A 57,671-nucleotide genomic window follows, 5' to 3' on the forward strand; every position below is an offset into this window, starting at 1 on the left:
CAATCGGCATTTGGTGTAGCAGGCGATGATTTAGCTGGCTTCCCGAACGGTCGTCGTCCAGGTGATGATGTTGTGGATATTGCGCTTCGCGTAGTAATGGGTCGTTTGTGCTACCCAATACCAGTAGCAGGTGAAGATACAGATCTAGGTTTGTGTGCACCTGAAGATGCAAGCGTAGGTACAGTGCCATTTACTGACGGTGCACCTGTGGATGCAAGCATGATTGATTCATCATTCCCATACCTAAGAACGCCTATTGCTGGCTCTGAGTAAGGAGCACAACTATGAATAAACCTATTGAAAAAAAATCAAATAGAAACATTCATCGAATTTGGATCGCTACATCGTTGGCACTAGCTCTATCGGGTTGTTTTGATAGTGATGATGACAACAAAGCGCCTGAAATCAATGAAGCACCTGTTGCAGTAGATGACATGCTGACAACGCAGGCAGACATTGCATTTGAAGGGACGCTTGGCGCTTCTGACCCTGAAAACGATCCACTTTCGTTTGCATTGGAAGAAGATGGTTCGTTAGGTTCAGCCGCTGTAAACGCAGACGGTAGCTTCACCTACACGCCTAACGCTCAGGTAACAGGCTCAGACAGCTTTACCTTTAGTGTTAGCGATAACTTTAATCAGAAGGTGACTGGAACCGTCACTGTGACAATTGAAGCTCAGCAACTATCAGTAACAAGCTACACCAGAGCGGCGTTTAATCAGGCCCCAACTGATGAGCCTCTTCCAGTCAATGGACGGGAGTTTACTCAGGATGCTGATGATGCAGCGTTTGACGATCTATTAATCGATTAAACTGTCTTTTATCAATTAGACTGTCTTTTATCAACTAGATTGACCAACAATCTTTTTGACAGCACGTAATAAAAGGCTGATTAATAAATCGTTGTAAAAGAGCATAACCGCAAGGCCAAGGATGGCCTTTTTTTTAGGGAATTTTCATGTTCAAACCTATACCTTCATGTGTCACTTTCTGGTCATTTTTAATCACGGCAAGCGCTTCATTACTGCTTTTAATGCCAACAATAGTTAATGCAGAACCTGAAAGTAACGACGCTACACAAGAAGTATCTAAAGACACCATCATTGCCACTTGGCAACCTACTACCACAACACTTTCTACTATTTCTGATGCAGAGAAACTTTTGACCGCAAGTCGTTTCTTATCAGCATCGGGAAATGAGCGCCAGCAAGTTACCCAGTTCGTGAATAGACTTCGTTCATCAAAGGCAGAACTTAGCTACGAGCAGCGACAGCGCCTGGTAATACTCGAAGCCAGGTTGATGCAAGGCGTACATAAATTTGATGATGCTCTTCAACATCTTAATACCATTGATACCACGCACTCTGGAGCTGCGCAGTTACTACTGGCAGATATCAACATTCAGCGAGGTCAAAGCGACAAGGCGAAACAACACTGCGAACAGCTAATGGGCAAAACCAGCTTTCTTCTTGCTTTTGGTTGTGTGTTAAATGCCGATTTCTCCATAGCGCCTTCAGAAGATGTATATAACAAGCTGCAAAAGTTTGAGCGTTACTCATCACTTACGAATGCTGAATCGATTAATGAAGCTGAATATCTATGGTATAAAGAAACCCTAGCAAGCATGGCGCTAGCACTTGAGAAGCCAAATCTTGCCGTTCAGCAGCTATCAGAGTTTACTTTATCAACGCTGCCAGTAAGTGCTTTGATAACATGGGCCGATGCCCATTATGCTACTGGGCAATATGACACTATAACGACAGTGCTTGGCCAGGAAGTCAGTGATATATCCCGCTTAGACGATGCACTGTTGTTAAGATGGGTGAAAGCACAAAAGGCCCTAAACTTAGATGACACAAAAGAGATGCGCCTTTTAAGTAAGCGCATGCAAATAAGAGCATGGCGAGAGGACACATCACATGCTGCCCAAGTAGCAAGCTATTACCTAGATGTAGATTATCAGCCACAGCTAGCGATAAAGTTTGCTCGCCTAAACTGGGAATATGCCCAAACCAAACACGATGAACATTTATTGAAACGAGCGGAACATGCCCTGAGCACGAAGGACGCAGAAGCTGCCCAAGCAACACATGTCTCTGAGGCTTCTTAGAGCTTTCAGGTCTCTCAGACATCTCAAATCACTGAGAGCTAGGGCGTTTTTACAGTTAAGCTAACGGAGTTAGAGCTAGGTTATGCAACGAGTAGTATTATTTTTCTTCATTTTTTTTAGCACACAATGCGTGTCTCATGAGTTGAGCAGTGGATATCTTACATTGAACCAGCAGGAAGCTGGCGTGTTTCAGGGCGAGTTATTACTCAAGCCAGAAGACATCGGCCAAGCCGCTAATTTAGACACTAATAATGACGGCAAGTTATTGTGGAGCGAAGTGTTAGCGAACCAACAACAGGCTGCCGCCTATATTGCCAACGCGCTACAGATAAAGCAGGGAAGCGGCAAGTGTCGTGTTACTGCTGCCCCTCCCACTACGCGTTCTATCTCCGCCGAATCTCTTGTCGTTTATCCTTTGTCGGTTAGTTGCCAAGCGCGTAATAGGGAAGACGGCAGTGAAGACAGCAGAGTAATCAGCATTAGCTACGAGGGTATTTTTGACATATCGCCAACCCATAAGCTTCTTACTACGGTAAATGTGCAAGATGAAACCCTGACATCGGTGATTGCCGAAGACAAACGCATACTGACCCTGACGCCTAAAGCACTGTCGACCACGTCGCAAATTTTTGAAATGGTATACCAAGGCATTTGGCATATTTTTATTGGTCTGGACCATATTCTCTTTCTCGTGGCGACCTTACTTACTGTGAACCTAGCTCGACATCAACGCTCATGGAAAAAAGAGGACAAGAAGCGCGATATTGTTAAAAACACGGTAATTTTAGTGAGTGCCTTCACCCTAGCTCATTCTATTACGCTTACCGCTACCGCCCTTGATATCATTACGCTAGACAGCAGATGGGTAGAGCTGGGCATTGCAATTTCCGTTATGCTAACGGCACTTAACAATATATTCCCTGTAGTATTTAGGCTCGGCTTTTTAACCTTTGGCTTTGGTCTTCTTCACGGCATGGGCTTCGCCAGCGTGTTTGCAGAATTAAACGCACAATCAAACAGCCTAGTAATGAGCGTGGCCGCATTTAATATTGGCGTTGAAGTTGGGCAGCTCGCCATAGTATCCCTACTGCTGCCCCTACTGGTATTAATGCGAAACTGGCACGTGTATGCCAAAACCATCATGCCTATCGCCTCATCAGTCATCGCGATTATTGCATTAAACTGGACTTTACAGCGCTGGTAGCCTCAAAAGAAAACGCCCCTGTTTGATATCTATTTCAAACGGGGGCGTTTCATTTTCTGTAACCTTGTTCAACCTATGCCGATTTTACAAACTCTCTAAATCGTACACGCCTTGCTTAGAAAGCTTTTCATTTAACGGCGCAATTCGCTCGTTAAATAAGGTTTGTAACTTCACCTTATATTGCTGCCATTTTGTTTCAAGGTCGTCTAACCGCTTAAGCGCGCCGGCTTGCGCTGGTGCCCCCGTGCTATCAAAGTTATCCATTAAAAAGCGCACTTGTCTGTCGAGCATATTCGGCCAATTAATGTCGTCTTCGAAGGTTTGATGTTTGGGCTGGATAACTAACGATTCCCATTCATCTATTTCACTCACAATGCTTTCGATGGATGTTGACACGTCGTTCGCTAGCATGACGTTAGACGCTGCCACATGCTTAAGCCGGTCACGGACATCACGGGCTTTTTGAAGGTGGGCGAATAATTCATTAAGCACATCTTCACTCGCCTGAATACTTTGCTCTACTTTTTGTAATTCCGCCGGCTGAGCATTTTCTCTTGGGTCGGGCAACACGTTAAAGGGGCGCGTTTGCGACACCTCGCCTACCGTGATTGTTGCCTTGTATTCCCCCGGCATGACTCTCGCGCCATTCCAGCCACCGAATAATTTTACGTTATCAATACAATTAAGGGGCTGACGACGTAAATCCCACTCAAAAGCGTTAAATCCAGCATCGGTAGGTGGATGCGTAAACTTCAGCGGACTGCGAATGTCTTCATTTCCTTTCGCGCATTTTTCAAACGCACTTGCTGAAGAAGATAACGCGCGCACCAGTTGGTTATTGGTATCAAATATATCTATACGAAGGGTTTCGTCTTCATCTAATGCCTCATTTAAGAAGTAGCGAAATGTGGCTCCTCTCGCAGGATTTTCTGCTTCTAATTGACCACTTATATTGCCTCCAGCTAGAAGGCGTATCCCATCAACTGGGCTAAACTGGAACAACGCTTCATCAACCAAGGTATTGTTAGCCTCGCGAAGTGGCGCTATGTCGTCCAATATCCAAAAGCCCCGCCCTTGAGTAGCAACCACCAAGTCATCGCCTTTCACCTTGAGGTCGGTTATTGCCACCGGCGGTAAGTTGAGCGAAAGCTTTTGCCAATTTTCACCATCATCAAAGCTGATGAACATTCCGCTTTCTGTGCCGGCAAACAACATGCCCTCTTGCTGACTATCTTCACGAACCACTCTTACAAAAGCGTCTTCCGGTAAGCCTTTATCGATGCGCGTCCAGCGTTTACCGTAATTCGTCGTTTTATAAATATACGGACTGTAGTCGTTAAGCTTGTAACCAGTAACCGCTACATAGGCTTTTCCTTCGGCATGAGGGCTTAGTTCTATGGCATTTACCTGCGCTTCTTTTTTATGGGGCGTAATATCTATCCAGTTTTTGCCTTCATCTTTAGTGAGATGCAGTTTGCCGTCATCGGCGCCAACCCAGAGTTCACCAGCATTAACAGGCGATTCAGCAATATAGAAAACCGTATTGTAATATTCAGCGCCCGCCTGCTCGTTAGTAATAGGACCGCCATTTAGCCCCTGCTTTTCAGCATCGTTACGGGTAAGATCGGGGCTAATTTCTTGCCAATTTACGCCTCTGTCCGTGGTTTTTAGTATCATCTGTGTCCCGTAATACACCGTATCAGGGTTATGTTGTGACACTAAAACTGGCGCATTCCAATTAGTGCGATACTTTTGGTCTTCTGCATTACGACCAAACACGTATTCAGGGTAAGGCATGATAGGTCGGGTTAACCCACTGCTTCTATCAAATTCAGTAAGCGTACCGTTAATAGTAGTGGCGTATATAAGCGAAGGATCGTCGGCATTAAACGCAATATGAGCGCTCTCACCACCGCCAACGGCAAACTGTTCCTCTATGCCTATGCCGCTATCGAAGGTAGCAGAGGGCGTCGCCATAGTGGTATTGTCTTGCTGGCCACCATACACATAGTAGGGTTTAAGGTTATCTGTGGTCACACGGTAAAACTGTGCGGTAGGTTGGTTATAAATGCTCGACCACGACTCTCCGCCATCAAAGGTGATGGTTGCGCCGCCATCGTTAGCGTTGATCATGTTTAAGCTATCTTCTGGGTTAATCCACATGTCATGGGTATCACCGTGAGGCAGCGACTTTATTTCAAAGGTTTTGCCACCGTCGATGGATTTGTGTAGCTGAACGTTCATCACATAAAGCGTGTTGTCGTCGTTAGGATCTACTTTGATATGATTGTAATACCACGCCCTGGCTTTCAGAATATTGTCGTCATTCAGTAATGTCCACGTTGCGCCCGCATCGTCACTGCGATACAAGCCGCCCTCATCGGCCTCAATAATAGCGTACAAACGCTTAGGATTAGAGGGTGATACATCGATACCGACTTTGCCAATGAGCGTAGGCAAGCCTTTTTCAAGTTGCTCCCATGTTTCTCCGCTATCGGTAGATTTGTATATACCGCCGCCTTCACCACCAGATTTTATAAACCAAGGGGTTCTGCCGTGATGCCACATACTGGCGTACAGTACCCTAGGGTTAGACGGATCTAAGGCTAAATCCGCTGCCCCTGTATCGCCATTCACTTTTAAAACGTGTTGCCACGTTTTGCCGCCGTCAGTGGTTTTAAAAATACCCCGCTGCTCATTAGCCGACCAAATATTGCCTTGAACTGCAGCCCAAGCAATATCTGGATTAGTGGGGTGAATACGTATTTTTGGAATTTGACCGCGACTTTCTAAACCAACGAGTTCCCACGTTTCACCGGCATCACTAGACTTATAAATTCCCTTGCCATGACTTGTGGTTACACCTCGAATAGGACCTTCGCCGGTGCCAACATAAATAACGTTATTGTCTGAGGGCGCAACGGCAATAGAACCAATGCTCCCTACAGCGAAATGTTCATCCGAAATTGGCTTCCACGACAATCCCGCATTAGTGGTTTTCCACACCCCTCCACCTGCTGTGCCCATGTAGTAAAGTTGAGGTTTTCCATCAACTCCGGCAACGGCGACAGAGCGACCGCCGCGGTATGGACCAATAAATCGGTACTCCATGTTGTCGAAAAGCTCTGCGCTGACGGTTTCTTCTAATGCACTGGTTGAAAATGATGTACTTAGTAGTGTGGTAATAGACACAACTAAAGCCACTAATGCTCGTGGTGATATCATTGTTGAACGCCTTTTTTTGTTTTCAATAAAAACTGACACGGACCGTTTTCAGCAATATTTATTTTTGGTGGGACTCTATACTGCAATGGAGTCAGGCCAAAGGCAAAGGCTTTAGAGCAGATTATCTGCTAGGTAAGGGGTTTTGAAAAAATCATTATGTATACCGAGTGTCGGCGTGAAAACAAAAGCTAGGTGAATATAGTGTCGAGCGTGGCTTTCATAACGTCTGTATTTGCTTCAAGACCAGTCCAATATTTGATACTCAAACGCCCTTGGTTTACCAGCATCTCTAACCCATTAATAGTTTGGCACCCCCTATTTTTCGCAGTTTTGAGTAGATTTGTCTCTGGAGGATTTGGGATAACATCTGCAACAACAGTGTGCGAATCCATGAGCGATAGATTAATATTAACGTGCTGGCTCGTGTGTGGATATAACCCGATAGTTGTGCAGTTCACTAGGATATCGATGTTTTGTTCTACGGCAACGGTGTGGTCCCACTCAATAAAATACGCATTCGCTGACGTATTTTGATTGATCAAACTCACCAAATCTCGGCCACGGTCAGTATTTCTATTAACAATGCCAATATTTTCTACTCCGGCTAACGCCAACTCAACGGAAATTGCTCTTGCGGCACCACCCGCGCCTAAAATTAATACCCGTTTGTCCTTGATATCTAAGATATCGGTGAGTCCTATCAAGAATCCTTTGCCGTCAGTATTCTCGCCTATATACAGGCCGTCTCTTTCTACCACTGTGTTAACCGCGCCTATTAGCTTCGCAGAATCGCCCAAACCATCGAGATGCTCGATAATCGAGACTTTATGCGGAACTGAGCAGTTAAACCCTTTCCAACCCATTGCTTTTGCGCCTTTTACGGCATCGTTTAGATTAGACGGAGAGACTTCACAGTTTATGTACCGCCAATCTATCCCCAAATCCTTATAGGCTTCTTCTATCATGACAACCGTTGGATTTTCAGATGCGCCCTGAGAAAAGGAGCCTGTTATGCTTGATAAAAAGTGTAATGACATATTTTCCTCCTGCTAAGGGTTAAGTTCTCTGTTTTGCTTTGAGGTCAAAAATAGCGTAAGACGCTACAATTAAAAAACACCCTGCCGGCACAACATAGGAAAACGCAGCACTATAGTTGTCGATAAATGAAGCCTGTAGTAGTGGTATTAATGCCCCACCAAGGATAGCCATTACAAGACCTGCTGCACCAAATTTTGCGTCATCTTTTAAACCATGTAGCGCTACCGCATAAATGGTGGGAAACATCAAAGACAGGCAAGCCGATATTCCAATTAACGCCCATATTCCATATTCATTCGGCATAGCTACCATACAGACGCAAAACGCAGAGGCCGTCATTGCCATTACTGTAAGAAGCAATGCAGGTCTAATAAAACCCATTATCCATGTCATCACAAAACGGGATACGAGAAAGACCAACATACTGTATTGAAGAACTTTGCCTCCAGATATTTCATCTCCCCCTTGCACCTCCATCACGTATTGAATGGTGAAAGTCCAAACACAAGTTTGAGCCGCAACGTTGAAAAACTGAGCCACAACACCAAAGCGATAATGACGATTTTTAAACAGTCTTTTGACCGTTGCCTTAAAATCTACTTTCGAACTAGATTCCTGCGCCTGACAGACTGTAGGCGTTTTCGTCATCGCAATTGCCAACCAAATAACGACAAGAACACAGGCAAACCCTACATAGGGCACCATTACGGCTTCCAATTCCGCACTCATCACCGCAATGATTTGCTCTGCGCTCATACTGCTTCGCTCGTCAGCCGTTGCTTGGTTTAGTTGAGGCAGAATTAGCGTTGCCGCTAAAAATACACCTAAGTTAGTACCAACGGGATTGAATGATTGAGCAAAGTTTAAACGGCGCGTTGCCGTAACTTCGCTTCCCATACGCATAACATAAGGGTTTGCTGAGGTCTCTAAAATCGATAACCCACCGGCTAAAATAAAAAGCGCAGCGAGAAAAAAGCCATACGTCATCATCTGGCTTGCCGGGTAAAACATAAACGCACCAACGATGGCACACCCCAAGCCTGTCAGAACCCCTGTTTTATAGGAAAATCGCTTGTTAATGAATGCAGCAGGGATCGCCAAACAAAAGTAAGCACCATAATAAGAAAATTGAACGAGAGCCGATTGAAGTGACGACATAGTAAAAATTTTACTGAACACTTTAACCAGCGGATCGGTCATATTTGCCGCAGTACCCCACGCTGCAAAACACACCGTAAGGAGAATAAAAGGCAATAACATATCGCGGGAAACTAAGGGGGCTTTTTGTTGCATGGGTTACGGTCGCATGTTAATTTTTGGTTAACGCATTTAAACAACAAAAAAATACCGTGTCAATAAATCAACTTTATTTATTTAATTGATTAGCTCCGGATTAACCTAATGGGCCTATTTTCATAGAGCAGCATGTACCTTGTGTGTGGTATTTTCAATCTCCCTACCGTTGAAGTAAGCATAATGACCGATAAAATAAAACCCCAGCAATCGTCTCGTAACAGCCGAGGCCAATCCGGTCTCAGGGTGCAAAATGAGCGCAAAATCATGTCTCTCATTCGTCAACATAATGCATTGCCAAAAGCCGAAATCGCCAATAAAACGGGACTTTCTGCACAAGCAGTCACGGTTATAATTAAGCGCTTAGAAGAAGAAGAGCTTTTAGTTCGAAAAACTCCACAGCGGGGCCGGGTAGGTCAACCTCTAGTGCCCTTTTCGCTGAATTCAGAGGGTGCTTTTGGTATTGGACTAAAGGTAGGAAGACGAAGCTTCGATCTGACATTAATTGACTTAAATGGCAATGTTCGCGCCACGCTTCATGAAAACTTCCAATATCCCAGCGTTACAAAATTATTATCGTTTTTAGAAAAGGGCATTGAAGCCTTAACACTAGGTTTAAGCGACAAGCTACGAGAGAGAATAATGGGTGTAGGTGTGGCAACCCCCTATGAAATATGGAGTTGGGCTGAAGAGGCTGGTGCGCCTTCTAATATTCTTGATGAATGGCGAGATTTTGATTTCACGAAAGGAATCAAGAGTATTATCAACTTGCCAGTGTATGTATGCAACGATGACACTGCAGCCTGCTCTGCAGAGTTGAGTTTCGGCAACCCCGGTCATTTTAATGATTTCATGTACGTTTTCATTGGCACCTTCATTGGTGGAGGAGTGGTTATTAACGGCTCTCTCCTCACAGGTAAAAGGGGTAACGCTGGTGCGATTGGTTCGTTGCCCCAGCCAATACTGAACAAACAAGGGCAACTTTCCTCACAGCAACTTATCATGCAATCATCGTTGTATATTCTTGAAAAGATGTTAGTCGATGCCGGCTACGATGGAAAAGCACTTTGGCAATCCAGTGAATATTGGGGAGAGCTAGGCTCAACCCTTGACGGCTGGATAGACAAAGTGGCTGATGGTCTCGCTTATGCAGCATTGTGCTCGATGGCTATTTTTGATTTTGAAGCTATTGTTATTGACGGCGCGATCCCTGTCTCAGTTCGAGAAAAGATAATTAGGGCTACCGCTGAGAAGATCAGTGTAGCCGATACTAGAGGCCTATCTCCTTGCCAAATAGTGAATGGTACTATCGGCGGTAAAGCTCAATCCATCGGATGCGCTAACCTACCGTTATTAGTCAACTTTTCTCAAGACAGCCAAAACTTATTTAACTAAGCCTTTAACCTCTCTTATTGACTACCGGCAAGCCGCATAACGCGGCTTGTTTTCTTTGTATTTTCCACCAATGTCAAAACTGTCGCGATAACGAAAAATAAATTAGTTCAAAAAATATTAAATAATATTAGTTGATTTATTAATTTCATTAATCTACATTTCGTTAACAATCTTGTTACCACTGTTAACACAAAGGCATATTTTCAATTAACAGGATTTACTAACACTAAGAAATCAATCTTAAGAGGGACACACTATGAAATGCTCAACCAAAATTACACTTATCGCGGCCGCCGTCACTGCGTCTATTTCACAGTCATCCATAGCACAAACCGCCGAGGAAGAAGCCAGTAAACCTAGCAGTTTAGATTTTGAACAAATTATTGTTACCGGTACGTCTCGACCAAAAGAGAAAATTGAATCTACTAATGCTATGACAACGTTTGGTGAAGAAAAACTAGAGCGTTTGGCGCCTTACAGTGTGGGTGAGTTGGTAAGAAGCATTCCAGGATTTCATGCAGAAGACACGGGGGGTGAAACAGGTAACAACGTGGCTCCTCGTGGTTTTCCTCTTTCAACGCAAACTGAATTTACCGCTCTACTTCGCGATGGCATGACGGTCTTTTATAACCAAGATGTATTATTTACGCAAAACGACCGTTTTACTCGCCTTTCTAATTTCATAGGTAATGTCGAAGCCATTAGAGGTGGTGCCTCCTCCATTTTCGTCGGTAGTGCACCAGCCGGGTTCATCAACTTCTTATCACGTGAAGGCGGTGATGATACTGAGGGAGATGTATTTTTTGAAACTAACAGCAACAATCGTTTAGGGGCACAGGCGTGGGTGAGCGGCTCGATTAACGAGCAAACTGTGTACGCCATTGGCGGGTGGTATCGAAAAGGCGATTCTGCTCGCGACCCGGGCTATACCGCCAACCAAGGTGGAGAGCTAAACGCTAATGTAAAATACTTTTTCGAAGACGCGAGCGGCTTTACCCGGTTCGAGTTTAATAAACAAAACGATAAGTCATTTTTCTTTATTCCCCAACCACTGACAGGCTCTACAACTGATGCTCAAACGATCCCTGGAGGTATGGATATACGTGACGGCACTACAGGCAACTCTGCAGGTGCGCGCCTGCTGCGCTTGGCGAACACGCCTAGTGGCGACATAGATTTAGATGTTACCGACGGTAACTTCGCCGACGTAACTTACTTCGGTAATACGACGGAAGTAGAGCTTAATGATGCTTGGACGTTTTCAAACCAAGTTCGCTACACGGATATGCTGACAACGTTTACAGGCATAATTAATGTTGGCAATGCTGAATCACTTTCTGGCAAAGCACAGGCTATTTTCGATAACAACGAGCAGGCACTTGCCGACGCGGTATTTGGTGGTGAATTAAATTATCGTGTCGTCGACGCTGGTACCGGATTTGAGTTAGCGAACAACAGTAATGTTGATAGCTTTAACACCAATGGTTTTGGTATTAATGCTGGATTCTGGCATCGCCGTTTTGAAGGGGACAACTTACAAAACGAAACAAAAATGCGCCATATTTATGAGGGTTTTGATGAGGGTACATTCTATTCTACTTTCGGTTTGTTCGTATCGAATATAAATGGACATGTCACTGACTATCGTATTAACACACTGCAATCTGTTGAGCCGTTGCCACAACGCCTCGATATCGCCTTCATAGATGCCGAAGGAAATGATATTGCAAGTGGAACCTATAAAGGCATACAAGCCGGTTCTCATGGTTTTGCTAACATTGTTTACAATGAGTCAACCATTGCGCCTTATGCAGACTTTGAATATGAGATTAATGATTTAACCTTAAACCTTGGTGCGCGATATGAAACATTGAGAGCCAATGGTGAAGCGGAAAATCCGGGGAATTATGAAATTAGCAGCTTTACAACCGACTCGGATACGGTGAATGGCAATATCATTCTTCCCTTTGGTGCAGGGACATACAGAAATTTTGATGTTGAATACAACGAATTAGCGTGGACAGTCGCCGCAAACTACATAGTCAATGAAGATTTTGCTGTATTTACGCGATATGCAGATGGCTTCCGTATGCCAGATGTAGACAAATACATGGCGATTACGGACCTTTCAAGTCAAGAGGAGATAGACGAGTTTAATCGCTCTGAACGTCGAGAAACACAGCCGGCATCCACAGTAATGGCCGAACTGGGCTTTAAATATAACTCAGGCGACGTTGCAGCGTTCTTAACAGGTTATTATGCTGCGGCAGACGATCTTTTCTTTAACGTTCCTACGGTGGTAAATAATCAGGTAGTACAACGCCAAGCATTCCGCAATACCGAAACGTTGGGTCTTGAGGCTGAATTTAATCTGCAAGTAACAGAAGGATGGAGCGTTGGATTGTCTGCCACGTATCAAGATCCAGAATTTGTTAATACCCCTGCAGCCGAATTTATTAATAGCGATGGTAATGTTGATACAGTAGATATCAATGGCAATATGCCAGTGCGAGTACCCAAGCATTTTGGACAGCTTACTAGTAGCTATGAATTCGAAGATTTTGCTTGGGGCGTAGCAAGTATCAACGCGACTTACTCATGGAGTGGTAAACGCTATGCGGACGACGCGAATACTGCAGAACTGCCATTTTACGGAATGCTAAACTTAGGCTTCGCTATTGAAAATGAAGATGGCTACTACCTTCGGGCTGATGTGAAAAATGTTAATAATTCTGAAGGCTTATCTGAAGGTGATCCTCGAGCAGGTGAAACAGTTGCAGGCCAAAGTACAACATTTAACGCACGAGTAGTGCTACCTCGTACCTTTACAGTGAGCGTGGGTAAGCGTTTCTAAAGTAAGTTTCGCAAAAATAGTAGCCTGCCTGTTAGGCAGGCTACTTATCTTTAAATTCCCGTTAATATCCCTTCTTAATATCCCCACTTATTATCCCCACTTATTATCCCCACTTATTATCGCCACTTATTATCGCCATAGCGGCCATCGCTACTTTCCAACCAACAATAAAACTATGAATTTAACTCATATAAAAATGAAATTAAGTCATTTTTATTCATGGTTTTAATTGCGTATAACATGGTTATTGTTTTCAGCACCAAACATAGAGCCAACACCGCGATGACTAACGAATTTGAATTTACTATCACTCGTACTCGTTTTGATGAAGACTATCAGCCTTCTGACCATACTCGAGTAACCACCAATTTCGCTAATTTAGCGAGGGGCAAGCAGCGAAAAGCTAACCTGCGCAATGCACTGCAAATGATAGACAATCGATTTAACGCACTTGCTACTTGGGATAATGCTGCTGCAGATAGATACACTGTTGAGCTTGATATCATATCGGTTGATGTGGATGTCGAAGGCAACGGAGAGAGCTTTCCAACCATTGAAATTCTTCAAACCAATATTGTTGACACAAAAACGGGCAAACGCTCGCAAGGTATTGTTGGCAATAACTTCTCATCGTATATACGCGATTACGACTTCAGTGTGGTGCTGTCTAATCACAACAAAGGACAGTCGCATTTCAGTGTGCCTGATGACTTTGGCGAGCTGCACGGAAAACTATTCCAGCACTTCGTACACTCTGAGGCCTACAAAGCGCAGTTTACGAAGTCGCCGGTAATATGCATCAGCGTGTCAGACAACAAGGTGTATCACAGAGCAGAAAATGAACACCCCGTTTTAGGCGTAGAATACACCCCTAACGAAACCTCATTAACCGAAAGTTATTTTAAAAAGATGGGACTGAACGTGCGCTATTTTATGCCGCCTAATAGCGTCGCCCCCTTTGCCTTTTATTTCTTTGGCGACCTGCTAAACGACTACACCAATTTAGAGCTTATTAGCACTATTAGCACAATGGAGACGTTTCAAAAGATTTATCGGCCTGAAATATATAACGCGAACGCTATCGCGGGTAAACATTATCAACCGAATCTCAATCATCAAGATCATTCCATTACCCGAATTGTTTACGACAGAGCCGAACGCTCTCAACTAGCGGTGGAACAAGGCAAGTTTGTAGAGGAAAAGTTTATTAAACCCTATCAAACCGTGCTGACCCAATGGTCACGACAATGCGCTTGGTAAAGGCAGGGCTGCCTTGTGCCAGCTAGCTCGCTGTCGATTTTCTCATTTTCACTATTTCTGTAGCCGCTTTAGTTTTCTAAAGATTTAAGTTTTCTATGGGAATAGCTCAACTAGGTTATTATTCAAAAATACATTATGAAAACACTATTACCCACTTCCACCTCAGGCAGTCTTCCTAAACCCGCATGGCTAGCGCAGCCTGAACAGCTTTGGTCACCGTGGAAACTAGCGCAAGATATTTTGCCTGAGGGCAAGCACGATGCGTTAAAACTGTCCCTGCACGAACAGCAGTGCGCCGGCATTGATATCGTGTGTGACGGAGAGCAAACTCGTCAGCACTTTGTTACCACCTTTATCGAACACTTAAGCGGTGTGGATTTTGAGAATCGAGAAACGGTGACAATTCGCAATCGCTATGAAGCCAGCGTACCAAGGGTGATTGATGCCGTTAAACGCACTCGCCCCGTATTTGTGGAAGATGCCAGGTTTCTTAGAAGCCAAACATCTCAACCCATTAAATGGGCCCTACCCGGCCCAATGACTATGATTGATACGTTATATGACGCTCACTACAAAAGCCGGGAAAAGCTGGCATGGGAGTTCGCTAAAATTCTGAACCAAGAGGCCAAAGAATTAGAAGCGGCAGGCGTCGATATCATTCAATTTGATGAACCTGCTTTCAATGTGTTCTTCGATGACGTTAACGAATGGGGTGTGGCTGCTTTAGAGCGCGCAATTGAAGGGCTTAAGTGCGAGACTGCGGTGCACATATGCTACGGCTATGGCATAAAAGCGAATACAGATTGGAAAAAAACCTTGGGAGAAGAATGGCGTCAGTACGAAACCATTTTTCCAAAGCTTCAAAAATCAAACATCGATATCATTTCACTGGAATGCCACAACTCTAAGGTTCCGCTGGAGCTGATGGAGCTTATCCGCGGTAAAAAAGTGATGGTCGGCGCGATAGATGTAGCCAACCATGATATTGAAACCCCTGAGGAAGTAGCCACTACGTTAAGAAAAGCACTGAAATTTGTGGATGCAGACAAATTGTATCCCTGCACCAATTGTGGAATGGCCCCGTTACCTCGTCATATAGCTCGCGCAAAGTTAAGCGCACTGGCAGCAGGTGCCGAACTCGTGCGGCGAGAGCTACTGAAATAACAGCTAAGCGGTCAGTACGCTGCGAAGTAAATCGTACAAAACCGTGAGTTTTACAGGCTTAGCCAAATGCGCATTAAACCCGACCTTGGCGTAGTGCGCTATGTCTGTGCTCATTACATTTGCAGTAAGTGCTATAACGGGAACACTCTGATTTAGCTTTTGTATTTCAGCAAATGCCTGAAGTCCGTCCATTTCAGGCATTTGGATATCCATTAGCACTAGATCAGGTGTATTTTTTGAAAACTGCTCAAGTGCCTCAACCCCATTTTTAGCAAAATGTAACTTTGCCTGAGTCTGCGCTAGCATAGATTCGATAACAAGGGTGTTTATATCGTTGTCTTCGGCAATAAGAATTGTCTTACCTGATAGATTAGGAGCATCGTCCGTTTGGGAAGCAGTTTTTTTGCCTTCTAAGTTTGCGTGCTCAAGGGGTAAGGTTACCGTAATTGTTGTACCCTGATTAGGAACGCTATCAACTTCAATGTTGCCCCCCATCATTTGAACCAGACTAACAGTGATTGACATACCCAATCCTGTGCCACCAAATTTACGAGTTGTGGATGAGTCAGCCTGAGTAAAACGTTCAAATATCCGTGCCTGCGCTTCTTCAGACATGCCAATACCCGTATCCTTTACGGTGAAACGTAACGCGTCTGAAGAATAAGAACTGTCGTTCATCAATGCTATGCTGACTTGCCCCGATTTGGTGAATTTAACGGCATTGGCGCACAGGTTAAGAAGAATTTGCCTCACCCTCACTACATCGCCTTTCCACCCATCAACAAAATCTTTGCTTATACTGGATTTTAACGCTATTTGTTTTTCAGTGGCTTCTAGGCTTAATTCTGAGTGCACATGCTCCATCACATCACACATTGAAAAAGGCTGCTTTTCTAACGTCAGCTGGTTAGCTTCAATCTTCGAATAATCCAGAATATCGTTGATGATTGTAAGCAAACTCGTCGCAGAGAAGTTTGCTTTTGATATAAGCTTCTGTGATTTTGAATCTAAGTTTGAGCGTTCTAACAACTGAAGCGTTCCGAGCACGCCATTCATCGGGGTTCTTATTTCATGACTCATATTGGCCAGAAAGTCACTTTTAGCTTTAGTGGCCTGCTCGGCTTTAAGCTTTGCTTCTTGCAGTTTTTTTGATGCTTTCTCGCTATCGGTTACATCTTGAAACGTGCCAAACAATCTTGTACATTTATCTTCGACGAATTCTGCCTCGCCCTTCGTGACGACCCAACGACGCTGTCCCTTCATCGTTGTTATCTGTGCTTTGAGATCCCACGGTTTTCCTTGCCTAATAGCCGATTCTACTGCTTTCATTAATTCGTTTCGGTGTTCGCCAGCGGTATAGAAGTTAAACGCCTCTTCAAATGTTGGTTGGTAATGCTCGGGAGCTTCGTGAATTTGCCGAGTCTGGTCGCTCCATTCCACATTGTTACGGTTAAGGTCGACTTTCTCCAAAATACTATTTTTAATTTTAGTCTTTTTTGTTTCTAAACTTTCGACGTTGATAGACCAAGAGCCTATCTTCCCTACGTTCTCTAGTTTTGCGAGGGTCGATGCTTTTGATTTTAACTGTTCAAGCACTTCTCTTCTTGAGATTTCTGAACCTAACCACTGAGCAAATAACTCGATAAACTCATAGCTTTCTGACTCAAACCGGTCGACAGGTTTAGCAGCAGAGAAATTAATGGTGCCAAATACCGTGTTATCAGTAATTATTGGGGCAGCGAGATACGCCTCAAGCTTTTGTGCTTCGTAGCAGGGGTGGCTAGCAATTTCTGAAAAGCCTACGTGGTTAAACCCAACCACTTTGTTTCTATTAATTGTGTAATGACAATAGGTTAAGCCAAGGTCGAAATGCATTCCGGCATCAAGACCATCAACATTATTAACAGTTCTAAATACCGTATAATCATCATCCACGATTTGACTCACAATACCAACTTCCAAGCCAAACAGGTCGAGACCAAAGCGCAGTAGTGCATCCACTTTCTCATCAAAATCTAACGACTGATTAGATACGATATTGTGGAAGTTTCGTAGTGGGTTCACTTTTTCCGCTTTCATTGAGGGCCTTCCATTGAATTGAACTTCACGCGGGGTAAATACTGTTTTAAGTGTGTGCTTTTCAGGCTGGGAAATGTTCATCGTTGATACTAGCTACCGTGCGATACATCGTAAATAAGAGTTCCAGTGGCCTTAACAAACCTACTAGCGTTTTAAACGAGCTGATTGGATCAGACAGCAATCTTGATGTAACAGCACTGGTGTAGTGTTTAAAATGTGAGCATAACACCTGCCCACCAGCTTCCCTATTCCCAATAAGTATAGATATGGCCTTTAATGTCACTCATAAGACCACATTGTGAGACCTTTGTTTAAGCGTGATGTTATTTGCACTCAATGTATAAACTTTCAACACTTGAAGGTAATTCACGAAAAAAAGTGTTGTATGCGCGCGCTGCATCGCTATAATGCATCGCATTGGCGCTTAGCCATTACAATGTGATGCCAGAGTGATGAAATTGGTAGACATGACGGATTCAAAATCCGTTGCTAGAAATAGCGTGCCGGTTCAAGTCCGGCCTCTGGTACCATTCTCTAAACCAACTTTTTAGTTGGTTTTTTTGTATCTGCGGTTTGATTAATCGGCACGCTGGAGTACCGTCCGAGTGTCGGCCCAGTCGAAGTCCGGCCTCTGGTACCATTCTCTTTAAATAGAGAGCAAACCGACTTTGAGTCGGTTTTTTTGTGCCTGCGATTTGGGTAAACGGCACGCTAGCGCACCGTCCGAGTGTCGGCCCATTGCGTAGCGATCAATCAGCTCCCCGGCTTTTGGCACCATTCTCGTTAATTAAAGAGCAAACCGACTTTAAGTCGTTTTTTTTGTATCTGCGGTTTGAGCAAACGGCGCGCTGGCGTGCCGTTCTTATGCATTTCTCTAGCCTATTCAGCGCTGCCCAGGCCGATACGTTTCCTCGGCATTCGCCGTAATATCTTCATCGTAAAAATAAACATCTCGCAGTTTGCCTGATGCGTATACAGCAGCTTGGTCATTGTAATGTGGAGAACTCGGATCGTTACTTAAGCCACCAGCGGTAATTGCCTTAGCTTTTAACTTTTCACCAAACTCGACCGCTGCAACAAAACTGTTTCCCCGCGTGCCGTAAATACGCTTTGTCTCGCCTTGGCCGTAGTTTTGCCCATAGGCCGCTAACGCTCCCCAACGACCAGATGCGAAACCAACGGGTAAGCTGGGGGCGTTGTCGTCAAAGTGCTGTCGAATATCAGGGCTTATTCGCTGGAAGCGATTTATCTCGCCCCATGGCGTTTGCCACGAGCCGAAATCGGCCTTAAGTTTATTTACTGCCGCGCTTAAAGACATCAATCGCTCTTCATGTGATGCCGCACTTTCCATATAGGTATAGACATTAAGTCCCGCGCTTCGCGCTTTACCGCGCACCGACTTCATAAAGTCCATAGCCCAATAAACGGCAACGGAAGTAGGCACGCTCTCAACGCCACTGCGATTATCCCATGTTTGTAATGCTGCTATAGGTGCTGCCAATGACTTCTTTCGTGGGTCGGAGGTTGGCAGTGAATTGAAGGCTTCGAACAAGGGTGGTAGCAACACATCAAAGCCAGTTAGGTGGCTATCGTAAGCGGCATTAATAAGACTATCGACGTCAAAATTAGTCGTATTTTTGAGTAAATTAATGGCGTGAATACCGCGATAGTTTTCAGTAGTACCCGAATAATACGCAGGATAATCCGCCTTTTTAGGGCTGAACTCTGCCGCCGCGCTGTAAGGCCAGTTATTGGTATTTTGAATCCAGCCATTACCCGGGTTTTTAATATGGATATGCTCTTCTAATGGATGAACACCTTGCCAATCTGTCGCGGGGTTACTTCCATCTACTGGTTGAGTAAAATCAAAAGCCGTATCTCGACGAGGTACAAAATTACCGTGGAAGTAAGCAATAGTGCCATCGGCGTCAGCATATACCGTGTTGTTAGACGAGTTTGTTAAGCCTTTCATAGCCGCATAAAACTCATCGTAATTTTGCGCTTTTGTGCGCGAATAAGACTGTATCAACGCTTTAACTGGCTCTTCCATCAAGCGCACCGACACCCACTTGCCGTTATGAGAACGCACAATTGGCCCACGATGGGTAAAGTAAGCGGTCACTTGCTTTTGCTTCATGCTGCCATCTTTGGCTTTAAAGGGAAGTTCAATGAGTCGTGTTTCGAGTTTACGCTGCTCGTTGCCGTATTGATAATACAGAGCGTCATCTTTTTCGATGACTGTCTCAGCGTATTCGTCTATTACATCTACGTAGGTTGATGTATGCATCCACCCCACTCGCTCGTTAAAGCCCTGGTAGATAAAGAATTGCCCCCACGTAGATGCCCCATAGGCATTTAACCCTTCTTCTGATTGCACATGCGCCTCGTGCCTAAAATAAAAACTGGTATGTGGGTTTACTAAAAGAAGTGCATTACCGTTTTTCGTACGACTCGGTGCAATGGCAAAACCGTTCGACCCCCCCGGCTCTGCGTTTAACGCCTCAGGTGCATTTACTGAGTCTGGCACAGAGGATATGTTTGCCATATCATCACCGTAAAATTCGGCCAATCGAGCCATGTTTACGCCCCGCTCAATATCGCCACCAATACTGCCCTCACTAAAGGTGAGCGCCATCCACGGTTCAAAACGCGTTATTACTTTGGGTTTTACCTCGGGATGCGTGTAAAGGTAATAATTTAGGCCATCGGCAAACGCGACCATTAATTTTTTAAGCCACTCAGGGCTTTCTTCATACTGCTTTTTAATTTGCTTAGGCTGAATAAACATCTTCATGCGAAGGTCTCGGTATAGTTCATCCTCGCCGAGATCTTCAGCTAAACGGCCCATGGCATTAATGTAATTGCGCTCTATTCGATTAAAGTCGTCTTCGGCCTGGGCATAGAGCATTCCAAACACTGCATCTGCATCAGTTTTCCCTTTAATATGGGGAATGCCCCAGTTATCGCGGGTAATAGTCACGTTCTTTGCCGTTGCTTCCCAGCGCAAGACGTCCCTTGATTGATTATCAATTTCCTGATCAACTGCGGGCGTCTTATTATCCGACGAGCACGCGGAAATAAACATAGTCACAAATACAGCAAAACAAACCGACAGGCACTTCATGTGCTTTTCCTTATTTTTAGTTGTAAGCAAAACCTACTACTCATTAATTCAACTGTAAAGAAAGCCCCCAGTATTGATGTGTAAAGTGCCCTCAATGTTGATTAAAGCGCCAGCGGCTTAGATTAAAAAGCCCGCGGCGCTGATTTTTATGAGCATTATTGGCTTTGCTGCAAAGGGCTTAGCCTAAAGTATAGTTTTAAATACCTATATATCGCCCAACATGTTTTTGTTTTTGCGAAGGTGGCGTTTAATACAACTCAAGCAACGACGAGTGAGTTGCAAAAAACATTAAACAATTAACCACAGGAACTTTAACCATGTTGAAAATAGTTAAAACCTCTATCATCATCGCAGCATCTACACTTGCTTTCTCTAACGCAGCACAAGCAGACGGCATCAACGATGCACTAGCTAACATCTGTACTATCGTACAGGCTGACGACAAAGGTGAGCTTCGTAAGAAAATGCGTAGCGTACAGTCAGATTACCGTTTGAAACTTCGCGATTACTACGCAGGTGTTTCATGTAACGGACAAAGCCTTATCCGCACAGCGGTAACGAGCAATGCGGTTGAAGTTGGCACTTTATTGGTTAAGAAAATGCCTAGCAAAGACCTTCAGGCGCCAGAAGCAGACGGCAAAACACTTCAAGCGTGGATTGCTGAACAAGGTCTACAAGACTCACCCATTTCGGCAGAGCTTAACGGAAGAATTTAATTTCTAACCGAACCTAATACATCACACCATGTGAGTAACAGTTTCAACATGGTAGCGGCTCCGGGCCGCACTAGAGGCCCCTTTATTGGGGCCTCGCCTTTTCTGCCATGCACCTATCACCTCTTCCCAACATAATTTTCTATTTTTTCATCCACTCATTACATTCCTCAATTCAACACATTGCCAACACAATCGAATAAGTATAGATTAAAAAAGAATAAGAGGGCTTTTTTGTAATTTCTTATTTTGATTAATTGATGATTTAACTTGTAAATCTTTTTTAAATACCAAGGCAATGAATATGAAAGAAATGTGGAACGAACGCTATAGCTCCCAAGACTATGCGTATGGAAAAGAGCCCAACGAGTTTTTTCTTCAGACATTAGAAAAATATCAGCCTCGCGGCAAGATATTACTTCCCTGCGAAGGCGAAGGTCGCAACGCAGTTGTGGCCGCAAAAAAAGGCTTAAGTGTTTTTGCTTTTGATATTAGCGACGAAGGAAAGAAAAAAGCCATAGCGCTAGCGAAGCACGAAGGTGTTGAAATTAACTACGAGGTGGGAAATTTTGTTGATGTTAACCTAGAGAATCACGAATTCGATGTTGCTGCATTGATCTTTGCTCATTTCCCAAGCGAGTTACTACACACCTGCCACCGCAAAATATCGCGAGCACTAAAGCCAGGCGGCTTGGTTATTATTGAAGCCTTTCACATTGAGCACTCCGTTTTCCAAAAGTCGAACCCGAACGTTGGTGGGCCAAAAGACAAAAGTATGCTGTTTATGGAAGAAACAATAGAAAGAGATTTTCCGGATTTCACGACAGTCACATTAGACGTGCATGAGATCAACTTAAGTGAAGGCAAATTTCATAACGGCACCAGTAAAGTATTACGCTATGTTGGAATAAAACAATAAGTCTATTTTCGATTCAAAAACTAACCAAAAGTAAGCCTTCAGATTTAACTCGGCAGTCAATTGACAGTATTTTTGGTTGCCTGCCTTATACCGTTAAAGAGAACTCCCTCGACATTTTAAGCGAGTAATTTTCACTCAAGAGAACACTAAGGGCCCTTTAGCTTTTTTCAACTGCCCTTCAGTGGTGCCCCTACAGCTTCAATCTGGTAACTCAATTCAAGTAATCATCAAATTAGATTAGATATAACTTATATTCCTCGCTATATTAAATGTGCATTTTAAATACACTTTAAACAGAGAGAGCATTACTATGACAACTGAAAATCAAAGCACAGTTACATTTCCACAGCTTAACCGCCCAGCACCTGACTTTTGTGCAAAAACAACTCACGGTGAGAAATCACTTTCTGATTACAAAGGTAAGTGGTTAGTACTTTTTTCACATCCAGCAGACTTTACTCCGGTATGTACTACCGAGTTTATCGGCTTTGCCAACGCGTCAGACAAGTTTGCTTCTTTGAATACTGAATTGCTGGGCTTATCTATTGACAGCACTCACTCACACATCGCTTGGGTACGCAATATCAAGGAGAAGTTCGGTGTGACAATACCCTTCCCTATTATTGCTGACCTTTCAATGGAAGTGGCCAAGTCTTACGGTATGGTGCAACCTGGAGCAAGTGATACTTCAGCGGTTCGTGCAACCTTCATAATCGACCCAGAAGGAATTTTGCGCGCCATGGTTTACTACCCAATGAGTAACGGTCGCGCTATTAATGAATTTGTCAGACTTGTTGAAGCTTTACAAACAAGTGATGAGCACAGCTGTGCTACACCTGAAAACTGGAAGGTTGGTGAAGAAGTTATTGTACCACCTCCACACACTGTAGAAGACGCTGAAGGTAGAGACACTGCAGGCTACAACTATGTAGATTGGTACTTCTGTAAAAAGTCTCTGTAAGTTTTAACTAAGCACGACCTTACGTTTTGAAGATTTATCAGTGATATAGAATTCCTATATCACTGAATTTACATGGAGATTACGATGAGCATACAAACTGAAATCACGTCATTTTTAGATAACGACAGTGAGACATTTACCTATGTAGTGGAGGACAAGTCAACATCTAAAGCCGTTATCATTGATCCAGTTTTAGATTTCGACTATAGCGCAGGCCGTATTCATACAGAAAGCGCAGAGAAAATTGCACAGTTTATAGAAGACAGGGGGTTACACGTTGAGTGGATTTTAGAAACCCACGCACATGCTGACCATTTGTCGGCCGCCCCTTTTTTCAAGCGCAAGTACAATGCAAAAATTGGCATTGGTGCTCGTATTACAGAGGTTCAGAAAATCTTTAAAGCCCTGTTCAATCTAGAAAAAGAGTTCCTACCCAACGGTGCGCAATTCGACAGGTTGTTTGAGGAAGGTGACACTCTTGAAGTGGGCAACCTACACTTTGAAGTGATGCATGTACCTGGCCACACACCAGCTGATATTGCTTATTTACTTAACAAAGAATCGATATTTGTAGGTGACACAATGTTTATGCCTGACGTAGGAACCGCTCGCTGTGACTTCCCAGGAGGTAGCGCAACCACGCTCTATGAATCAATACATCGTATTTTGGCATTACCTGAAGAAACGAATATCTACGTGTGTCACGACTATCCTACACAGCATCGCACCCACGAAAGCAAAGTCACAGTGGCTGAGCAAAAAGAATACAACATTCACGTAAAAGATGGAGTTTCTCAATCAGAATTTGTTCAAATGCGTGAAGCAAGAGACGCTACATTGAACATGCCCAGGTTGATACTTCCTTCGATACAGATAAATGTACGAGCAGGTGAATTACCGCCAGCCGAGGGTAACAATGTAAGCTATATCAAAGTACCTATTAACCAACTTTGAGGCAATCCAATGAAAACACCAAAGGTTTACATTAGTGAAGTAAAGGCCTCCGTTGAAGAAGTTACCGTGGACGACCTTATGATTGCGTTAACGCAACCAGATGTCATTTTAATCGACGTTAGAGAAAACGAAGAGTATCAACACGGTCATATAACAGAGTCGGTTAATATGCCAAGGGGACTACTTGAGATGAAGATAAGTAGTCACCCGCTTTTGTCACATTATTGTGAAGAAAGAGATGCTATTGAGGAGTTAGCCCAACGAAGTATCTATTTAATCTGTAGATCTGGTGGACGCTCGGCGTTGGCAGCGAAGTCTCTCTACGAAATGGGTCATCGATACGTATTTTCTGTAGCAGGCGGTATGGATGAGTGGCATAGAAAAAGTTTGCCGGTAAACACTAATCGGTAGAGCATAAAATGCGCTTCAACAAAAAAGCGGGAACAATCGCGTTACTCCTTTTAGTGTGTGTTCCCGCACCATCAGCTGCATCGGGCAATCTAATTTCTCAAGAGCCAAACAGACAAAAGCCGGCATCTACAGGCATAACGCCTCAACAATCGCCCCCCTCTAACAAAGGGTATGCGTCTATAGAAACAACCACAAATATTCGAACAAGATATGAGTATTTCGATGACCAGTTCGGCGCTCAACAACAGACGGATGATGTTATCGACACCAGAATTTCTTCAAGGCTAACCTTCAGAAAAGGCCCATTTGCACTAGATGCTGAGCTAGTTGATAGCCGAATATTTCGAGCGAGTACATTTACCCCTCTTGGCACTGATGACATAAATACAACCGAGCCTATTCAGCTATCTATATCATGGAAAGGTCAGCTTAACGAACGCGATAGAAGCGACGAGTTATCACTAAAAGCTGGGCGATTTACGATGGATATAGGAAGCCGCCGATTTGTAGCGAGGAACCGATTTAGAAATACTCTGAACACCTTTGATGGGTTAAAAGTCGATTATCACAAAGAGGGTTTATCTACTACTTTCTTCTACACATTTCCTGTTTCTCGACTTCCTGAACGCTACACCGAAAAGAGCACTTCAGAGTTTGAACTTGATAAGTCGTCGCGTGACCAACGCTTTTATGGTGTTTTCTCAGAAATAGAGACAACCCGTGGCAACCTAGCTTTTTATGCTTTGCGAGATGATACGACCCAAACCGATACTCAAGTACATACGCAAAGAAATACCTTTGGTCACCTAGCACAGCTCTCTTTGATGAAAAACATTGCCCTTGATTATGAGATTGCGTTTCAACGAGGCAATAGAGGTTTTCAAGCAATTAAAGCAGGATTTATTCATACAGCTGTCACAACATCTCTCAATAATTTAACTATGCAGCTCTTCTATGACAAGGCGACTGGTGATGATGTCACTACCGATAAGTACGAAGGGTTCAGTACGCTTTATGGTGCTCGCAGATTTGAATTTGGACCTACTGGGATATTTGGTGTGTTTGCTCGAGACAACATGAGCTCCCCAGGTATTTCAACCACCATCGCCTTAAGTGAAGATACAGAATTACAACTTAAATACAGGCAATTCAATATTCACAAGAGTGGTGACTCAGGACGGTTAAATGGAGCGGTTTTAGAAAATAGTGCTTTTTTAGGAAGTCTTTCAGAGCTCCGTATGCGAGTGAAACTAAGTGACAACATAGGAATTGAAGCTGGCTTTGCGCGCAGTCGCTTAAACAGCGTGCTTGCCCTAGGGAATTCAATAAACAATTATGGGTATTTACAATCTTCTTACTTCTTTCAGTCAGCTTTTGACTAAAACTGATTTGCACAACGTTGGATATAGCCCCCCAGATTACACAAATTTAATACTTCCACAATTGAAGCTTTATTTTCGCTGTTGTTTTTTCAACATTTTTTATAACTTCACACCAACTTTTAATATGCATTTTAGATATACATTAAAAGGGAATTGTAGTACATTTAACACATAGTTCCCAGCTGGTAATGAGGGAACGGTACCTAATACGTTATCGCCAATTATCTTACAAAGAGGTTTGTGCTATGGAATTGGATCCCCTCGTCTTATCGAGAATACAATTTGCTTTTGTGGTGTGCTTTCACGCCATATTCCCCGTCTTTACAATTGGTCTAGCAAGTACAATTGCAGGATTCGAGACGCTTTATTTTAAAACTGAAAACCCGATATGGCAGCGACTATCTAAGTTTTGGATTCAAGTTTTTGCCGTAGTTTTTGGCATCGGTGTGGTTTCAGGTATTGTTATGTCATTCCAGTTTGGCACTAATTGGAGCAACTTCTCATATGCCACTGCTAACTTCTTAGGGCCGGTATTAAGCTACGAAGTAATAACAGCATTCTTTTTAGAAGCTGCATTTCTGGGAGTGTTACTTTTCGGTCGAGATAAAGTGCCTCAGGGCGTCCACCTTTTTGCAGCCATTATGGTTGCAACGGGAACCTTCATCTCTTCTTTCTGGATTCTATCGGCTAACTCACTACTGCAAACACCAGACGGTTTAGAGCTTATAAACGGCATGTACCACGTGAAGTCATGGACTGATGCATTGTTTACCGCATCATTTGGCTATCGATTCACCCACATGGCACTGGCCTCTTTCCTAACGGCTGCCCTCGTTGTTGCCGGTGTAAGTGCATGGTTCATATTACAAAAACGTGAATTAGAAGCGAATAAAAAAGCACTATCTGTCGCGCTATGGTTCCTACTTTTCCTTGCTCCATTGCAAACTGTTGTAGGAGACTTCCACGGATTGAACACAATGAAACATCAGCCCACTAAAGTGGCTGCAATGGAGGGAAACTGGGAGACGAGTACAGGTGTTCCACTACTGTTGTTTGCCATTCCAGATAAAGAAGAGCAAAAAAACCATTTTGAAATAAAGATACCGAAACTAGCGAGTTATGTGCTTACTCACGATTGGGACGGTGAAGTACCAGGGTTAAAAGCGGTTCCTGTTGAAGAGCAACCTCCTGTATTTATCGTATTCTGGTCTTTTAGAGTTATGGTGGCGTTAGGCCTTCTTATGGTGGTATTTGGCATCTGGGGGCTCATCTATAGAAGAGGCGGTAAAATTTATACTTCTCCTGTCTTTTTACAAGGCTTAAGAATGATGAGCATTAGCCCGTTCTTAGCGGTACTGGCAGGATGGGTAGTGACTGAAGCAGGCCGTGCACCGTGGCTTATTTATGGTCAAATTACACACGCAGAAGGCCTAACGCCTTCACTTACAGGCGGTATGGCACTGTTTTCATTAATTGGCTACATCACAGTTTACGCATTGGTGTTCAGTGCCGGCATCTATTACCTCCTTAAAGTTTTCAAAGGTGGCTTAGAAAAAGCCAATGCACCTCACGAGATGGATGAAATAGAAAGACCGGCTCGTCCTTTTTCTGCAGGCCATGTTGCCATTGATGGAGACTTATAATTATGGAACAAACATTTGATTTAACACTAATCTGGGCCGGCATAATTGGCTTTGGCATCATGATGTATGTCCTCATGGATGGATTTGATTTGGGGCAAGGTATCCTCTACCCCTTTGCCCCAGATGAAAAAGCACGGGACAAAATGATGAATTCTGTTGCCCCTGTATGGGATGGCAATGAAACATGGCTAGTATTGGGAGGCGCGGGCTTACTCGCCGCCTTTCCTCTGGTTTATTCCATCTTTTTGCCCGCTTTATATATAGGCGTATTTCTATTGCTTGCAGGGTTAATTTTTAGAGGCGTGGCGTTCGAATTTAGGTTTAAAGCAAAAACCTCTAAATACCTCTGGAGTTGGTCATTTTCTGTCGGTTCGTTCGTTGCTTCATTTGCGCAAGGGGCGGTTGTAGGTGCTTACATTCAGGGATTTGAAACCGAAGGGTTTGCTTATTCAGGAGGCCCTCTTGACTGGCTTACTCCATTTACCGTGCTGACCGGCTTTGGCCTCGTCATCGGCTACGCGCTTTTAGGTAGTACGTGGTTAATTATGAAAACCGATGGTGAAGTTCAACAGTGGGCCTATAAAATAACGCCAAAACTTCTGTTCGGCCTGATGGCAATTTTTGCGGCGGTTTGTGTATATACCCCGTTTGTTGATAGTTCGGTAATGACACGTTGGTTCGATGGCATAAGCCTAATATGGGCGTTACCCGCCCTCGCGTTATTTTGTGCAGTTATTGTTCTTCGCGCAGTGAAAAAGCAACAAGACGGCATGCCTTTTGTGGCAACCATGGGAATATTTCTCTTTAGCTATTTGGGCTTGCTAGCAAGTAAGTGGCCCTACATTGTGCCGCCTAAATTTACTATTTACGATGCAGCGTCAGCATACAACTCACAGCTATTCCTTTTACTTGGCTTCTTATTTGTCATTCCAATTGTCTTGGCATACACAAGCTGGACATATTGGGTATTTAGAGGAAAAGTGGGCGACGCAGGTTACCACTAAATTATGAAAGATAAGCCCGCTCTTGCGCCTGATATGACAAACATATCAGGCGCCCAGTTCCTTAAGCAGGAAGTTACTAATCAGCGTGCTCTACTTAGCCGCTCTGTTGTGTTCGGGGGCGGAGCCTCGCTGTTTATGATTGCGCAATGGCTGCTGCTTGCCTTTATAGCGCATAGCGTACTCGTCGATGACTCTAGCTTATCTAGTTTATGGGTACCTTGGTTACTACTAGTCATTGTAAGTGTGGTTAAGCCATGGCTTAGTTTTCAACAAAGTAATCTTGCACAAGATGCAAGCGCGCAAGTAAAACGCAGTATTCGCACCACACTACTGAATCGCTGGAATAAGACAAGCCCCATTGCGCTGCAAACCCTCTCCGGCGGGGCTATTGCATCGCAATGGGTTGAAGACATAGAAGCTGTTGATGGCTACTTTTCACGTTACTGGCCTCAGCAAATGCTTGCTATTGTTTCGCCAATGTTGATTATAATCGTCGTTGGCTGTTTAAATTGGCTTTGCGCAATATTGCTGCTCGTCTCTGCTCCACTCATTCCGCTATTTATGATTTTAGTCGGTATGGGCGCTGAGCATATAAACGAAAAGTATTCACTGCTTCGACAACGTCTCGCCGGGCATTTTCTTGATCGGATTGCCAACCTTTCAACCATCTCTTTATTGGGCGCCCAGCAAACCATGTCGGACGAAGTAGCAGCCCGAGGAGATAATTATCGGCATGTTGTTATGAAAACACTCAAGCTTGCGTTTTTATCTTCTACTGTGCTTGAGTTCTTTACCAGTGTGGCCATTGCCAGCCTCGCCATTTACATCGGTTTTTCACTTTATGGTGCTATTGACTGGGGCCCTGCTCAGTCGCTTAGTCTATTTTCAGGCCTTGCTATCTTACTGTTAGCGCCAGAATTTTTTAAGCCACTGCGAAACCTATCAGCCTTCTATCACGATAAAGCAAGTGCAGTGGGGGCTGCCAACAATATAGTAGCGTCGTTATCACACCTGCAGTCTGAAGAAGAGCAATACGGCAAAAATGCCTTACGAAAGGTTACGCTATCTGAGCATGATGCAAAACTTGAACTGCATAATCTTGTGGTGGGCTACCGGTCTCACTTGCCGTTAAACAACAGTGTTACCACTTGCATTTCAAAGCGCGGTTTGCTCGTGTTTTCAGGAGATTCTGGCTGCGGTAAAACCACCCTTTTAAACACGATTGCAGGTTATCTTCACCCTATTTCGGGGGAAGTCAACTTATCCCTTAAAGACACGCATTCCATCGCCTACCTACCGCAAAAAGCGTGGATTAAAAATGCTAGCATCCGACACAACCTTGCGATAGCGGCTCCAAATGCCAACGAAGCTCAAATGCTGGCTGCTTTAGACAAACTCGATTTGACGAATGAGATCACCCTTAAGCACCAAGGCCTCGACACCGTATTAGGTGAGCACGGTCAAGGCCTATCAGGCGGTCAAATGCAAAGGATATCTTTGGCCAGAGTGTTGCTTAACCCTGCTCAAATAATTTTGCTAGATGAACCTACTGCGAGCCTAGATCTTAAAAGTAAAGATTTGATAAATGACGCTGTTAAAGAACTCAAAGAAAGGGCCCTGATCGTTATTGCGACCCACGATCCAATGATAATAGCGATGTCCGATATCCATATTGACCTAACCAAAAAGGTTGAAAACGAACAATGAAGTTTTGGCTATCGATAATCTATCAGAGCGAACGTAAGCGACTTTTCATTGGTCTTTTTTGGTCGCTATTAACCATGCTATCAGGAGTTGGGCTACTGGCTCTATCAGGCTGGCTAATTACCGCCACTGCACTAGCAGGACTAGCTATAAGTGCAGGTTTGATTGTAAAACTTGATATGTATATGCCAGGCTCAGGTATTCGTTACTTTGCCTTAAGTCGAACTGTCGGCCGCTATATCGAAAGGCTTTATAATCACGACACAATTTTGCGGCTTATCGCTACGTATAGAGTGACAATATTTAAAGCGCTTTCCCACAAGCCGCTTCACGAAATAAGACAAACTTCCGACAGTGAATGGTTAAGCCGCCTTACCTCAGACCTAGATGCCTTAGACGGTATTTTGATTCGCTACACAATACCAACACTTGCTACAGGGCTGGTCATCTTATTGGTCAGTGCATTTTTATGCTTTATCTGGTTTGATTTTGCCGCTGTATTTTTTCTTACAGCAGTACTCTCTTGGATGTTGCTGATCAGATATTCTGTTTCACAGACTAGAGGTGCTGCGAAAGCTTCAATTGCTCAACTTAATCGCACGAGAGAGTCTTTAATAAGCCATATAAAAGGGGCGTTTGTTTTATCTAGCCAAGATATGATGACTGCACATCAAGCCCATACTCTCGGTGAATTATCACTGTTTGAAGAGCATCACTCTGCATTACAGAAGCGCGTAGCGAAACTACAGTTTGTTACTGACAGCCTATTTGGTATTGCGCTTTGCGCGGTTTTCTTTTCTGGTCTTTGGGCGGTGGGCAATCAAATAATTGAAGGCCCCACAGCCATTATGTTAGCGCTTTTATTTATTGGAGTATCTGAGTTGCTGCAAACCATACCGGAGCAATTTAGCACTTGGGGAAAAACAGAGTATGCAAGTGAGCGGCTCAAAAAACTGGCGTCCACAGAAATTGAAACGGATTTAACCCATATCCACTACATACAAGCGATAGCGTGTAAAGTAAATAACCTCTCCACTATTCCGGCAAGTTTCCAAAGAGAGATATCTTTTACCCTTACTGATACTAAACCACTTTTTATAACGGGTCGTTCAGGCGCCGGCAAATCCACACTTGCGAAGCTTTTATTTAAGCTTACTCCTGCAGCTCAACCCGGCGTTAACATAGAGATTAATGAGCACTCTTTAACTGCAATTTCATCAAAAAGTTTATACAAGGTTTGTAGTTATCTAGAGCAATCTCCTAGCTTATTATCGGGAAGCCTCTACTACAACTTAACGCTCGGTCTTGAGGATGTAGATGAACAAAGAGTATTTGATGCCCTCGCTAAGGTTGAGCTTCTTAAATGGGCAGATGCACTTCCAAAGGGCCTTCATACTTGGCTTGGTGAAAGCGGGGGACAGGTTTCAGGCGGGCAAGCGAGGCGCTTGTGCCTTGCAAGGCTATTACTCAGAGACCCCGCCATGGTTGTATTAGATGAACCATTTAATGGGCTAGATAACACCATGGCCAAACGTATTTATAACCGGATATCGCCATGGCTTGAAGCGCGCAAATCTATTATTTTGCTGCATGAAGTGCCTAGTTTTGTTTTAGGTAAAGGAGTTGATTATCAGTACTTGGATGTAGATTTGAAATAATAGCGATTAAAAATCGAAGCCCAATGCTAAACCAGCTACCACTGAGCTACCGTGCCCAAAGTGATAATCTACGTGCAGCTGTGGCGATACTGTATATCCATGATAACGATATTCATAAAGCGTCCCCAGTCGTGTGACTGCGAAATCATGTTCACTAGAGTGTTCAAAACCTGGCCCCACCTGCACAATAAATTGCTCGGTAAGATGTATATCAGCGACCGCAAGCACAGTGAATGCATCTAAAGAGCCATAGGCATACTCGACAACGCTTCCCAGCCCCAAAAGAGGAGATAGTCGGTATTCGTAATCAACGCCCAGCGTTAAACCGCTACCATGCTCAGAAAAGTCAGTATTCCCGGCGAACACCGATAAATGGTTAGGTCCGTGGTCTTGTGCCAAAGAGTGAATGGGAAATAGCACTGCAGCTAAAGACAGCGTTGAAGACAGAGCTAGAAACCAAAGGCCTTGAGAGCGCTTTTTGCAACACAAAAAGCCGATTCTCTTGCGTATTTTCATTAGATATCCTTATTAAAAATTTTAGCCAATTGGAGAGCTGTTAATTTTTGGAGTAAATCAATAGTTATCGTGCAACCGTCTTTCCTTTCCATTTGCCGACTAACAATTTCTCAAGTACCCGCCCGGCTAAGTAAAGGCCAACCGAGAAAATCAAATGAGATAGCAACACTTTCGATTGAAGCATGGTAGGGGCCGGCGTTGATAATCCGGCGATACCATAGCCCATTCCAGGATACATAATAAAAAAAGGAATGCTGCAGGTCGCAAGACCCACAATAAAAGCAGGTAAAAATGAAGGTGCTTGTATCCATTTTAAACCGGTAAACGCTAACAAAAGCGCGGCGAAGGCAACCCCAATTCCGTAGTGGCCTATCCAGCCAAGCAGTAATTCGCCTACTCGAGGCTCTGCCGCCTTGATGGATTGATGAGAAAATATACCGTCAGTCAAATAAATAACCCATCGCCCGATATATTCATATCGAGTTAACGGCTTATTGAAAACAACATATTGTAAGTAATTGATAATATCGAGGAAGGCTGTAGCGAGAACCCCCAATACCACTGCGGCGGCAATAATTCGAAAGCTATTTACTTTGCTTGATGCATTTGCATTCATAAGGTTCTACCTAAATTGAACCGACATACTTAGTAGAATATTTCTGCCCATGCCTAATGCATAACCTTTATAAGTGTCTACAAAATCTCGGTAAGTTTCGTTTATGAAGTTATTAATTTATGAGGGTAAATAATGTATATCATCCGGAGGCTAAACCATTAAACGACCGGATGTTGTGCAGTATGAGAACAGAAAAACTATTGCGGTGATTGTGGTTTAGGTTTTGCCATCCACTCACGTCCTTTAAGCATTCCTTCCCAGTAAATCGGCGGTAACAATTTTTCTTTTAAGTACCATGCAAGGCGTGATGGTTTTGTGCCATCAATGACCCATGAAGGCATACTATTTAGAATCTTCCCACCGTAGCCAAACTCTGCGAGTACGACTTTACCTCGCTCCACCGTGAGTGGACAACTTCCGTAACCGTTGTATATCGCCTTACCCGTTTGTACACCGCGCTCATACAGCAAATTATTTGCGACTACCGGTGCTTGCATACGAGCAGCTGCTGCTGTTTTTGCATTGGGTGAGTTTGTCGCATCACCTAGGGCAAAAATGTTATCGAAAGATTTGTGCTGCAACGTCGACTGATCTACATCTATCCAGCCATTACTATCTACCAGCGGACTTACTTTAATAAAATCGGGTGGCGACTGAGGAGGCACTGCGTGGAGCATATCAAACTCAGTCTCCACAAGCGGAGCATCCGGCTGCGCAACATTTTTGAATGATGCTACTTTTGACTTACCGTCAACTTTTACTAATTGGTGCTCAAAGTTAAGGTTTGCATTGTACTTTTTAACGTATTCCATTAAGGCAGGCACGTACTCTTTAACCCCAAAAAGAACCGCTCCCGTGTTATAAAATTGAACATCAACCTTATCCAGTACGCCTTCTTTAAGCCAGTGATCACACGATAGGTACATGGCTTTTTGAGGTGCACCAGCACACTTTATTGGCATTGGCGGCTGAGAAAATATCGCTTTCCCTTTTTTGAGATTTTTTACTAGCTCCCATGTATAGGGCGCTAAATCGAACCGGTAGTTAGAGGTGACGCCGTTCTCACCAAGCGTCTCGCTGAGTCCTTCAATTTTGCTCCAGTCGAGCTTTATACCAGGACACACGACTAGATGTTCGTATTTAACTGTTCTACATCCATCGACCACAATCATATTTTCTTTCGGAGAAAACGCTGCCACTCCTGCTTTTATCCATTTCACATTTTCCGGAATGACCGATGCAACAGTTCGAACAGTTTCATTTGCGTTAAATACACCGCCCCCAACAAGCGTCCATCCAGGTTGGTAATAATGCACCTCATTTGGCTCAACAATAGCAATATCGAGTTCTGGACATCGTGCTTTGAGGCTCGATGCCACCGCAACGCCACCTGCCCCCGCACCGACAATAACTACCGCATGGGAGTAATCAGCATGATCAGTGGGCGTTTCTCCACCGTTTTTAAGTCGCCTTACCACCCCACTTAAGTCATAACCCGCTTTTTGAGATAAACACAGTACTTCTTCAAATGATAAGGTTTTGACTGCGGTCATAGCCCATAACGAAATGGAGCGAGTCCCCGTTCTGCAATACGCAAAAACAGGCCCTTCCAATTTTTGTAGGTTTTCTTCGAATTTTACGGCATCTCCCGTGGTTACCTTCCCACTCACTACGGGTTGATAAACGCAGGGAATACCCACAGAGGTTGCTTTCGCTTCTATCTCAGAAAATGTAGGCTGATCTGCGCCTTCACCGTTTGGCCTATTGCAAACAATTGACTTAAACCCGGCAGCTTTAATTGCCTCTATATCTTCAACTAAAATTTGGGGTGAAACTGAAAGCTGTTGTGTAACATTAGCGTATTTCATATTCCACCTCCTAAATGGCGTTTACAGGAATTTTGATGAATTGTTTACCGCTCTTTGAAGGTGCGCCAAATTGTCCATTTCTCAGGTTCGCCTGAATGGCGGGCAGCAGTAGCTTTGGTACAGCGAGGGTTGCATCTCTCGCTTCACGCTTTTCAACGTATTCTGCTAAAGGCACATCAGGGCGGATTTGCTTATTGGTTTCTTTTGCTTCTTTGATGGATAGGGTAGAGAGTGGCTCGTTACCTTCTTTCGGGTAGTCGTGCCCAAGAAAGACAACGGTCTCTTCGGGCAGAGTAAAAAAACGTTGAATGGTGTTATAAAGTTGCTCTGCACTACCGCCCGGAAAATCACATCTCGCTGTACCTAAGTTCGGCGCGAACATGGTATCACCGACAAAAATCTTCCCGTCGACTAGAAAGCTCGCACATGCTGGAGTGTGACCCGGCGTATGCCATACCGTCACTTCATATTCACCAATGTTAAACGTATCGCCTTCTTCAAATAAAACATCAAACTGACTGCCATCATTTGGCGTGTCATTTGAAATTTCGAAAACGTCTAACCACGTATCCAGAACCTCTTTGATTCCAGAGCCAATGCCAATTTTGCCACCGACTTTTGACTTTAAATAATGCGCTGCTGTTATATGGTCTGCGTGTACGTGGGTCTCTAAAATCCATTGATTAATAAGCTGGTTATCGTTAATAAATGCAATAACTTTGTCGGCACTTTCCATCGATACTCGACCTGAAAAAATGTCGTAATCGGCAACCGAATCTATAACACCGCATTCTTTGGAAATGGGATCGAAAAGTACGTATGTAAATGTTGCTGTCTTGTTGTCGTAAAATGTTTCAACGTTCATGGTATTCCCCTTAAAGAAGCTCTTTTGACATAATAAAAACGGCAATAACTAGAGTGAAAAATGCAAAGAACTTTTGTAAAGCTGCACCATCTAGTTTCCCCGCTACTTTTGTGGAGATTGCCATCCCAATAAACGTCGCGACCAACATAAGTGGCAGCAAAGGCATCTCCAATTGAATTCCGGTTTGTAAATCGCCAACAAAGCCAAGCAACGACTTGAGCGCAATGATAAATAGAGAAGCACCCACGGCATTTTTCATGGGCATTCCTAAAATTAGAACGAGTGCTGGAATGATAAGAAAACCGCCACCGGCACCAAGTATTCCAGTTATCAAACCAACAACCGCTCCCTCTACGACAATGAGTGCAATATTGGGAGAGGTATTTTCAGTATTTTCTTTGGCGGGACCTGCTTTGCTGTACGCTTTTTTCAACATCATTGCCGCAGAGGCCAGCATCAAAGAGGCGAACAACACCATGATGCCCAAATTTTTATCTATCGATATTGATTGAAACTCGATGGTCTCTGGTATTGCGGGCATTAGGTAAGCACGAGATAGGTAGACCGCTATAATGGAGGGAATGGCGAACAATATGGAAGACTTCACATCGACCAAGCCTTCTTTGAAATAGCGCACTGCACCATAGGCTGCCGTAGCACCGACGATTAACAATGAATATCCAGTAGCTACATCTGGAGTAACTCCCATTAAATAGACCAATATGGGAACGGTAAGTATTGAGCCACCTCCGCCTATTACGCCTAGTACCAACCCCATGAGTACAGCTGCAATGTAACCAAGAATCATCATTATCACGCCACCTTATTACATAAAAATATATCTTAGAACAAAATATACAATAAAGTATATTCTAAATATATATTTAATTTATCCATTACGGTAAAATTTAGAAATCACAGCAATCGGATTTTTAGATGACATATGAAAATAAACACGTTTACTAACTTGGCATTTCGAGTTCTTATTTATTTAGCTTTACGAAAAAATAGAACGGTGAAAACCAGTGAGATTGCTGATGCATACTTTGTTTCATACAACCATTTGAAAAAAGTTATCTCTTTACTCATTGAGCACGGATATATCTTGGGCACTAAAGGGCGTGGTGGCGGCATCAGGCTCGCCTTAGAGCCGAAAGATATTAATATTGGGAAAGTGTTCCGACTTACGGTAGAAGATATTGCACTGGCTGAATGCTTTGCTTCACCAACCAATCAATGCGTCATCTCCCCCACCTGCAGATTAAGAACGATTCTTGAGGACGCAACAGCTAAATTCATTGCAGAATTAGACCAATATTCTCTTTACGACCTAGTTGAAGGAAGAGAGGGGGCGTTGGCAATGCACCTTGCAATAGATTTTATTGAGCTAGAATAGCCCCTTTCTTTTCTCAACCCTCACCCACTTTTATCTGCACCTTGCGGTTGATGGATGAAAATTTTAGACATAGCTCTTCAAGTATACTGAAACAGGCTATAATGGTGTGCTGATATCAATAGGAAATAGTATGAAAGTTTGTGGTGTAGATTTAAAAGGTAATGAAGCGACGGTATGTCTTCTGTCATTAATAGACGGCTTGTTTCATGTACCTGACTGCCGAACCCGCCGTTTAACGCTGGCCGATACCAGTGCGAAAGGTCTTAAAAGTTTTCAAAGTACGTTTGAAAAATTAATGGCCGACTACAAAATTGATGCTGTCGTTATTCGTCAGCGCCAGAGTAAGGGCAAATTTGCTGGCAGCGCCATTGGGTTTAAGCTTGAAGCGGCTATTGAATTAATAGATGGGCTAGAGGTTGTTGTATTTGGTCCCACTGAAATTAAAGAATCGTTGCGCAGAAACCCGGTTGCAGTGCCATTTTCAGATACAGGGTTAAAACAATTTCAAGAGCCGGCTTTCACCACGGCCTATGCCTGGTTAATGAAACGTGCTCATCAAGAATAATAGCATTAAGCGCCTGCAGTTATTACAGGCGCTTTGCTAATTAATTGACGACTATTGCCCAGTTAGCATCATCTTCTGACGCCGACCAATAGAAGTTGATAGGCACCGCTCCTTCTTCAACAACCCACACTTGAGCCACTAAATTTTCAACATCACCACCTATTGTCAACTGGTACTCAGCAGAGCCTGAGGGCAAGGTGGTGCGAAGTTGGCAGATTTTGAATCACAGCTGAAGCTATTAGCTAATAGGTAAACGCCTTATGACGTTAAAAGGTAGACCTCACACAGCCTTTAATGTCTACTATGTGCCAACATGAATGTAAGAAGAGAGTAGATGTAATGAAGTATTTATCCCTATTGGCCGCCATTGTGTTTTTGAATGGGTGCGCAGCACTGTCTCAGCTATCTGTGTATACGGTTTCAAATGCAGATGTTGAGCAGGTACTAGGTAGTCAGCTAGATAAACTTCAGCAAAAAGCGTCGCTTGCTGGTATTCCTTTACTGTTAGAGGTAAACGACATATCGGTAAACATTGGCCCCGAAGGAAGAAATGTTGTTCAATTAGGCACCGATGCCACAGCCAGCATAAACGCGTTTGGATTTAGCTATCCAGCCAAAATACGCTTGTCTTTAGAAGGCACACCTTATTATGACAGTGAGAAAAAAGCGATTTTTGTTCACTCATTGTCGTTGCTTGATAGCACTGTGGATGCGGCGGGATATAAAGGCAACCTCGCACCTTTAAGCAAAGAAGTGATGCAGCTTATCAATGGCTACTTAGTGTCTAACCCCGTGTATAAATTAGACACAACAAATAAAACGGTTAACCTTCTCTCTAGTATTCCCATCACATTATCTGTTGAGCAAGGAAAGCTGGCTCTTCGCCCTCAGCAGGGCAAGTAGAATAGATAGAAAAGTAGAGAAGTTGACCTAGCTTAGATATTCGTACCTAGATTTTACAACCACATCATTATAAGAAGAGTATGAACACGACTACGCCCTCAAAAGAATTCGACATACTGTTATATGGCGCCACCTCCTTCGTTGGCAAAATCATGATTTCCTATCTTGCTAAGTACGCTGAAGAAACCTTTTCTTGGGCTATTGCAGGAAGAGATGAGCAAAAGCTTCTCGCATTAAAAAAAGAGCATGGCTTAACATCAGTCCCTCACTTTGTTGCTGATGCCAGCGACGAAACCGCGCTTACCGCGTTGTGCGAGAAAACCAAGGTTATTATCTCCACTGTGGGGCCTTATGCGCTATACGGTGAGACTCTAGTAAAAGTATGTGCAAACACCGGCACAGATTACTGCGACTTAACCGGTGAGCCTCAATGGATAAAAGCGATGCTCGATAAATATGAACCTCAGGCACAAGCCTCAGGAGCTCGTATTATTAATTGTTCAGGATTCGACTCAATCCCATCAGATTTAGGGGTTTATTTTTCCCAGCGAAGCGCTATTGAAAAAACGGGAAGCCCTGCCACGCAAATAAAGATGCGGGTATATAAGATTAAAGGCGCAGCATCTGGGGGCACTATCGCCAGCATGTTAAACGTACTTAAAGAGGCCAGTGACAACCCAAGTCTTAGAAAGCTTTTGGTAAACCCTTATATGCTTTGTAATGCTGGACATCCTTTTCATTTACGCCAAAAAAATCATAAAAAAGCAGAATACGATAACGACCTTAGCATTTGGACAATGCCCTTTGTTATGGCTGCCATTAACGAGCGTATTGTTCATCGCAGTAATCAACTGCTTGGTACCATGTATGGCAAAGACTTCAAATACGATGAAGCTATGTCGAGCAAAACCGCGAGCACGGCATGGATAACTACCCTTGGTTTAGGTGCATTTGTAGGAGCGGCCAGTTTTGCGCCAATAAGGAATTTACTCGCAAATCACATTTTACCAAAACCTGGTGAAGGCCCATCGGTTGAAGATCAAGAAAACGGCATGTTCGACATGCGCTTTTATGCTGAATTAAACAATGGCAAGAGGCAGGTGGTACAAGTTACCGGTGACAAAGACCCAGGGTATGGCAGTACTGCAAAAATGCTTTCGCAAGCCGCGCTTTGCTTGGCAAAAGATATCCCCGATGTAAAAGGGGGGTTTTGGACCCCCGCCTCAGCACTCGGTGATGCCTTGATACATCGTCTGGGCAAGCATGCCGGTGTTTTTATAAAAGAATTATAAAAGCACCATAAAAGAATCGTAAAAGAAATGAAGCCCGCAAAATAAGCGGGCTCATAAAATACGCAAGTTATACGGTAAAATATGATTGTCGCGCGTTTTACTCACTTGCATGACCTTTCAAGTAGGCTCGTACAAATGAGGTTTTCGCGCAATAATTTTTGCTATTACTCGTCTTCCATTGCCGTTGAGATAGAACGAAATTCTCTAATACGGTGACTAGCATCATTTACACTTTCAAAGGTATCGGTAGCAAGTTCGCTAACAGAACGAGTGGCATCTCTTGACTGCTGAATAGCTTCATTTACTTCCGCAATAGCCTGCTGGTTTTGCGTACTTGCCGTCACTACCTGCGTCATTTGTACCGCAATGTTTGATATCATCTCACGCATGGATAAAGTTTCTTGCTTAGACCTTTCACTGTAGTTACTGCAGCGTTCAGCTAGCTCTATTTGCTCGTTCATTTCTTGCTGCCATTGATTTATCGAGTCAGCGATCGCTGTGATTGTTTCTTCAATTTCATCCACCGCCTCCTGAGTGCTTTTAGAAAGCGCACGTACTTCATCAGCTACAACTGAAAACCCCCGACCGCTTTCTCCTGCGCGAGCCGCTTCAATAGCTGCGTTTAGTGCTAGCAGATTAGTTTGCTCCGCTATCGTGTCTATCTTCGAACTAAATCGTTTCGCTGCCTCACTTTTCTCAACGAGTTCTGATGTCGCATCGGCGCTTTTTGAAATATATGACGCTAATTGAGTCACACTTTCCGATGCCTCATCAATTAGGTTTGCCGACGCACTAACAGCCTGCCGTCCTTCGTCACACGCCTCTGCGGTGCTTTGTGCCGAATGATGAATTTCTTCCATAGATAATGCCATTTGCTGTGATGCAGTTGATACCTGCTCCGAACTTACTGCTAACTCCTCGGCCGCGCTAGCTAATTGCTCAGTATTTTCCTTTGTATTACCTAACGTCGTCGCCAGCTCCGACGTTCCGGCATCTACCCGAGACATCGCCGCATAAAGTGCTCCTTGCTTTAATGCTAGTTCATAGTCTGTAAGCGCCGAAGCAACAGACTTGGCAAAAATTTGGCGTTGAATAGGAAAGTGTTGAGCATCTAAATCCTGCTGATCTTTAGCATTGTCTACTCTGATAAATTGTCGCGCTGTAAATCCAATCGCTATCGCAAAGGTTGATATTAAGGGGTAACTCCAACTTGGCAGTGATAAAGCGCTCACCGCAACAATAAGTGTGGCCATAACTACCGCTACAATTAAACCAATATTTGTTGCTTTGATATTACCTGAATAGACATATTGCGCTTTTTCGACATAATGACTTTCCGGCTCTGACAACATCCATTGTGTGCCTACAACCTTTCCACGACGAAAAACGGGCCTAACAAACGTGTCTTTGTATACTGTATTGCCTTCTACTTTAAACGGCACAATACCGCGCCAGCATAGTTCTGTTGAAAGCACGGCTTTAATTTCGTTTATAGCATCTGTTGGCATTACACTATCTATAAAGCCAAGTGCTCCTCGTCCATTCCCCTCTTCTTGCGAGACCTTAAAAAAGCGCTGTGCAAATGGGAGAATACGCATGAAGTTAAAGTCTACATCCAAAGAATAAACAATATCTGCATCGCTCAATGATGTCGTGTTACTGAAGGACTGGTTGTTGGCTTGTGAGCTGCCATGTGTGTTGCTTTGAGCAACTGAAGAAGCAGTATTTGAGGTGGAAGTATCAACAAAAAAAGCGGTAGAAGACATAAAAATCTCAGATTAAATAATGAAATCTTTTAACGCTCCTATACTAGGAACGATCACATATTTGCCTGCTCTACCGCGTTTAAATAAGAATAAGTTTATAAAACAGTGTACTTACGCCCTAGTGATATTCCACTCAAAATAGGGCGCTATTAATATTTAAAACGCAAGTTAACGCCCCAACATTCCGCGGGCAATGACTTCTTTCATAATTTCGGAGCTGCCTGCATAAATGGTTTGCACCCGTGCATCTCGATAAAAACGTGAAATAGGATATTCATCGGTATAGCCATAGCCGCCGAATAATTGCAGACATTCATTCACCATTTTCAGCTGCATCTCGGTGGCTGCCAATTTAAGCATCGCTGCATCGGTTACCGTCATTTCGTCACGACTAAACTTGTCCATGTGTTTTTCTAATAGCGCTTTACACATTTCAAGTTCAGTCTGACATTCGGCCAATTTAAACCGCGTATTTTGAAATTGCCCTACTGTTTGACCAAACGCCTTGCGTTGGGTTACGTAATCAATGGTAAGGTCGAGTGCACCTTGTGCATGGCCAATAGCTTGCACTGCGCAACCCAAGCGCTCTCTAGGTAGCTCTTGCATTAAATAGGCAAACCCACGTCCCTCTTCGCCTAATAGTGCGTTAGCTGGAATTTTCATATTTTCAAAAAAGAGTTCGCCAGTATCGCTGCTGTGCTGACCTATTTTGTGAATGGGTTTTCCGGTAGAAAACCCAGGAAGACTGGTGTCGACCAAAAACAACGACACTCCTTTAGCACCTGCTTTTGGGTCGGTCTTGGCGCAAACAATGATCATATCGGCCTGGTTGCCATTGGTGATAAACACCTTTGAGCCGTTGAGAATGTAGCTATCACCCTCTTTTACAGCATTTGTTTTCATGCCTGCCACATCGCTGCCTGCATTAGGCTCTGTCATTGCTAATGCGGTAAGCACTTCCCCTGTGGCCATTTTCGGCAACCAGTAGTCTTTTTGCTCTTCGGTTCCGATGTTTAACACATAGGGCGCTACAATATTGGCGTGAATATTATAGCCCGTTGCTAAACTGTGCAGGCCGAGACGACACATTTCTTCTTGAATCATCTGACAAACATCAAAACTAGCATCAGCTGCCCCATACTTTTCAGGCATATCAACAAGCAACATTCCCGCTCGTCCCATGGTATGCCACACTTCCCGAGGCATATGATGGTCGTCTTCCCATTTTGAATAATGGGGCAGTATTTCTTGGTCCATAAAACGCAATACCATGTCTTTGAACATCGTAAGCTCTTCATTGATTGCAGCATTATTGTCAGACATCACTTTACCTCATGAGACTTAGTCGGGCGGCAATTCGCCCTTTATAATTTACAACTTTTTTACATTGCGATGAGTGTAGAGGATCCCTCTGAAGGGTTCGAATGATGTTTATCTAGTATGCGTAATCACTACAATTTATTGACCGGTATGAGATAGGGTTTTAAAAGCCGCTTAGTCATTAAACGGCTCAGTGATTGATTTACTTGGCTCGGTAAACCATACAGGGCCGGTGTCAGTGACATAAAAATGATCTTCTAAACGAATGCCAAACTCACCGGGCACAACAATCATAGGCTCGTTGCTAAAACACATACCGGGCGCTAATTGATGAGGATTGTCTTTAACTAAGTACGGCCATTCATGAATGTCCATCCCAATGCCATGACCCGTGCGGTGAGGCAATCCAGGCAGCGTATAATCTGGCCCTAAGCCTTCAGCTTCTAAGCTGTGCCTTGCGGCTGCATCTACGTCGCCGCATGTGTTTTCCACCGTTGCCGCATTAAACGCCGCTATTTGCGCTTGTTTTTCACTAATCCACAGCAGTCTTTGCTTTGCACTTGGCTCGCCAAAGCAATAGGTTCGCGTAATATCTGATAGGTATCCATGCAGCTTGCAGCCAGTATCGATTAAAACAAGATCGTTGGCTTTTAAAACCTGGGGATCTTTCACCCCGTGTGGAAATGAGGTGGCCTTGCCAAACAAAACGATACAGAAATAACTGCCACTTGCCCCCACTTTCCTGTGGGCTTCGTTGATGAAGGCTTCTACTTCCGTTGTTGTCATTCCTTCTTTAAGCATACTCGCGGTTGCCTTATGAACCGCTAACGTCATATCCATGGCTCGCTGAATAAGTGCCAGCTCATGAGGCGATTTGTGCATACGGCAATGGGCCGTCACTTCGCTACCATTGATTATTTCAATGGTATTTGGCAAGGTTTTACTGAATCCATCCACAATGAAAAACTGTGTTGATTCGTCGACTGCAACCTTACTGCCATTCGCGGTATCAATGTCGCTCAGTAGCTTTGCGAATAAGGCGTAGGGGCTCTCGTGCTCTTGCCAACCTTCTATGTGTCCAGCAATAAGCTTACGCTCTTCTAAGGAATCAATCTCAAAGGTCGGGGCAATATAAACAACGTCTCCACGAGCTGGCAATATGGCGCCAACTAAGCGCTCGCTGGCGTACCACTGCATTCCCGTAAAATAGGCTAAATTAGTACCTGCATTGAGATAAAGGGCGGCTATATTATTAGCCTGCATGTAGCGCTGCGCTTTTTCTATTCTGCTTGTGTGCTCTGAAACAGAAGGTTGGGACATATCTGTTGTCATGTCGCGCAGTGTTGCTAGTGCTTCTTGCTGAGTTTTTCCGCCAATTTGCATGCAATGTTTGCCTCGTTACGTCAAATGCAGTGTGGCTAATCTACATGATTGGTAACGGTGCCGATAGGAAAACGCTATAGAGGACAGAATGAAAAAGATACAACAATGGAAACTGGTTTTTACATGACTGGTTATAAAAGCGGTTATAAAACGGGTTTTGCAGGGCCTTTTGCGAGTAATTCTGAGCTTACATCATCGTCGCATTGGTGCAGCGTTAATGTGGGTGGCGACATTTGAATACCAAACGGTGCTGCTCTGCCCAACACTTCCATTCCGAGGATATTGTGCTGATTGTCCATTACAGCCACCTTAACATTATCAAAATGACAGTCTGCACTTAACGCCAATGTAGGTATGGTGTAAAGCTTCACCTTGTGCTTTTTACCGTTCGCTAGTTTAGCAATGACCACGCCTTCTTCAGTCACATTTTGCTGAGCTGCAAAAACCTTAAAGGTGGCTTTATTCAAAATAGTTAGGGAAGAGCCAGTATCAATGAGGTAGTTGAATTCGCGCTTGTCCGCATCAAAACTTTGTAAGTACAAGGTTCCGCCACTGCTGCTTGTTAACGAAAACGAATTGGCGTTAGCCACACTACTGCTCAATATATTGCCTGTGAATACTGCAATAAAGATCGTCAACAATGTGCTTATTGAAAGGCGCTTAGTGTGTATTTTCATATATCGTAATTAGCTTCATTCGCAGCAATGAATGGTATGAAGATAAACACAGCAATAACGAAGCCAAATAATAAGCCTATGATTTTGCGATAGTTACTTTATTTTTCAGCAGCACTTCGCACCAGCAGCGTGCAAAGGAGCACATAAAACGTGCACTTCCCCTGTTTGTTGATAAAGCCTTTTTGCCATTACCTTCTTAACTGATAGCTTTTATCTATCGCGAGATAGGGTTATTTTTTTGTCATCAAAAGTTAGACTTTAGACGTACAAATCAGTGATTATTCGCAAAATGAGGGTTTACCATGAAGAAACTTGTACTACCTCTTTTATTGCTATCTTCGATAGCCGCTGTACCGTTCGCTACTGCTGTTGCCAACGAAGGCGCAGACAATACGAGCATAACGAAAATGATTATTGTGGATCGTACTGGCAAGCCGCCTTTTAAGCGCAAACTTGTTGAAGTACAGGAGCACGATGTGGCTCAGTTTGAGCTGCTAGGCGCTGCCACTGAATGTGAAAATAGAATGAGCGTGGACATGCGTGGTAAGCCGCCATTTAAACGCTCAGTTGAATGCATTCCGGTTATTGACGTTGCTCAATTCGAAACCATTGAAGAGAGCAGCAGCTCAACCAACTTTAGCGGTCATCCTCCATTCAAACGCCGTTAATAGCTTATCGGCTATGTTAATTTGAAGCGGTGTCAATCTGACACCGCTTTTTCAAATCTGTCTTTAAATCCAGTCCGTTTTGCCCATACCGGGTAAGCATGAATAAATGTAGTCAGCGCTTTGCTAATATTAGGCACTGATTGAGAAGAAAGCTGAAGTAGTGCTAACGCAGCCTCTGCGTTGTGGCTATTTACCATTGGGTTAACGGTGTTGAGCGATGGGAAATGGGCGCGAATAATATCAAAGCCAACACTTTCTTGCTGTGTCGCTATGTATCCCTCGGTAAGCATTGGAATAACACTGAATGCTTGCGTCTGCTTTTGCAGAAGCGGCTCCATAAGCGCGATATCTGTATTGCTAATCGCCTCCCTCTCTAGCCTGTCTCCATGGGTTTTCCAGAACCTGGCTGTAGAGGTATCGCCTAGCAATGACGCGGTATGGGTAAACCACTGGTTCGCTTTATTTGCATTGCCCTGCACTGAATAAAGCGTGCCAAGGTATGCGGCGTTAATCGTTGAAAATGGATCGATGGTCAAACAGGCTTCCATCATATCGATGGCGTCATTATTGTTGCCCTGTAACGCTAGCACCCTAGCCTTCCACACATAAGCCCATGTGTAAGCACTATCTAACTCCAATGCGTTATCAAGCGCGGCCAGCGCTTGCGTCGTTTCACCTCGCCAATAATGGACAATAGCAAGGTTAACATTCACCCATGGCGATAGAGGCTCTATCTCACGAGCTTGTTGTGCAAACGACAGTGCTCTATCGGGTGATAGCTGCGCTAGCGCTAACTCTGAATGTAAGTAAAGACTCGTTGCATTGTCTGCACCCTCGCTAAGCACACGATTTAGTGATGCTGCTGCTTTTTTAAAGTCAAAACTTAAGGTTGCCAAAATAGCTGTGGCATTATGTGCATTAGCGTCGTTTGGGTTTAAACGCAATGCATTATCAATAGCAGCCCTTGCCTTAGGCAACGCCTGCTCTTGGGGTATATATAAATCATAAAAATTATACCGCGCATAAATGTACGCAAGACTGCCATAAGCAGCAGAAAACGCAGGGTCGTAATTAACGGCGTCTAAAAACGCGGCTTCGGCTTTGCTAAACCACTCGCTGGTAGTGCCATTCATCCACCAATAGGTGCCTTTTAGATACGCTTGGTAAGCAGCAGCATCGTCGGTGATCCCTGCCTTTATTGGCGCCTTAGATGAAGAGTGGCTGCTGGAAACCTGCGCAATAATTGCATTAGAAATTTCAAGCTGCACTTTTAGTAAGTCATTGTTGGTGACATCGTACTGAGCGGTCCATAAGGCTTTGTCTTCAAACGGAGCAATCAGTCGAACGGATATTCTAAAGCTTTGATTAATACGCCTGACGCTTCCCTCAAGGGCATAATTGACGTTTAAAGCCGTGGCAATGTCGGCAAGAGAAAGTCCCTGTTTAGTCAGCGCCAAAGTAGAATATCGCGAAGGTACGTTAAAGCCAGGAGTCGTAGACAAGCTCGAAATTATTTCCTCGGTAAGCCCAAGTGAAATATACGATGAGTCGGTATCATCTGAAATCTGACTAAAAGGCAGTATTGCAATAGAATTGCTCTCAACCGACGATTGCTTGGTGCTGTCTACCAACGGGTTATCAATCCCTGTGAATACCCATGTGACAGCGGTTGCGATAACAGTAACCACCAGCACACCAGCTAGCAACCAAAACCTCTGATTCTTTTTCAATGTACTCTTCTGTATAGAATGATGAGCGCTTTGGCGAGTGCATTGATGAGAGCTTTGACGAGGGCTTTTTCCACTTTTCACAGAAGACTCTTCGGCCTTCTCACTGTTGGGCGCCGACTCAATATTCGCAGCGCTCTCTGGTTTTTGTATACTTTCCGTTGAGCCTGCGGCTGCTCCTGTGCTTGAGTCTGTGCTTGGGTCTGTGCTTAAGCCAGTGTTGGAGTCTCTGCTTGAGACTTTATTTGCATCTTCATTTATAAGTGACGCGCTGCCTTCGATAGATGTAGTTGCAGACTTTTGGTTTTGGTTTTGGTTTCTGTTTAGGGCTGGGTTTTGGTCCAGGCTTTGGTCCAGGCTTTTGTCCTCGGTGTTGCCATTGGTTTCAGCATTCATGTTAACTGCTGCTTGCGTTGTTGGGGTACTTAAAGAGGACTTATTCGCAGACGGCGTATTTGAAAGCTGATTATTTGAAGCGCTCAAAGCGGCTGATAGCTCAACAGGCGTTACCGTAAGCTTATAGCCTAGTTTGGGAATGGTTTTGATCAGCCGCTTCGATTTATTATCGTTTAGCGCATGACGCAACTGAGAAATAACGCGTGACAGAGCTTCATCAACAACAATTCGTTCTCCCCACACCACCTTGTGCATGTGCTCTCTACTCACTGCCTCAGGTGCATGTTCTGCCAAAACTTTTAACACTTTTATACATTTCGGCTCAATTTTCACAGTGCTATCGTCGCTGGAGATCGTATTATCCGCGGTATTAACAATATAATTTTCAATACTAAATAGCGTAGACGGCACCAAGCGACCTCATTTCAAAAAACATAAATAATTGAATTATTTGAACTAAAACAGAAAAATAATGAACATTAGGTTTTCATTAGAAAGAAATTTGTTCGTTATTATCTTTTCATCATGTAATTAAATCGAATTTCACTATTCTCCACCCATCGTTTAACAAAACGTTAACCAGCGTCTGACTCACGGCAACGCGATTAGACTAAAAGCTATTCAACTAGCGCGACAAGTGGAAAATTATCATGACTAAACTTTTAACCCTAGCAGCCACACTTCTTTTTGCGACTACTGCGTTAGCGCAAAATAACAATAACGTTTATAAGCTTCGTACTACCGTGGAAAATGTGTACGGCGTTCAGGAAGTAGAGAACGGCAATTATACAGATGGCATTCGTAAATTAAATGCGCAACTAGCGCGCACTACGGTAATGACCAAGCAGGCTCCTCTGCACACAAACCTATGTGTGGCACACATCGCAACAGGCAATTTAGAAGCAGCCCAAACCCATTGTGCAAAGGCCGTTGACCAGTCAGGTAATAAAAGTATCGCCCTAAACAACCTAGCAGTATTGAATTGCTTAGAAAACAAAGCCACGCTGTGTGTTGAGAATTTCGAGCGTTCGGTTGCAGCTAATAAGCTCAACCGCTTCTCATCAAATAACCTAACGCTTGCGAATACTCGCCTTCAAATTTCTAAAAACTAACACAAAGTTTTGCTCTTGACTTGAGTAAGCCTATTTAGGATAAAGCGTAGAGCAACAGCATAAGGCAATGGCGTAAGTCATTGCCTTTTTTGTACTAGCCATGCGTTAAAATACCAACTTAACATACACTTTTAAAATGCAGCATTAAAGCACGGGCCTATAGTGCGGACTTCCAGGCTTTCTCAGGCAGCAAGTAAAGCCCGCTTTGATGTGTCGAGCCCTCGCCTACAATATGCCCTATGCCTGACGCCATCACAGCCAGTGTGACATCAAACGCATTCAGGCTGTCGCCGTAACCTGCCGTTAAGTTAAACATAGAGCCATCTGCTAATAAGAAGATGGTTTTGTCTTTGAGCTTATACGCATTGACATAAGGCATGGGCTCGCTGTGACAGCTATTGTCTTTTAGATAGGCAACGTCAATCTCTTTAGCCACATGACCCACATTTAAGATAAACGAGTTATCTTTCATGGTATCTAAATGCCTAGCGCCAATAACCCCTTCAGCGCCTGTTGCCGTGGCAATGATGTCAGCGTCTTTAACCGCTTCTTGTAAATCTATCACCGGCCAGCCGTCATATTTTGCCTGCAGCGCTCGAGCTTGATCCAACTCTGCAACCTGAACTTGTGCCCCAAATGCTTTGGCTGACGCCGCCACACCTTGGCCAACTAAACCGTAACCGACTACCACCACTACTTTTTCGTGCAGCGTTAGGTGTGTGGTTTGAAAAAAGGTTTGCCAGGCGCTAAGCCCTACCATGTGCCGATTATGTAGCCCCTCTTTCACGGGCAAGTCGTCCCAATTAAATATAGGGTAGCGTGGTGCCATACCGTTTAAACGACTAATACCAGAGCCTGTGGCTTCCAAACCCGCTTTTATAGTGGGTGTAGATTCTCCTTTGTCGGCATTGTCATGTAAGCGAGTGGTGAGATCTGCGCCCATCTCGCATAAATGGGTTGGCTGCCAGCTCAAGGCTCTATCGAAGGACGCCGACCACTCAGTCTCGCTCATATCACGCCATGCATGTGCTTTTGCACCCTTTTTAACTAAGTAATTTACCACGTCGTCTTGCACGGTAGTGGGGTTACAGGTTGTTAAAAATATCTCGCACCCTTGCGATAGCAACCCTTCAACTAAAGGAGCCATTTTTAAGTCAAGATGCATATTACAGGCTAGTTTTACATTGCTTAAATCGGGTAATGAAGAAACAGCTCGCTTGGTACGAGGCATGTGAAGGCTTGCCCAGTCTAGCTCGGCTTGAAAATTTTGATACATGGATGATGGCCACAGAAAGAAAAAAGAAAGCATACGCTAGAACGCCAATGCTCAACAATGAGCAAACACATAAAAAGCGCTAAAACTTTGCGCTTAAAGCGTTTATCAGCCTACTACCACGCAATTTCTTCCTTTCTGCTTAGCTTCATAGAGTGCTTTGTCGGCTACTTTAATGAGCCCTTCAATCTTGGTCTCACCCGATTCTTGAGCGCTAAATGCCGCAACACCAATACTGGTAGTCACTGTAGTAATGAATTCACTGGTTACCTCTTTTACACTCAAACGCAGGTTTTCTGCGAGTGCTTTGGCATCACTCACACTGGTGTCTGGCAAAAATAGTAAAAACTCTTCTCCTCCCCATCGAAAAACCAAATCAGAGCTGCGTACTCTCGCCTTGATAGTTTTGGCAACTAATTCTAGAACAGCGTCACCTGCGTCATGTCCAAATTCGTCGTTAATTTGTTTAAACCAATCTAAGTCGATTAACACAATCGACATGCGCTGCTTTTTACGAACGCCCAGCTCCCAGATGGGATACACTAATTGCGTAAATGCTCTGCGGTTATACAGGTTAGTAAGTGGATCGATTCTAGACGTAAACTCTGCGCTTAACCGAGCTTTATATACTTCTTTAAAATTAAACCCTAAGGAAACTGACAGTAGCGACATTTCCAGCAGCATGCCAAGCTCTATACCTCTAAATGCCCACTGTGAGTAGGGCACAACGCCCCATGTTGCCAAGCTCGATACCGTCGCACCACCAGTGCCAAGTACAATTGCTGGCACAAAAAACGCCGCTAACACATTACCGTTTTTGTAACACATTACGCCAATAAGAAGCATCCACAACGACAGCGTGGTTAAAATAACCAGCTGCGACATAATGGCAAATTGCTGACTGCCATAGGCCAGCATAACGACGGCTAAGGCAAGCAACCCTGCGTATATGAATTTGCGTTTGGCAAACAGCGAGGGTAAGTACTTCTTAACGTTTAAAAACTCAATAGTGAAAGTTACACCTGCGGTTATGTAACACAGCATAAGAGTGGGCATGAGCCATTGCTGCACCGATGGCATCTCACCCCAAAGCCACCAGTAACCATGGCCTGTATAAGTGAAATTAAAGGCAGTAAAAGCAAGTAAATAGCAGGAATAGAGTAAGTATCTGCGTTCTCTGAGGTAGGTGTAAAGCACCAAGTTATACACCAGCAAAATAAGCAACGCACCATATAAAAAGCCATAAAAATAGGCATTTTCAAGCATGACACTGTTTGTTGCACTTTCGCTGCTGAGGTAAACCGGGATTGTCATGGGATCTTGAGACATCAAGCGAAACACGACAAAGGTGTCGCCAGTAGGAAATACGTAGCTTACTGAGGGCATTCTAGCGTTGTATGTACGCCCGCTTATCGCCTCAGTATCGCCTAGCGACTCCTGCCTCACTATTTCATTACCGGAAATAAAAAAGATATCGACAACATCTAGCCACGCATTGTCAATTTCGATAACACTAGATAACCCGCAATCCCTAGTTGTATCCGCTTGAATAGGTAATACAGCCCACAGCACCTCTTCAGTAAAACCAAAACTCACTCGATTAGCGGTGTTTTCAATGAATTCACCGCCATTGAATGCTCTCAGTGCTTGTTGAGCGGTAGTAATAGTATTGTCAGGCTTACTTAAAAAGAGTTTACTGTTTACCAGAGAGCGGTGATCGTCGGAGGGTGAAATAACTACAAACTTGCTGTCTGCGCTACTTTTGATATCGGTATCGGTGTTTAAGTTAGAGTTAGTATCACTGTTAATAGTGTTAGGTTGAGCAGAGGCATACCACGAGATAAACCCACAAACGAAATAAATCATCATTGTGAAAAAGGCGCGAGCACCCTTCAATCTATTTTGCTGGCCCACCATACTTCCCTTAAAAAGCCGATTAATGAAATTTACTCTTTTTGTAAGAATTTGTGAATATTTTTTAATTGATAAGTTAGTTTAAGCAAAAAATAAGTACGAGCTTACCCTCTTTCATCGAGAAAACCTCCGTGTAAGTCAAAAGTTTGGTACGCTGATTATTCCCGTCGACCACTTAATTTTTCCAATGCTTTCATTCATTACCAGCACCTTATTTCCCGTTCTCATCCTATTACTTCTGGGTTGGTACTTTGTACGCATCAAATGGCTTAACGATGGCTTTGTAGAATCTGGGTCTAAGTTGGTTTTTAACTTAGCCCTACCTGCGCTGTTGTTTCTCTCTATTAGTCAGTCTGATTTTTCCAAAGCGGCTAACCTTCCATTGGTTGCTATCGGTCTTGTGGGTACGTTGGCCATGTTTACTGCTCTTGTTGTTCTTGCGCACTTTACTGTTACCGAGGCCAATGCAAAAGGCGTAGTTGTACAGGGTGGGTTTAGGGCAAACATGGGCATTATTGGCCTTGCATATGCGGCTAATACCTACGGGCAGGAGGGGCTAGCGGCTGCCTCGGTATACATGGGTTGTATTACTATTTTGTACAACGTGTTATCGGTTTTTATTCTCAATTTTTATCAAATAGGCTTGAGTGCGCCAATTAATCAAATAAAGGGAATTGCTAAAAACCCGTTAATTTTGTCTATCGTTATGGCCCTGCCATTTTCTTACTATCAGTGGCAGTTACCTGAAGTGGTACTTAAAACTGGGGAGTACTTTGCTCAGTTAACGTTACCGCTCGCGTTAATCTGTACTGGGGCTTCGTTGCAATTTCGGTCTTTCTCGAGCGATTGGTACAACATTGTCGTCACGACAATAAGTAAATGTATTGTTTACCCTGCGCTGTTAGTTGGAATGGCATATTTGGTGGGCATACGAGGCATGAGTTTGGGGGTGTTGCTGTTACTTTCTATTGCTCCTACGGCAGCGGCCAGCTATATCATGGTGCGAAATTTAGGCGGCGATCATCGTTTAGCCGCGAGTATCATTGCAGTAAGTACCCTCGCCTCTTTACCTATTACGGCTTTGGGATTCGGCACTTTGTCAGCGCTTGGGTTGGTGTAGCTCAAACAACCAGACCGAATTGACCTAGCTGTCGCAGAAACGTTTACTTTCCTTTTTCACCTCGTCAGTAAGCCAGTTAATAAAGGCCTGAAAACGAGCTTGAGAGTGGGTTTCTTTGTGGGTAGCCAACCAAAACGTGCGTTTAATATGGATATCTTTTTCTAAAAGTCGAGTAAGCCCTTGCTGATGCTCTGCAATGAACTTAGGCAATATGCCTACCCCAGCGCCGTTAATTAACATTTGGTATTGAGCATGAATACTTGTGCTTCTTAACGCGCTTAGTTGAGATAATGCGGTTTCCTCAATAAATTTGAGCTGTGGGGCAAATACCAGGTCAGGCACGTAACTAACTAAGTTAAATTGGGCGAGTTCACTAAGAGACTCTGGCTTCCCCTCTTCAACTAAAGACGCTTTGGTATACAAATATAGACAGTATTCAGTAAGCTTTTGAGTAACGAGTAATCCTTTACTTGGCTTCTCAAGAAGAATGGCAATATCCGCTTCTCGTTTATTCAAGTTTAAAAAACCGCTCGTTGCCACAAGCTCAATACAAATACCAGGAAACAGACGCTTAAATTCGGGAAGCCGCGGGGCTAAAAACCAATTGCCAAACCCTTCTGATACACTTACTCGAATAGTACCCGCTAGGTGTGAACGCTCATCATGTAGCTCATTTTGCGCCTCAAGAAAATAATGCTCGGCTTTCTCGATGTAGTTAACTAGCTTAACGCCATGAGACGTTAAAACGTATCCCTTGTTCGTTAACTCAAATAATTTGCAATTTAGAGAATCCTCAAGCTTTTTTACACGGCGTATAAGTGTAGTGGGATCTAACTCAAGTCCTTTAGCTGCAATTGCTACCCGACCGTTTCTCGCCAGCCCGAGAAACAGCCTCATGTCATCCCAATTCATCAATACACCTGCATTTTTACAGCACCAAGCTGTAAGTATATGTATTGATCTTGCAAACACAAGGTTTCAATATTGTAAAAAAATCTAGGAGTAATTACGTGAGACAAATTAATCATTATATCGCAGGTAAATCATACAGCGACGAGTCAGAAAGCACTGCGTCAGTTTTCGCACCAAACACAGGCGATGTTCAAGCTGAAGTATTCTTAGCCAATCAAAATACATTACAAAAAGCTGTCGATTCTGCGCTAGCAGCTCAAACTGAATGGGCAGCGACTAACCCGCAGCGCCGCGCACGGGTAATGTTTAAGTTTAAAGAGTTGCTTGAAGCTAACCGCGACCGACTAGCGCAGCTATTATCGAGCGAACACGGAAAAGTATTAAGCGATGCGCAGGGCGACATTCAGCGCGGTTTAGAAGTTATCGAATTTGCTTGCGGCATCCCTCATGCTCAAAAAGGTGAATATACCGAAGGCGCAGGGCCAGGCATCGATGTGTACTCTATGCGTCAGGCCTTAGGCGTGGTAGCAGGTATAACACCGTTTAACTTCCCTGCCATGATCCCAATGTGGATGTTTGGTGTGGCAATAGCGTGCGGTAACTCGTTTATTTTGAAGCCGTCTGAGCGCGATCCATCTGTACCGGTAGAGTTAGCGAAGCTAATGACAGAAGCGGGTTTACCCGACGGCGTACTCAATGTGGTTCACGGCAACAAAGAAGCCGTAGACGGCATTTTAGACCATAAAGATATCAAAGCAGTGAGCTTTGTAGGCTCAAGCGACATTGCAAACTACGTTTACGAGCGTGGAGCACGAGCTGGCAAACGAGTTCAGGCCATGGGCGGCGCTAAAAACCACGGCATTATTATGCCCGATGCCGACCTTGACCAAGTTGTCGCTGACCTTGTAGGCGCGGCATATGGCTCTGCGGGCGAACGCTGTATGGCGCTGCCAGTAGTAGTGCCTGTAGGTGAAGAAACGGCAGAGAAGCTCAAGGCAAAACTCATTCCAGCAATCAAAGACATTATGGTTAGCCATTCTGAAGATCCGAATGCCCATTACGGACCTGTAGTTACCGGCGAGCACAAAGCGCGAATTGAAGGCTACATCGACCTTGCTATTGAGGAAGGCGCCGAGCTTGTTTACGACGGTCGTAACGCGCAAATCCCCACTGACAGCAAAGGCTTTTTTATCGGACCTACGTTGTTTGACCATGTAACTAAAGACATGCGTTCTTACCAAGAAGAGATTTTTGGCCCGGTACTGCAAATTGTGCGAGCTAACGACTTTAATGAAGCGGTTAATCTTGCCAGCGACCATCAATACGGTAACGGGGTAGCCATGTACACCCGTAACGGTCACGCGGCCCGTGAATTTGCCCAGCGAGTCAACGTGGGCATGGTGGGTATTAATGTACCTATCCCGGTGCCTGTTGCTTATCACACCTTTGGTGGCTGGAAGCGCTCTTCATTTGGAGACACTAACCAGCACGGTATGGAAGGCGTTAAGTTCTGGACGAAAGTGAAAACTATCACGCAGCGTTGGCCTGATGGCTCAGACACCAACGATAACGCGTTTGTCATCCCTACCATGGGCTAATGAGATCACACGCCCTCGATAACACGTAGGATAAGGAGTTTAAACGATGACTACAGTTGCAATTATTGGCCTAGGTAACATGGGTTCTGGCATGGCCGACAACCTGGTTAAAGGCAATTTTGATGTAACGGCGTTCGACCTTAGCGAGGCCGCGCTAGACAGAGCTAAAGGGGTTGGCTGTAAGGTCGCATCTTCTGCGGTTGACGCTGTAAAAGGCGCTGAAATTGTAGTAACCATGCTGCCTGCCGGAAAGCATGTGCACGATATCTACGCCAATCAAATACTGGCTAATGTGGATAAAAATACGTTGCTTATAGACTGCTCAACCATTGATGTGGGCACAGCAAAGGCAGTATCTGAATTAGCCGAAAGCCACGGATTGAAAATGCTGGATGCCCCTGTTTCTGGTGGAACAGCGGCGGCTGCGGCGGGAACGCTTACCTTTATGGTGGGCGGTGATGCCGATGCGTTTGAAAAAGCGCAGGGCGTGCTCGGAGCAATGGGCAAGAAAATTGTCCATGCAGGAGGCCATGGCGCAGGTCAGGCAGCTAAAATTTGCAATAACATGTTGTTAGGTGCCTCAATGATAGCCACCTGCGAAAGTCTGCAGCTGGCGCAAAAGCTAGGCTTAGACCCTCAAGTGTTTTTTGATATTGCGTCTAATGCCTCCGGTCAAACGTGGTCATTAACCACTTACTGCCCAGTAAAAGGTGTAGGTCCGCAAAGTCCCGCTGATAAAGATTTTGCTGGCGGCTTTGCCTCAGCACTTATGCTTAAAGACTTAACGCTGGCCATGCAGGGTGCTGAAGGAGTTGATGCTCAAGTGCCTATGGGCGAACTTGCGGCCAAGTGGTTTGAGCAACACTGTGATGAAGGCAATGGCTCACTCGATTTTTCATCCATTATCAATAAGCTTGCCTAAGCTAACCTGTAAACTTCAAGCTTCAGAGCTTAAAATATTTAAAAACTAGGCCACAAAAAAGCCGATATTGAGTGTCACATTGTGGACATATCAATATCGGCTTTTTTTATTTTTAACAGTTTGAAGTCTGTTGTTAAGGCTTGTGGTTAACACCGCTTAGCTAAACCTACTCCTTTAAAAACTACTTCTTTATAACTGTCTCTTATAACTGCTTAGTCGTGACCGCCACAACAGCCACCAGCTTCATCAGCCCAGTTTTTAAACTTCGTAGTTTTGCCTATACCTGGGTTAAAGCTATTCGTTGGGTCGAGCTCTCGATAGAAGTTACGCAGTGTTTCTTTGGCTGCATACTCATGCCCCACATTGTGCTCTGCTGGGTATTCCGCCTTGCGCTCGTCAAAGGTGGTTAATATTTTATTTTTTAGCACTTTTGCATCAGCGCCTTTTTTGACAATATAATTTTGATGCATCACGTGGCAAAACAAATGGCCGTAATACAGCTTCGTGTCTATCTGCTCATCAATATCTTTAGGGAGTACTTCAAACCATGCAGGGTCGTTACGACGAAGGGCCACATCTATCGTCATCATAGCGCCCACTTCCTTGCCGTGCATAATATGATAACGACCAATTGCACCACCCGCTACAAAGCGATGAAGTATGGCCTTATCGGCTTCATCTTCGGTACATTCGAAATAGCCACCTTCGTTGGTTTTGAAAAATTCATTGAGGTATTGGCGAGCTTCATCAACACCATCATTACTCAT

Annotated in this window: 47 protein-coding genes and 1 tRNA gene (2 of these 48 only partly in view); 28 read left to right on the top strand and 20 right to left on the bottom strand. The window is 44.1% G+C overall.

Annotation, left to right across the window (positions count from 1 at the left end):
* The 4 genes from AC27HD_RS09935 to AC27HD_RS09950 all read left to right on the top strand — a co-directional run.
* A protein-coding gene (locus AC27HD_RS09935; protein WP_487105434.1) for a DUF4331 domain-containing protein crosses the window boundary here: on the top strand, window positions 1-273 show its final stretch. 1,320 nt of this gene lie to the left of the window's left edge; only the last 273 of its 1,593 coding nucleotides appear in the window; its start codon lies off the left edge, out of view; the stop codon is at window positions 271-273.
* Window positions 274-284: 11 nt separating this feature from the next.
* The gene (locus tag AC27HD_RS09940; protein WP_487105436.1) at window positions 285-812 is read left to right on the top strand and encodes an Ig-like domain-containing protein; all 528 of its coding nucleotides are present in this window, start codon (window positions 285-287) and stop codon (window positions 810-812) included.
* 146 nt (window positions 813-958) lie between these two features.
* A complete protein-coding gene (locus AC27HD_RS09945; protein ID WP_487105438.1) occupies window positions 959-2,110 on the top strand; it encodes a hypothetical protein in 1,152 nt (383 codons plus the stop codon).
* An 82-nt stretch (window positions 2,111-2,192) separates the two neighbouring features.
* On the top strand, window positions 2,193-3,314 hold the full coding sequence (locus AC27HD_RS09950; protein WP_487105439.1) for a HupE/UreJ family protein: 1,122 nt from the start codon (window positions 2,193-2,195) through the stop codon (window positions 3,312-3,314).
* Window positions 3,315-3,398: 84 nt separating this feature from the next.
* Here the strand turns inward: AC27HD_RS09950 and AC27HD_RS09955 are convergent, their stop codons facing one another.
* The 3 genes from AC27HD_RS09955 to fucP all read right to left on the bottom strand — a co-directional run bounded on the left by AC27HD_RS09955 (window position 3,399) and on the right by fucP (window position 8,870).
* Entirely contained in the window at window positions 3,399-6,539 is a 3,141-nt protein-coding gene (locus AC27HD_RS09955; protein WP_487105441.1) for a WD40/YVTN/BNR-like repeat-containing protein, read from the bottom strand.
* Window positions 6,540-6,727: 188 nt separating this feature from the next.
* On the bottom strand, window positions 6,728-7,576 hold the full coding sequence (gene aroE, locus AC27HD_RS09960) for a shikimate dehydrogenase (protein ID WP_487105443.1): 849 nt from the start codon (window positions 7,574-7,576) through the stop codon (window positions 6,728-6,730).
* A 19-nt stretch (window positions 7,577-7,595) separates the two neighbouring features.
* Window positions 7,596-8,870 carry an L-fucose:H+ symporter permease gene (gene fucP / locus AC27HD_RS09965; protein ID WP_487105445.1) on the bottom strand — a complete coding sequence of 425 codons (1,275 nt, stop codon included), beginning with the start codon at window positions 8,868-8,870 and terminating at the stop codon, window positions 7,596-7,598.
* A 183-nt stretch (window positions 8,871-9,053) separates the two neighbouring features.
* Between fucP and AC27HD_RS09970 the strand changes: the two genes are divergently transcribed.
* From AC27HD_RS09970 to AC27HD_RS09985, 4 genes are all read left to right on the top strand, one after another.
* The gene (locus AC27HD_RS09970) at window positions 9,054-10,265 is read left to right on the top strand and encodes an ROK family transcriptional regulator (protein ID WP_487105447.1); all 1,212 of its coding nucleotides are present in this window, start codon (window positions 9,054-9,056) and stop codon (window positions 10,263-10,265) included.
* 256 nt (window positions 10,266-10,521) lie between these two features.
* A complete protein-coding gene (locus AC27HD_RS09975; RefSeq protein WP_487105449.1) occupies window positions 10,522-13,119 on the top strand; it encodes a TonB-dependent receptor in 2,598 nt (865 codons plus the stop codon).
* 282 nt (window positions 13,120-13,401) lie between these two features.
* On the top strand, window positions 13,402-14,379 hold the full coding sequence (locus tag AC27HD_RS09980; RefSeq protein ID WP_487105451.1) for a DUF1852 domain-containing protein: 978 nt from the start codon (window positions 13,402-13,404) through the stop codon (window positions 14,377-14,379).
* A gap of 135 nt (window positions 14,380-14,514) precedes the next feature.
* Window positions 14,515-15,543 carry a methionine synthase gene (locus tag AC27HD_RS09985; protein WP_487105453.1) on the top strand — a complete coding sequence of 343 codons (1,029 nt, stop codon included), beginning with the start codon at window positions 14,515-14,517 and terminating at the stop codon, window positions 15,541-15,543.
* Window positions 15,544-15,546: 3 nt separating this feature from the next.
* Here AC27HD_RS09985 and AC27HD_RS09990 read toward each other — a convergent pair whose 3' ends face one another.
* Window positions 15,547-17,622 (bottom strand): ATP-binding protein, encoded by a 2,076-nt coding sequence (locus AC27HD_RS09990; protein ID WP_487105455.1) that lies wholly within the window; start codon window positions 17,620-17,622, stop codon window positions 15,547-15,549.
* Window positions 17,623-18,065: 443 nt separating this feature from the next.
* Here AC27HD_RS09990 and AC27HD_RS09995 point away from each other — a divergent pair.
* Window positions 18,066-18,152 (top strand) — tRNA-Leu (locus AC27HD_RS09995).
* Window positions 18,153-18,505: 353 nt separating this feature from the next.
* On the opposite strand, the gene AC27HD_RS10000 is transcribed toward AC27HD_RS09995, so the two are convergent.
* Window positions 18,506-20,746 (bottom strand): penicillin acylase family protein, encoded by a 2,241-nt coding sequence (locus AC27HD_RS10000; protein ID WP_487105457.1) that lies wholly within the window; start codon window positions 20,744-20,746, stop codon window positions 18,506-18,508.
* 317 nt (window positions 20,747-21,063) lie between these two features.
* On the opposite strand from AC27HD_RS10000, the gene AC27HD_RS10005 reads away from it, so the two are divergent.
* From AC27HD_RS10005 to AC27HD_RS10050, 10 genes are all read left to right on the top strand, one after another.
* Entirely contained in the window at window positions 21,064-21,462 is a 399-nt protein-coding gene (locus AC27HD_RS10005; RefSeq protein WP_163104309.1) for a DUF3718 domain-containing protein, read from the top strand.
* A 301-nt stretch (window positions 21,463-21,763) separates the two neighbouring features.
* Window positions 21,764-22,378, top strand: coding sequence for a class I SAM-dependent methyltransferase (locus tag AC27HD_RS10010; protein ID WP_487105459.1), 615 nt, complete (start codon window positions 21,764-21,766; stop codon window positions 22,376-22,378).
* A gap of 310 nt (window positions 22,379-22,688) precedes the next feature.
* On the top strand, window positions 22,689-23,339 hold the full coding sequence (locus tag AC27HD_RS10015; RefSeq protein WP_269518924.1) for a peroxiredoxin: 651 nt from the start codon (window positions 22,689-22,691) through the stop codon (window positions 23,337-23,339).
* A gap of 84 nt (window positions 23,340-23,423) precedes the next feature.
* A complete protein-coding gene (locus AC27HD_RS10020) occupies window positions 23,424-24,293 on the top strand; it encodes an MBL fold metallo-hydrolase (RefSeq protein ID WP_487105461.1) in 870 nt (289 codons plus the stop codon).
* Window positions 24,294-24,302: 9 nt separating this feature from the next.
* Window positions 24,303-24,704, top strand: coding sequence for a rhodanese-like domain-containing protein (locus AC27HD_RS10025; RefSeq protein WP_487105463.1), 402 nt, complete (start codon window positions 24,303-24,305; stop codon window positions 24,702-24,704).
* A gap of 8 nt (window positions 24,705-24,712) precedes the next feature.
* The gene (locus AC27HD_RS10030; RefSeq protein ID WP_487105465.1) at window positions 24,713-26,086 is read left to right on the top strand and encodes an alginate export family protein; all 1,374 of its coding nucleotides are present in this window, start codon (window positions 24,713-24,715) and stop codon (window positions 26,084-26,086) included.
* A gap of 245 nt (window positions 26,087-26,331) precedes the next feature.
* Complete coding sequence (locus tag AC27HD_RS10035; RefSeq protein WP_487105467.1) at window positions 26,332-27,729, top strand: cytochrome ubiquinol oxidase subunit I; 1,398 nt, start codon at window positions 26,332-26,334, stop codon at window positions 27,727-27,729.
* Between the two features lie 2 nt (window positions 27,730-27,731).
* The gene (gene cydB, locus AC27HD_RS10040) at window positions 27,732-28,733 is read left to right on the top strand and encodes a cytochrome d ubiquinol oxidase subunit II (RefSeq protein ID WP_487105469.1); all 1,002 of its coding nucleotides are present in this window, start codon (window positions 27,732-27,734) and stop codon (window positions 28,731-28,733) included.
* A 3-nt stretch (window positions 28,734-28,736) separates the two neighbouring features.
* Window positions 28,737-30,440, top strand: a complete 1,704-nt coding sequence (gene cydD / locus AC27HD_RS10045) for a thiol reductant ABC exporter subunit CydD (RefSeq protein WP_487105471.1) — start codon at window positions 28,737-28,739, stop codon at window positions 30,438-30,440.
* Window positions 30,437-32,095, top strand: a complete 1,659-nt coding sequence (locus AC27HD_RS10050; RefSeq protein WP_487105473.1) for an amino acid ABC transporter ATP-binding/permease protein — start codon at window positions 30,437-30,439, stop codon at window positions 32,093-32,095. Before cydD ends, AC27HD_RS10050 begins: the two co-directional genes overlap by 4 nt.
* A 6-nt stretch (window positions 32,096-32,101) precedes the next feature.
* Here AC27HD_RS10050 and AC27HD_RS10055 read toward each other — a convergent pair whose 3' ends face one another.
* From AC27HD_RS10055 to AC27HD_RS10075, 5 genes are all read right to left on the bottom strand, one after another.
* The gene (locus tag AC27HD_RS10055) at window positions 32,102-32,611 is read right to left on the bottom strand and encodes a hypothetical protein (RefSeq protein ID WP_487105475.1); all 510 of its coding nucleotides are present in this window, start codon (window positions 32,609-32,611) and stop codon (window positions 32,102-32,104) included.
* Between the two features lie 64 nt (window positions 32,612-32,675).
* Window positions 32,676-33,227 carry a DUF2938 family protein gene (locus AC27HD_RS10060; protein WP_487105477.1) on the bottom strand — a complete coding sequence of 184 codons (552 nt, stop codon included), beginning with the start codon at window positions 33,225-33,227 and terminating at the stop codon, window positions 32,676-32,678.
* A gap of 197 nt (window positions 33,228-33,424) precedes the next feature.
* Window positions 33,425-35,095, bottom strand: coding sequence for a bifunctional protein tyrosine phosphatase family protein/NAD(P)/FAD-dependent oxidoreductase (locus AC27HD_RS10065; protein ID WP_487105479.1), 1,671 nt, complete (start codon window positions 35,093-35,095; stop codon window positions 33,425-33,427).
* A 10-nt stretch (window positions 35,096-35,105) separates the two neighbouring features.
* Entirely contained in the window at window positions 35,106-35,960 is an 855-nt protein-coding gene (locus AC27HD_RS10070; protein WP_487105481.1) for an MBL fold metallo-hydrolase, read from the bottom strand.
* A 10-nt stretch (window positions 35,961-35,970) separates the two neighbouring features.
* Window positions 35,971-36,771, bottom strand: coding sequence for a sulfite exporter TauE/SafE family protein (locus AC27HD_RS10075; protein ID WP_269518937.1), 801 nt, complete (start codon window positions 36,769-36,771; stop codon window positions 35,971-35,973).
* A gap of 132 nt (window positions 36,772-36,903) precedes the next feature.
* On the opposite strand from AC27HD_RS10075, the gene AC27HD_RS10080 reads away from it, so the two are divergent.
* Together AC27HD_RS10080 and AC27HD_RS10085 are read left to right on the top strand one after the other, a co-directional pair.
* A complete protein-coding gene (locus tag AC27HD_RS10080; protein ID WP_032097313.1) occupies window positions 36,904-37,356 on the top strand; it encodes an RrF2 family transcriptional regulator in 453 nt (150 codons plus the stop codon).
* A gap of 130 nt (window positions 37,357-37,486) precedes the next feature.
* Window positions 37,487-37,921, top strand: coding sequence for a DUF3010 family protein (locus AC27HD_RS10085; protein WP_032097312.1), 435 nt, complete (start codon window positions 37,487-37,489; stop codon window positions 37,919-37,921).
* Window positions 37,922-37,961: 40 nt separating this feature from the next.
* Here AC27HD_RS10085 and AC27HD_RS10090 read toward each other — a convergent pair whose 3' ends face one another.
* Window positions 37,962-38,090 carry a hypothetical protein gene (locus tag AC27HD_RS10090; protein WP_487105484.1) on the bottom strand — a complete coding sequence of 43 codons (129 nt, stop codon included), beginning with the start codon at window positions 38,088-38,090 and terminating at the stop codon, window positions 37,962-37,964.
* A gap of 170 nt (window positions 38,091-38,260) precedes the next feature.
* On the opposite strand from AC27HD_RS10090, the gene AC27HD_RS10095 reads away from it, so the two are divergent.
* Complete coding sequence (locus AC27HD_RS10095) at window positions 38,261-38,824, top strand: YceB family lipoprotein (RefSeq protein ID WP_487105486.1); 564 nt, start codon at window positions 38,261-38,263, stop codon at window positions 38,822-38,824.
* Window positions 38,825-38,904: 80 nt separating this feature from the next.
* Window positions 38,905-40,116 (top strand): saccharopine dehydrogenase family protein, encoded by a 1,212-nt coding sequence (locus tag AC27HD_RS10100; protein WP_487105488.1) that lies wholly within the window; start codon window positions 38,905-38,907, stop codon window positions 40,114-40,116.
* A 164-nt stretch (window positions 40,117-40,280) separates the two neighbouring features.
* Here AC27HD_RS10100 and AC27HD_RS10105 read toward each other — a convergent pair whose 3' ends face one another.
* From AC27HD_RS10105 to AC27HD_RS10120, 4 genes are all read right to left on the bottom strand, one after another.
* Window positions 40,281-41,882, bottom strand: a complete 1,602-nt coding sequence (locus AC27HD_RS10105) for a methyl-accepting chemotaxis protein (RefSeq protein ID WP_487105490.1) — start codon at window positions 41,880-41,882, stop codon at window positions 40,281-40,283.
* A gap of 168 nt (window positions 41,883-42,050) precedes the next feature.
* Window positions 42,051-43,205 carry an acyl-CoA dehydrogenase family protein gene (locus tag AC27HD_RS10110; protein WP_487105492.1) on the bottom strand — a complete coding sequence of 385 codons (1,155 nt, stop codon included), beginning with the start codon at window positions 43,203-43,205 and terminating at the stop codon, window positions 42,051-42,053.
* A 171-nt stretch (window positions 43,206-43,376) separates the two neighbouring features.
* Complete coding sequence (locus AC27HD_RS10115; RefSeq protein ID WP_487105494.1) at window positions 43,377-44,585, bottom strand: M24 family metallopeptidase; 1,209 nt, start codon at window positions 44,583-44,585, stop codon at window positions 43,377-43,379.
* Between the two features lie 143 nt (window positions 44,586-44,728).
* On the bottom strand, window positions 44,729-45,262 hold the full coding sequence (locus AC27HD_RS10120; protein WP_052010321.1) for a retroviral-like aspartic protease family protein: 534 nt from the start codon (window positions 45,260-45,262) through the stop codon (window positions 44,729-44,731).
* A 302-nt stretch (window positions 45,263-45,564) separates the two neighbouring features.
* On the opposite strand from AC27HD_RS10120, the gene AC27HD_RS10125 reads away from it, so the two are divergent.
* Complete coding sequence (locus AC27HD_RS10125) at window positions 45,565-45,930, top strand: hypothetical protein (RefSeq protein WP_487105496.1); 366 nt, start codon at window positions 45,565-45,567, stop codon at window positions 45,928-45,930.
* A 32-nt stretch (window positions 45,931-45,962) separates the two neighbouring features.
* On the opposite strand, the gene AC27HD_RS10130 is transcribed toward AC27HD_RS10125, so the two are convergent.
* On the bottom strand, window positions 45,963-48,464 hold the full coding sequence (locus AC27HD_RS10130; RefSeq protein ID WP_487105498.1) for a winged helix-turn-helix domain-containing protein: 2,502 nt from the start codon (window positions 48,462-48,464) through the stop codon (window positions 45,963-45,965).
* 239 nt (window positions 48,465-48,703) lie between these two features.
* Between AC27HD_RS10130 and AC27HD_RS10135 the strand changes: the two genes are divergently transcribed.
* Window positions 48,704-49,165 carry a tetratricopeptide repeat protein gene (locus tag AC27HD_RS10135; protein WP_032097307.1) on the top strand — a complete coding sequence of 154 codons (462 nt, stop codon included), beginning with the start codon at window positions 48,704-48,706 and terminating at the stop codon, window positions 49,163-49,165.
* 157 nt (window positions 49,166-49,322) lie between these two features.
* Here the strand turns inward: AC27HD_RS10135 and AC27HD_RS10140 are convergent, their stop codons facing one another.
* Window positions 49,323-50,441 carry an adenosylhomocysteinase gene (locus tag AC27HD_RS10140; RefSeq protein WP_487105500.1) on the bottom strand — a complete coding sequence of 373 codons (1,119 nt, stop codon included), beginning with the start codon at window positions 50,439-50,441 and terminating at the stop codon, window positions 49,323-49,325.
* 105 nt (window positions 50,442-50,546) lie between these two features.
* Window positions 50,547-52,355 carry a diguanylate cyclase gene (locus tag AC27HD_RS10145; protein WP_487105502.1) on the bottom strand — a complete coding sequence of 603 codons (1,809 nt, stop codon included), beginning with the start codon at window positions 52,353-52,355 and terminating at the stop codon, window positions 50,547-50,549.
* A 184-nt stretch (window positions 52,356-52,539) separates the two neighbouring features.
* On the opposite strand from AC27HD_RS10145, the gene AC27HD_RS10150 reads away from it, so the two are divergent.
* Complete coding sequence (locus AC27HD_RS10150; RefSeq protein WP_487105504.1) at window positions 52,540-53,472, top strand: AEC family transporter; 933 nt, start codon at window positions 52,540-52,542, stop codon at window positions 53,470-53,472.
* Between the two features lie 24 nt (window positions 53,473-53,496).
* On the opposite strand, the gene AC27HD_RS10155 is transcribed toward AC27HD_RS10150, so the two are convergent.
* Window positions 53,497-54,384, bottom strand: a complete 888-nt coding sequence (locus AC27HD_RS10155) for a LysR family transcriptional regulator (RefSeq protein ID WP_487105506.1) — start codon at window positions 54,382-54,384, stop codon at window positions 53,497-53,499.
* A 98-nt stretch (window positions 54,385-54,482) separates the two neighbouring features.
* On the opposite strand from AC27HD_RS10155, the gene AC27HD_RS10160 reads away from it, so the two are divergent.
* Window positions 54,483-55,982, top strand: a complete 1,500-nt coding sequence (locus tag AC27HD_RS10160) for a CoA-acylating methylmalonate-semialdehyde dehydrogenase (RefSeq protein ID WP_487105508.1) — start codon at window positions 54,483-54,485, stop codon at window positions 55,980-55,982.
* A 46-nt stretch (window positions 55,983-56,028) separates the two neighbouring features.
* Entirely contained in the window at window positions 56,029-56,904 is an 876-nt protein-coding gene (mmsB, locus tag AC27HD_RS10165) for a 3-hydroxyisobutyrate dehydrogenase (RefSeq protein ID WP_487105510.1), read from the top strand.
* A gap of 212 nt (window positions 56,905-57,116) precedes the next feature.
* On the opposite strand, the gene dld is transcribed toward mmsB, so the two are convergent.
* On the bottom strand, window positions 57,117-57,671 hold the 3' end of the coding sequence (gene dld / locus AC27HD_RS10170; protein WP_487105512.1) for a D-lactate dehydrogenase. The gene runs 1,179 nt beyond the window's last position; 555 of the gene's 1,734 nt are visible here — the last part of the coding sequence; its start codon lies off the right edge, out of view; the stop codon is at window positions 57,117-57,119.

Source organism: Alteromonas sp. 4NS20-0143, from assembly GCF_057542855.1.

Coding starts and splice junctions, on each gene's coding strand:
- AC27HD_RS09940 (WP_487105436.1), top strand. CDS start 285: ATGAATAAACCTATTGAAAAAAAATCAAATAGAAACATTCATCGAATT.
- AC27HD_RS10055 (WP_487105475.1), bottom strand. CDS start 32,611: ATGAAAATACGCAAGAGAATCGGCTTTTTGTGTTGCAAAAAGCGCTCT.
- aroE (WP_487105443.1), bottom strand. CDS start 7,576: ATGTCATTACACTTTTTATCAAGCATAACAGGCTCCTTTTCTCAGGGC.
- cydB (WP_487105469.1), top strand. CDS start 27,732: ATGGAACAAACATTTGATTTAACACTAATCTGGGCCGGCATAATTGGC.
- AC27HD_RS10155 (WP_487105506.1), bottom strand. CDS start 54,384: ATGAATTGGGATGACATGAGGCTGTTTCTCGGGCTGGCGAGAAACGGT.
- AC27HD_RS10110 (WP_487105492.1), bottom strand. CDS start 43,205: ATGTCTGACAATAATGCTGCAATCAATGAAGAGCTTACGATGTTCAAA.
- AC27HD_RS10015 (WP_269518924.1), top strand. CDS start 22,689: ATGACAACTGAAAATCAAAGCACAGTTACATTTCCACAGCTTAACCGC.
- AC27HD_RS09975 (WP_487105449.1), top strand. CDS start 10,522: ATGAAATGCTCAACCAAAATTACACTTATCGCGGCCGCCGTCACTGCG.
- mmsB (WP_487105510.1), top strand. CDS start 56,029: ATGACTACAGTTGCAATTATTGGCCTAGGTAACATGGGTTCTGGCATG.
- AC27HD_RS10050 (WP_487105473.1), top strand. CDS start 30,437: ATGAAGTTTTGGCTATCGATAATCTATCAGAGCGAACGTAAGCGACTT.
- AC27HD_RS10065 (WP_487105479.1), bottom strand. CDS start 35,095: ATGAAATACGCTAATGTTACACAACAGCTTTCAGTTTCACCCCAAATT.
- AC27HD_RS10000 (WP_487105457.1), bottom strand. CDS start 20,746: ATGAAGTGCCTGTCGGTTTGTTTTGCTGTATTTGTGACTATGTTTATT.
- AC27HD_RS10020 (WP_487105461.1), top strand. CDS start 23,424: ATGAGCATACAAACTGAAATCACGTCATTTTTAGATAACGACAGTGAG.
- AC27HD_RS09990 (WP_487105455.1), bottom strand. CDS start 17,622: ATGAAAGCGGAAAAAGTGAACCCACTACGAAACTTCCACAATATCGTA.
- AC27HD_RS10115 (WP_487105494.1), bottom strand. CDS start 44,585: ATGCAAATTGGCGGAAAAACTCAGCAAGAAGCACTAGCAACACTGCGC.
- AC27HD_RS10010 (WP_487105459.1), top strand. CDS start 21,764: ATGAAAGAAATGTGGAACGAACGCTATAGCTCCCAAGACTATGCGTAT.
- AC27HD_RS10120 (WP_052010321.1), bottom strand. CDS start 45,262: ATGAAAATACACACTAAGCGCCTTTCAATAAGCACATTGTTGACGATC.
- AC27HD_RS10080 (WP_032097313.1), top strand. CDS start 36,904: ATGAAAATAAACACGTTTACTAACTTGGCATTTCGAGTTCTTATTTAT.
- AC27HD_RS10005 (WP_163104309.1), top strand. CDS start 21,064: ATGTTGAAAATAGTTAAAACCTCTATCATCATCGCAGCATCTACACTT.
- AC27HD_RS10025 (WP_487105463.1), top strand. CDS start 24,303: ATGAAAACACCAAAGGTTTACATTAGTGAAGTAAAGGCCTCCGTTGAA.
- AC27HD_RS10150 (WP_487105504.1), top strand. CDS start 52,540: ATGCTTTCATTCATTACCAGCACCTTATTTCCCGTTCTCATCCTATTA.
- cydD (WP_487105471.1), top strand. CDS start 28,737: ATGAAAGATAAGCCCGCTCTTGCGCCTGATATGACAAACATATCAGGC.
- AC27HD_RS10035 (WP_487105467.1), top strand. CDS start 26,332: ATGGAATTGGATCCCCTCGTCTTATCGAGAATACAATTTGCTTTTGTG.
- AC27HD_RS10135 (WP_032097307.1), top strand. CDS start 48,704: ATGACTAAACTTTTAACCCTAGCAGCCACACTTCTTTTTGCGACTACT.
- AC27HD_RS10075 (WP_269518937.1), bottom strand. CDS start 36,771: ATGATGATTCTTGGTTACATTGCAGCTGTACTCATGGGGTTGGTACTA.
- AC27HD_RS10060 (WP_487105477.1), bottom strand. CDS start 33,227: ATGAATGCAAATGCATCAAGCAAAGTAAATAGCTTTCGAATTATTGCC.
- AC27HD_RS10100 (WP_487105488.1), top strand. CDS start 38,905: ATGAACACGACTACGCCCTCAAAAGAATTCGACATACTGTTATATGGC.
- AC27HD_RS10145 (WP_487105502.1), bottom strand. CDS start 52,355: ATGGTGGGCCAGCAAAATAGATTGAAGGGTGCTCGCGCCTTTTTCACA.
- AC27HD_RS09970 (WP_487105447.1), top strand. CDS start 9,054: ATGACCGATAAAATAAAACCCCAGCAATCGTCTCGTAACAGCCGAGGC.
- AC27HD_RS10105 (WP_487105490.1), bottom strand. CDS start 41,882: ATGTCTTCTACCGCTTTTTTTGTTGATACTTCCACCTCAAATACTGCT.
- fucP (WP_487105445.1), bottom strand. CDS start 8,870: ATGCAACAAAAAGCCCCCTTAGTTTCCCGCGATATGTTATTGCCTTTT.
- AC27HD_RS09980 (WP_487105451.1), top strand. CDS start 13,402: ATGACTAACGAATTTGAATTTACTATCACTCGTACTCGTTTTGATGAA.
- AC27HD_RS09985 (WP_487105453.1), top strand. CDS start 14,515: ATGAAAACACTATTACCCACTTCCACCTCAGGCAGTCTTCCTAAACCC.
- AC27HD_RS09950 (WP_487105439.1), top strand. CDS start 2,193: ATGCAACGAGTAGTATTATTTTTCTTCATTTTTTTTAGCACACAATGC.
- AC27HD_RS09945 (WP_487105438.1), top strand. CDS start 959: ATGTTCAAACCTATACCTTCATGTGTCACTTTCTGGTCATTTTTAATC.
- AC27HD_RS10030 (WP_487105465.1), top strand. CDS start 24,713: ATGCGCTTCAACAAAAAAGCGGGAACAATCGCGTTACTCCTTTTAGTG.
- AC27HD_RS09955 (WP_487105441.1), bottom strand. CDS start 6,539: ATGATATCACCACGAGCATTAGTGGCTTTAGTTGTGTCTATTACCACA.
- AC27HD_RS10070 (WP_487105481.1), bottom strand. CDS start 35,960: ATGAACGTTGAAACATTTTACGACAACAAGACAGCAACATTTACATAC.
- AC27HD_RS10125 (WP_487105496.1), top strand. CDS start 45,565: ATGAAGAAACTTGTACTACCTCTTTTATTGCTATCTTCGATAGCCGCT.
- AC27HD_RS10140 (WP_487105500.1), bottom strand. CDS start 50,441: ATGTATCAAAATTTTCAAGCCGAGCTAGACTGGGCAAGCCTTCACATG.
- AC27HD_RS10095 (WP_487105486.1), top strand. CDS start 38,261: ATGAAGTATTTATCCCTATTGGCCGCCATTGTGTTTTTGAATGGGTGC.
- AC27HD_RS10085 (WP_032097312.1), top strand. CDS start 37,487: ATGAAAGTTTGTGGTGTAGATTTAAAAGGTAATGAAGCGACGGTATGT.